The sequence below is a fragment of the Porphyromonas sp. C0041D3 genome (assembly GCF_056590575.1).
Genome location: NZ_JBWPWJ010000007.1, coordinates 57,672 through 115,076 on the forward strand (window position 1 = coordinate 57,672; position 57,405 = coordinate 115,076).

The 57,405-nt window shown below is 56.1% G+C and carries 53 protein-coding genes and 1 tRNA gene (2 of these 54 running past the window's edge); 23 read left to right on the plus strand and 31 right to left on the minus strand.

Annotated elements, in window-relative coordinates; all coding sequences use genetic code 11:
• The 4 genes from AC1EKE_RS06350 to AC1EKE_RS06365 form a co-directional block, all read left to right on the plus strand.
• On the plus strand, window positions 1-1,131 hold the 3' end of the coding sequence (locus tag AC1EKE_RS06350; RefSeq protein ID WP_480308718.1) for an Eco57I restriction-modification methylase domain-containing protein. It extends 1,893 nt beyond the left edge of the window; only the last 1,131 of its 3,024 coding nucleotides appear in the window; its start codon lies beyond the left edge, outside the window; it ends in the stop codon at window positions 1,129-1,131.
• Window positions 1,118-3,238, plus strand: coding sequence for an Eco57I restriction-modification methylase domain-containing protein (locus AC1EKE_RS06355; RefSeq protein ID WP_480308719.1), 2,121 nt, complete (start codon window positions 1,118-1,120; stop codon window positions 3,236-3,238). The genes AC1EKE_RS06350 and AC1EKE_RS06355 overlap by 14 nt, the downstream gene beginning before the upstream one ends.
• Window positions 3,239-3,525: 287 nt before the next feature.
• Complete coding sequence (locus AC1EKE_RS06360) at window positions 3,526-3,939, plus strand: transposase (protein WP_480308720.1); 414 nt, start codon at window positions 3,526-3,528, stop codon at window positions 3,937-3,939.
• Between the two features lie 8 nt (window positions 3,940-3,947).
• Complete coding sequence (locus tag AC1EKE_RS06365; RefSeq protein ID WP_480308721.1) at window positions 3,948-4,973, plus strand: IS3 family transposase; 1,026 nt, start codon at window positions 3,948-3,950, stop codon at window positions 4,971-4,973.
• A gap of 10 nt (window positions 4,974-4,983) precedes the next feature.
• Here AC1EKE_RS06365 and AC1EKE_RS06370 read toward each other — a convergent pair whose 3' ends face one another.
• The 11 genes from AC1EKE_RS06370 to AC1EKE_RS06420 all read right to left on the minus strand — a co-directional run bounded on the left by AC1EKE_RS06370 (window position 4,984) and on the right by AC1EKE_RS06420 (window position 13,887).
• Window positions 4,984-6,015 carry an ISL3 family transposase gene (locus AC1EKE_RS06370; protein ID WP_480308722.1) on the minus strand — a complete coding sequence of 344 codons (1,032 nt, stop codon included), beginning with the start codon at window positions 6,013-6,015 and terminating at the stop codon, window positions 4,984-4,986.
• Window positions 5,984-6,373 carry an ISAon1 family transposase N-terminal region protein gene (locus tag AC1EKE_RS06375; RefSeq protein WP_480308723.1) on the minus strand — a complete coding sequence of 130 codons (390 nt, stop codon included), beginning with the start codon at window positions 6,371-6,373 and terminating at the stop codon, window positions 5,984-5,986. Before AC1EKE_RS06375 ends, AC1EKE_RS06370 begins: the two co-directional genes overlap by 32 nt.
• A gap of 358 nt (window positions 6,374-6,731) precedes the next feature.
• Entirely contained in the window at window positions 6,732-7,208 is a 477-nt protein-coding gene (locus AC1EKE_RS06380) for an ExbD/TolR family protein (protein WP_288966201.1), read from the minus strand.
• 25 nt (window positions 7,209-7,233) lie between these two features.
• Window positions 7,234-7,827, minus strand: coding sequence for an ExbD/TolR family protein (locus AC1EKE_RS06385; RefSeq protein WP_480308724.1), 594 nt, complete (start codon window positions 7,825-7,827; stop codon window positions 7,234-7,236).
• Between the two features lie 24 nt (window positions 7,828-7,851).
• Window positions 7,852-8,352, minus strand: coding sequence for a hypothetical protein (locus AC1EKE_RS06390; protein WP_480308725.1), 501 nt, complete (start codon window positions 8,350-8,352; stop codon window positions 7,852-7,854).
• 6 nt (window positions 8,353-8,358) lie between these two features.
• Complete coding sequence (locus AC1EKE_RS06395; protein WP_296164336.1) at window positions 8,359-9,186, minus strand: MotA/TolQ/ExbB proton channel family protein; 828 nt, start codon at window positions 9,184-9,186, stop codon at window positions 8,359-8,361.
• A 133-nt stretch (window positions 9,187-9,319) separates the two neighbouring features.
• Window positions 9,320-9,407: transfer RNA gene (locus AC1EKE_RS06400), tRNA-Ser, on the minus strand.
• A gap of 177 nt (window positions 9,408-9,584) precedes the next feature.
• On the minus strand, window positions 9,585-10,391 hold the full coding sequence (locus AC1EKE_RS06405) for a TatD family hydrolase (protein WP_480308726.1): 807 nt from the start codon (window positions 10,389-10,391) through the stop codon (window positions 9,585-9,587).
• The gene (locus AC1EKE_RS06410; protein WP_480308727.1) at window positions 10,391-11,353 is read right to left on the minus strand and encodes a polyprenyl synthetase family protein; all 963 of its coding nucleotides are present in this window, start codon (window positions 11,351-11,353) and stop codon (window positions 10,391-10,393) included. Before AC1EKE_RS06410 ends, AC1EKE_RS06405 begins: the two co-directional genes overlap by 1 nt.
• 6 nt (window positions 11,354-11,359) lie before the next feature.
• Window positions 11,360-12,538 carry a nicotinate phosphoribosyltransferase gene (gene pncB, locus AC1EKE_RS06415; RefSeq protein WP_480308774.1) on the minus strand — a complete coding sequence of 393 codons (1,179 nt, stop codon included), beginning with the start codon at window positions 12,536-12,538 and terminating at the stop codon, window positions 11,360-11,362.
• A gap of 29 nt (window positions 12,539-12,567) precedes the next feature.
• Window positions 12,568-13,887, minus strand: coding sequence for a UDP-glucose dehydrogenase family protein (locus tag AC1EKE_RS06420; RefSeq protein WP_480308728.1), 1,320 nt, complete (start codon window positions 13,885-13,887; stop codon window positions 12,568-12,570).
• A 472-nt stretch (window positions 13,888-14,359) separates the two neighbouring features.
• On the opposite strand from AC1EKE_RS06420, the gene AC1EKE_RS06425 reads away from it, so the two are divergent.
• The 6 genes from AC1EKE_RS06425 to AC1EKE_RS06450 all read left to right on the plus strand — a co-directional run bounded on the left by AC1EKE_RS06425 (window position 14,360) and on the right by AC1EKE_RS06450 (window position 20,735).
• Window positions 14,360-15,814, plus strand: coding sequence for a sodium:solute symporter (locus tag AC1EKE_RS06425; protein WP_480308729.1), 1,455 nt, complete (start codon window positions 14,360-14,362; stop codon window positions 15,812-15,814).
• Window positions 15,811-15,969 carry a hypothetical protein gene (locus AC1EKE_RS06430; protein ID WP_480308730.1) on the plus strand — a complete coding sequence of 53 codons (159 nt, stop codon included), beginning with the start codon at window positions 15,811-15,813 and terminating at the stop codon, window positions 15,967-15,969. Before AC1EKE_RS06425 ends, AC1EKE_RS06430 begins: the two co-directional genes overlap by 4 nt.
• Window positions 15,966-16,814, plus strand: coding sequence for an ATPase (locus AC1EKE_RS06435; RefSeq protein WP_480308731.1), 849 nt, complete (start codon window positions 15,966-15,968; stop codon window positions 16,812-16,814). The genes AC1EKE_RS06430 and AC1EKE_RS06435 overlap by 4 nt, the downstream gene beginning before the upstream one ends.
• The gene (gene murQ, locus AC1EKE_RS06440) at window positions 16,811-17,629 is read left to right on the plus strand and encodes an N-acetylmuramic acid 6-phosphate etherase (RefSeq protein WP_480308732.1); all 819 of its coding nucleotides are present in this window, start codon (window positions 16,811-16,813) and stop codon (window positions 17,627-17,629) included. Before AC1EKE_RS06435 ends, murQ begins: the two co-directional genes overlap by 4 nt.
• 199 nt (window positions 17,630-17,828) lie before the next feature.
• Window positions 17,829-19,022, plus strand: a complete 1,194-nt coding sequence (locus tag AC1EKE_RS06445; RefSeq protein ID WP_480308733.1) for an exo-beta-N-acetylmuramidase NamZ family protein — start codon at window positions 17,829-17,831, stop codon at window positions 19,020-19,022.
• Between the two features lie 12 nt (window positions 19,023-19,034).
• Window positions 19,035-20,735 (plus strand): glycoside hydrolase family 3 protein, encoded by a 1,701-nt coding sequence (locus AC1EKE_RS06450; protein WP_480308734.1) that lies wholly within the window; start codon window positions 19,035-19,037, stop codon window positions 20,733-20,735.
• Between the two features lie 149 nt (window positions 20,736-20,884).
• On the opposite strand, the gene AC1EKE_RS06455 is transcribed toward AC1EKE_RS06450, so the two are convergent.
• Window positions 20,885-21,061 (minus strand): hypothetical protein, encoded by a 177-nt coding sequence (locus AC1EKE_RS06455; protein WP_480308735.1) that lies wholly within the window; start codon window positions 21,059-21,061, stop codon window positions 20,885-20,887.
• Window positions 21,062-21,319: 258 nt separating this feature from the next.
• On the opposite strand from AC1EKE_RS06455, the gene AC1EKE_RS06460 reads away from it, so the two are divergent.
• Window positions 21,320-22,240 (plus strand): glycosyltransferase family protein, encoded by a 921-nt coding sequence (locus AC1EKE_RS06460; RefSeq protein WP_480308736.1) that lies wholly within the window; start codon window positions 21,320-21,322, stop codon window positions 22,238-22,240.
• Window positions 22,241-22,248: 8 nt separating this feature from the next.
• Window positions 22,249-23,157 (plus strand): tRNA (adenosine(37)-N6)-dimethylallyltransferase, encoded by a 909-nt coding sequence (locus AC1EKE_RS06465; protein ID WP_480308737.1) that lies wholly within the window; start codon window positions 22,249-22,251, stop codon window positions 23,155-23,157.
• Between the two features lie 27 nt (window positions 23,158-23,184).
• On the opposite strand, the gene AC1EKE_RS06470 is transcribed toward AC1EKE_RS06465, so the two are convergent.
• From AC1EKE_RS06470 to AC1EKE_RS06510, 9 genes are all read right to left on the minus strand, one after another.
• Entirely contained in the window at window positions 23,185-23,829 is a 645-nt protein-coding gene (locus AC1EKE_RS06470; protein ID WP_480308738.1) for a TatD family hydrolase, read from the minus strand.
• Window positions 23,826-24,074 carry a membrane protein insertion efficiency factor YidD gene (gene yidD, locus AC1EKE_RS06475; protein ID WP_297127482.1) on the minus strand — a complete coding sequence of 83 codons (249 nt, stop codon included), beginning with the start codon at window positions 24,072-24,074 and terminating at the stop codon, window positions 23,826-23,828. The genes AC1EKE_RS06470 and yidD overlap by 4 nt, the downstream gene beginning before the upstream one ends.
• Entirely contained in the window at window positions 24,071-24,466 is a 396-nt protein-coding gene (locus tag AC1EKE_RS06480) for a ribonuclease P protein component (RefSeq protein ID WP_480308739.1), read from the minus strand. Before AC1EKE_RS06480 ends, yidD begins: the two co-directional genes overlap by 4 nt.
• A 4-nt stretch (window positions 24,467-24,470) precedes the next feature.
• A complete protein-coding gene (locus AC1EKE_RS06485; RefSeq protein ID WP_296158731.1) occupies window positions 24,471-25,235 on the minus strand; it encodes a uroporphyrinogen-III synthase in 765 nt (254 codons plus the stop codon).
• 10 nt (window positions 25,236-25,245) lie between these two features.
• The gene (locus AC1EKE_RS06490; protein ID WP_480308740.1) at window positions 25,246-25,986 is read right to left on the minus strand and encodes a DUF4271 domain-containing protein; all 741 of its coding nucleotides are present in this window, start codon (window positions 25,984-25,986) and stop codon (window positions 25,246-25,248) included.
• 27 nt (window positions 25,987-26,013) lie between these two features.
• Window positions 26,014-26,505 carry an rRNA maturation RNase YbeY gene (gene ybeY / locus AC1EKE_RS06495; protein WP_480308741.1) on the minus strand — a complete coding sequence of 164 codons (492 nt, stop codon included), beginning with the start codon at window positions 26,503-26,505 and terminating at the stop codon, window positions 26,014-26,016.
• A 247-nt stretch (window positions 26,506-26,752) separates the two neighbouring features.
• A complete protein-coding gene (locus AC1EKE_RS06500; RefSeq protein ID WP_480308742.1) occupies window positions 26,753-28,747 on the minus strand; it encodes a M3 family metallopeptidase in 1,995 nt (664 codons plus the stop codon).
• Window positions 28,728-29,201: an RpiB/LacA/LacB family sugar-phosphate isomerase gene (locus AC1EKE_RS06505; protein WP_480308743.1), complete on the minus strand. Its 474-nt coding sequence runs from the start codon at window positions 29,199-29,201 to the stop codon at window positions 28,728-28,730. Before AC1EKE_RS06505 ends, AC1EKE_RS06500 begins: the two co-directional genes overlap by 20 nt.
• Before the next feature lie 3 nt (window positions 29,202-29,204).
• A complete protein-coding gene (locus AC1EKE_RS06510; RefSeq protein ID WP_480308744.1) occupies window positions 29,205-31,241 on the minus strand; it encodes a transketolase family protein in 2,037 nt (678 codons plus the stop codon).
• Window positions 31,242-31,501: 260 nt separating this feature from the next.
• Between AC1EKE_RS06510 and metG the strand changes: the two genes are divergently transcribed.
• From metG to AC1EKE_RS06530, 4 genes are all read left to right on the plus strand, one after another.
• Window positions 31,502-33,574, plus strand: coding sequence for a methionine--tRNA ligase (gene metG / locus AC1EKE_RS06515; protein WP_480308745.1), 2,073 nt, complete (start codon window positions 31,502-31,504; stop codon window positions 33,572-33,574).
• A gap of 2 nt (window positions 33,575-33,576) precedes the next feature.
• A complete protein-coding gene (gene mnmA / locus AC1EKE_RS06520) occupies window positions 33,577-34,692 on the plus strand; it encodes a tRNA 2-thiouridine(34) synthase MnmA (RefSeq protein ID WP_480308746.1) in 1,116 nt (371 codons plus the stop codon).
• A 72-nt stretch (window positions 34,693-34,764) separates the two neighbouring features.
• Window positions 34,765-35,364, plus strand: a complete 600-nt coding sequence (locus AC1EKE_RS06525; RefSeq protein WP_297129628.1) for a nuclear transport factor 2 family protein — start codon at window positions 34,765-34,767, stop codon at window positions 35,362-35,364.
• 81 nt (window positions 35,365-35,445) lie between these two features.
• Window positions 35,446-36,465, plus strand: a complete 1,020-nt coding sequence (locus AC1EKE_RS06530; protein ID WP_480308747.1) for an ROK family protein — start codon at window positions 35,446-35,448, stop codon at window positions 36,463-36,465.
• A 222-nt stretch (window positions 36,466-36,687) separates the two neighbouring features.
• Here AC1EKE_RS06530 and AC1EKE_RS06535 read toward each other — a convergent pair whose 3' ends face one another.
• Window positions 36,688-37,374: a class I SAM-dependent methyltransferase gene (locus AC1EKE_RS06535; protein WP_480308775.1), complete on the minus strand. Its 687-nt coding sequence runs from the start codon at window positions 37,372-37,374 to the stop codon at window positions 36,688-36,690.
• A 339-nt stretch (window positions 37,375-37,713) separates the two neighbouring features.
• Between AC1EKE_RS06535 and queC the strand changes: the two genes are divergently transcribed.
• The 3 genes from queC to AC1EKE_RS06550 are packed head-to-tail and all read left to right on the plus strand — an operon-like array spanning window position 37,714 to window position 42,176.
• Entirely contained in the window at window positions 37,714-38,385 is a 672-nt protein-coding gene (gene queC / locus AC1EKE_RS06540; RefSeq protein ID WP_480308748.1) for a 7-cyano-7-deazaguanine synthase QueC, read from the plus strand.
• Complete coding sequence (locus tag AC1EKE_RS06545) at window positions 38,386-40,770, plus strand: 4-alpha-glucanotransferase (RefSeq protein ID WP_480308749.1); 2,385 nt, start codon at window positions 38,386-38,388, stop codon at window positions 40,768-40,770.
• Window positions 40,771-40,781: 11 nt separating this feature from the next.
• Window positions 40,782-42,176, plus strand: coding sequence for an arylsulfatase (locus AC1EKE_RS06550; protein ID WP_480308750.1), 1,395 nt, complete (start codon window positions 40,782-40,784; stop codon window positions 42,174-42,176).
• Between the two features lie 66 nt (window positions 42,177-42,242).
• Here AC1EKE_RS06550 and AC1EKE_RS06555 read toward each other — a convergent pair whose 3' ends face one another.
• The 3 genes from AC1EKE_RS06555 to AC1EKE_RS06565 all read right to left on the minus strand — a co-directional run bounded on the left by AC1EKE_RS06555 (window position 42,243) and on the right by AC1EKE_RS06565 (window position 46,914).
• Window positions 42,243-42,935, minus strand: a complete 693-nt coding sequence (locus AC1EKE_RS06555) for a tetratricopeptide repeat protein (protein ID WP_480308751.1) — start codon at window positions 42,933-42,935, stop codon at window positions 42,243-42,245.
• 739 nt (window positions 42,936-43,674) lie between these two features.
• Window positions 43,675-44,892, minus strand: a complete 1,218-nt coding sequence (locus AC1EKE_RS06560; RefSeq protein WP_480308752.1) for a bifunctional 3,4-dihydroxy-2-butanone-4-phosphate synthase/GTP cyclohydrolase II — start codon at window positions 44,890-44,892, stop codon at window positions 43,675-43,677.
• Window positions 44,893-44,901: 9 nt separating this feature from the next.
• Window positions 44,902-46,914: an LptF/LptG family permease gene (locus AC1EKE_RS06565; protein WP_480308753.1), complete on the minus strand. Its 2,013-nt coding sequence runs from the start codon at window positions 46,912-46,914 to the stop codon at window positions 44,902-44,904.
• A 479-nt stretch (window positions 46,915-47,393) separates the two neighbouring features.
• Between AC1EKE_RS06565 and AC1EKE_RS06570 the strand changes: the two genes are divergently transcribed.
• From AC1EKE_RS06570 to AC1EKE_RS06585, 4 genes are all read left to right on the plus strand, one after another.
• On the plus strand, window positions 47,394-48,710 hold the full coding sequence (locus tag AC1EKE_RS06570) for an anaerobic C4-dicarboxylate transporter family protein (RefSeq protein WP_296160594.1): 1,317 nt from the start codon (window positions 47,394-47,396) through the stop codon (window positions 48,708-48,710).
• 24 nt (window positions 48,711-48,734) lie between these two features.
• Window positions 48,735-49,793, plus strand: coding sequence for an L-asparaginase 2 (gene ansB, locus AC1EKE_RS06575; protein WP_480308754.1), 1,059 nt, complete (start codon window positions 48,735-48,737; stop codon window positions 49,791-49,793).
• Between the two features lie 12 nt (window positions 49,794-49,805).
• Window positions 49,806-50,945: a porin gene (locus tag AC1EKE_RS06580; protein ID WP_480308755.1), complete on the plus strand. Its 1,140-nt coding sequence runs from the start codon at window positions 49,806-49,808 to the stop codon at window positions 50,943-50,945.
• Window positions 50,946-51,120: 175 nt separating this feature from the next.
• Entirely contained in the window at window positions 51,121-51,567 is a 447-nt protein-coding gene (locus AC1EKE_RS06585) for a hypothetical protein (RefSeq protein WP_480308756.1), read from the plus strand.
• A gap of 117 nt (window positions 51,568-51,684) precedes the next feature.
• On the opposite strand, the gene AC1EKE_RS06590 is transcribed toward AC1EKE_RS06585, so the two are convergent.
• From AC1EKE_RS06590 to AC1EKE_RS06615, 6 genes are all read right to left on the minus strand, one after another.
• Window positions 51,685-52,380, minus strand: coding sequence for a YiaD family glycine zipper/OmpA-like lipoprotein (locus AC1EKE_RS06590; RefSeq protein ID WP_296160585.1), 696 nt, complete (start codon window positions 52,378-52,380; stop codon window positions 51,685-51,687).
• A gap of 49 nt (window positions 52,381-52,429) precedes the next feature.
• Entirely contained in the window at window positions 52,430-53,116 is a 687-nt protein-coding gene (locus AC1EKE_RS06595; protein WP_480308757.1) for a YggS family pyridoxal phosphate-dependent enzyme, read from the minus strand.
• A 13-nt stretch (window positions 53,117-53,129) separates the two neighbouring features.
• Entirely contained in the window at window positions 53,130-53,576 is a 447-nt protein-coding gene (locus AC1EKE_RS06600) for a DUF4494 domain-containing protein (RefSeq protein ID WP_296160590.1), read from the minus strand.
• 30 nt (window positions 53,577-53,606) lie between these two features.
• Entirely contained in the window at window positions 53,607-54,803 is a 1,197-nt protein-coding gene (locus tag AC1EKE_RS06605; protein ID WP_480308758.1) for a 1-acyl-sn-glycerol-3-phosphate acyltransferase, read from the minus strand.
• A gap of 212 nt (window positions 54,804-55,015) precedes the next feature.
• Window positions 55,016-56,869 (minus strand): serine hydrolase domain-containing protein, encoded by a 1,854-nt coding sequence (locus AC1EKE_RS06610; protein ID WP_480308759.1) that lies wholly within the window; start codon window positions 56,867-56,869, stop codon window positions 55,016-55,018.
• 86 nt (window positions 56,870-56,955) lie between these two features.
• A protein-coding gene (locus tag AC1EKE_RS06615; RefSeq protein ID WP_480308760.1) for a DUF4270 family protein crosses the window boundary here: on the minus strand, window positions 56,956-57,405 show its 3' portion. The gene runs 1,008 nt beyond the window's last position; 450 of the gene's 1,458 nt are visible here — the last part of the coding sequence; its start codon lies beyond the right edge, outside the window; it ends in the stop codon at window positions 56,956-56,958.

The window sequence follows — 57,405 nt, forward strand, 5'->3', positions numbered from 1 at the left end:
GAAAAAGCTCACCATGATACTTTCAAGTACTCAGAAGTAAGTGATTTCATCGGTTGGCGAGTCAAGAATGCTAATGCATATAAGTTTTGCAATCGCCCATCGACTGCTATCAATGCTGGAACGTGGGTCTTGTGTACTGATCAACTTTTGCCTCTGCTTAATGCGGTAACAGCAAATACACAATCACTTGGAGATCTTGTAGGTGATGATTATATTTTCAACGGAATACAGACAAGTGCCAATAAAGTTTATGTTTTTGTGCCAACATCAGAGACTCGTACAACATATACCTTTAAGGCGTTTGACGGTAATGAATATGAAGTTGAAAAGGTTGTTACAAAGCCCTATTACAAGACATCTCAGGGCATAGATGCATTGAGTACATATCGTACGTTTCAGCCAAATGCTCGTGTATTCTTCCCATACGAAAAGGATAGTAACGGACATCTACAGTTGATTCCGCTTGTTTCGATACAGAAACGATATCCTCTTTTCTATGCTTTCCTTATGGCAGCAAAACCTGTATTAGATAATTCCAAAAGGGATATTCAGCCAAAACCGACAACTGCAAATGAATGGTATCGGTACGGAAGACACCAAAGCCTTGAAGCGTGTGAGGTAGCCGAAAAAATGATTGTAGGTGTATTAGCTCAAACATCAGATAAATATGCTATTGACAACAAGGGTACTTTAGTATCATCTGGTGGTACTGCTGGTTATTGTCTTGTGAGTGTACCTTCTGATAGTCAGTATTCAATCTACTACATACAAGCTATATTAGGTTCAATACAGGGCGAATGGCTTACGTCACTCTATGGGGAGATTTTCCGTGGCGGTTATATTGCTCGCGGCACCAAGGTATTAAAGCAAATACCTATCCGTGAGATAGATTTTACAAACCCCGATGAGCGTAAAGCTCACGATGGTATTGCTAACCGACAAAGAGAACTCATTGAACTGGGCGATAAGATTAGTAAGGCTCAAAAGAATCGCAGGAGTCTTATTCCATTACAACGTCAATTTGAACTTCTAAAACAAGAGCAACAGAATGACATCAATATGCTTTACAGCATGACTAATGAAGAAGTATTATTAATTCCTAAGATTAAAGAACAATATGCAGCTGATTGAAGATGCAACTGACCAAAAGTTGAGAGGTGCTTATTATACACCACCAGCTATAGCCAAATTCATCCTGCAATGGGGAATTAACGGCAGCACCGATTCTTCCATACTTGAACCAAGTTGTGGTGACGGTGTATTTTTGGAAAGCCTGGCCAACGATAATATGCTATACAAAAGAGTTACCGCTGTTGAATATGAAGCAGGTGAAGCAGAAAAAGCACGAGCTATAGCCTTGCATGACTCCGAAGTCATAAATGCTGACTTTCATCGCTTCTGTCTTGACACGAATAAGCGTTTCAATTTGGTGGTAGGTAATCCTCCTTTCATCCGTTATCAGTATTATGATCCTGCGCAACAGAAACTTGCAGACGAAATCTTTAAGCGTTCTAAGTTAAAAAGGACAAAGCTGACGAATGCTTGGGTTACTTTTGTGGTAGGCAGTAGTCAACTGTTGACTGATACAGGTAAGATGGGATTTGTTATTCCTTCAGAACTCCTTATGGTCAAATATGCTCAACAGTTAAGACTTTATCTTGCAAAAAAATTCAATAAGATAAATATCATCTCTTTTGAGAATCTTGTTTTTGAGGAAATTCAGCAAGAAGTTGTTCTGCTTTTATGCGAAAAAAATGGAACGAATAAGCATCTGATTGAACACATAGAAGTCAAGGATGCTGAAGGCTTGCTTACGCTCGATCCTCATAGATTGGAATTTCCCACAAAGAAAATAGATTTCCATACCGACAAGTGGACATACTATTTCCTTGAAAAGAAAGAGCTGGAATTGCTGGAGAAGGTAAAACACAATATGCCTTCAATCTCTTCGTATGCCAAAGTTGAGGTTGGCATCACTACTGGTGCCAATGACTACTTTACTGTGCCTGAATCAATAGTTACGCTTTATAATCTCCAAGAGTTTGCAAAACCTATGGTTGGTAGAAGTGTACAGGTGAACAGTCTTTGCTTTACAAAGAAAGATTGGCAAGCAAATGTTGCTTTAGGAGCAAAGGCATACCTCCTAGTTTTCCCATCTGGAATAAAAGAGAACGGTAACGATGGAATAAAGGCTTACATTGAAAATGGAGAAAAGGGAGAGGTACACAAAGGTTACAAAACAGGAATACGTGACGAATGGTATATCATTCCATCTATTAAACTTTCCGATGCGTTCTTCCTTCGACGCAACAACCAGTATCCTAAATTTGTGCTGAACGATGCGAATGCTTACACAACAGATACCATGCACCGAGTTTTTATCAATGAAGGCGTTAATAAGAAAGCATTTGTAGCAAGTTACTATAATTCTCTATCATTTACGTTTGCAGAAATACTGGGTCGCAATTTCGGTGGAGGATGTCTTGAACTGATGCCAAGTGAAGTTGGCGGTATCTATATGCCTTATCGCATTGAAAATGAGACCTTGTTTGCAGAGATTGACGAGATGCTTCGCAAGAAGAAATCTGCTGATAAGATTCTTGACTATACCGACAGGATAATTCTTCATGAAGGTATGGGGCTTAGCATGGAGGAAGTTCAAACGGCTCGTTCTATTTGGCATAAGATTATGGGAAGACGTCTGAGCCGTGAGACTCTTGGTATAAAAGAGGTTAAGACAGAGAAGAATACAAAGTATTCCCAACTCAATTTTCTAGATCTCTTTGAGCAATATCAAGACAATAATATCGTCGAAAACCTTACGGTAAGAGAGGATATTATACCTGAATATGTTGCCTCTTCACGCAAACCGACCATTGATAGGACTAAGAATGTACTTATTGGTCTTGTCAAGAAAGATAACTTTGAGCAGTATCTAAGTCAGTCAGCAAAGATTTACTATACAGGCGAGAAGTTTCCTTCATCGGTTGCGCTCAATAAGTTATACTACTTTATGCCTTACTTAAAAGGTAAAGGTATTCGTGACCTGTATCTAATAAAGATTGCAAGAGTTGGTACTCGTAAAGAAGGGCAATTAGGAGAAGACAAGAACGATTTTCGTTTGGTTTTCGAAATAGAGTATGTTTGCCAACTATATGATGATTACAAGCCTACAGATCTTCATATCTGGCGCACGTTTACAGATACCACAATTGAAAATTTGCTTGATAATTACTAGTAATTCATCTGAGGTAGATTAAAGTCTAAAACAACCCACTGATTTTTAGCGCTTTTGCAAAAAGTCAGTGGGTTTGTAGTCTACTAGTTAACGCTTATGAGTCCTAACCCTCAAATCCGCAACTAAGCCCTTGAACGTCCTCATTGCGTTTACATGTCCTCTCATTACTGAATTTGCAGATGATTTGAACTTGAAGCACCTACTTCTGCCTACAATATCCCCTTACCCCACAATGTGACTTGAGGTAATGTAGTGTCCTAGAAAAGTACACACATAGAGGAGAAAAAATGAGCAACAAGAATGAAGCGAAAAAGTCGGGAGAAACCTCTCGGAAGAGCCAAAAAACGGGTCTGAAACAGAAGAGCTACGACGACAAGTTTAAATTAAAAGTCTTGCGCGAATTGGTATGTACGGGCGAGACTCTTGCATCACTAAGTAAGCGTCACGATGTGCCGATTACAACCATATCCCGCTGGATCAGTACCTTTGGGATCACAACCCCAAAACAAATCAGAGAGCAGGTTATGAGTAAGAATATCAGCGACATCGAGCGTAAGCTTGTCGAGAAAGAGCGTGAGTGTGAGGAGCTTAAGGTAAGACTTCGAGAGGCACAAATTGAGTGCGCGATCAAAAAAGCGTCCTTGGACTACCTGTCCTCCAAGTATCATATTGATCTAAAAAAAAAGAACGATTCAGACTAGTGGGCGAGATGAAAGATAAGAACATCAGCGGTCGCTCAATCGGTGTAAGCAAGTGTTGCAAATACCTCTGCGTCAGCAGAAAGGACTACTACAATAGAGTAAGAGCTCAGGCTGCTCATCTCGCCACAGAGGGCTACGATGAGTCCACCAAAGCAAGCGCTGTACTCTACTTTTGCAGACGACAGCGAGAGCGGCTGCCAAGGGCGGGTGTGACCGTACTCCACAAGCTGTCAAATGAATACTTCCGTGACATCTTCACCGTGGATCGAGACTGGCTGTCCAAGCTCCTGGATGCCAATAACATGCTCTTGAGGGAGACCAAGAAGAAGCGCCCTCCTCGGACGACAAGAGGGGTTGTGAATCATGGCTTTGAGGATCATGTCAATACGATCCCAAAGTACATCGCACCTGACAATTGCCGTCTCTTGGTCTCCGACATCACCTATGTAAAGACATCTGAAGGCTTTGTCTATCTGTCGCTTACGATGGATGCCTACAGCAGGATCATCACCGGATTTGACCTCCGCAAGACCCTCTCGACAGAGGGTCCCCTCAATGCTCTAAAGCAGTCCATACACTTCTTTACAAAGCACGGATATCCACTTGCGGGACTGATCTTCCACAGTGACCGCGGATGTCAGTATATCTCAAAGGAAATGACCGAGTTAGAGGCGAAGTATGGTATCATAACCAGCGTGACCCAGACCGGAGATCCTCTCCATAATGCCATGGCAGAGCGGCTGAATGGGACACTGAAGAACGACTTCTTGTACGACACCGAACTACTTGACTTTAAGCAAGCTAAGTCAGCTGTCGAGACGAGCGTTATGACCTACAATACAGCTCGTCCCCATCGGGCAATTGGGATGAAAACGCCTATGCAAATGCTGCCGCCCGACTGTCCTAATCCCCTGTTGTCCAATGGGAAGGATTTGGGAGAGGCCCCGCCCTCACCCCCAAAGGGGGGGGGCTCTCCGGCTAATTCGCATTTTGATGTGCTGGGACGGGGAGGGGTGAGAGATCACCTTGGTTGAGGGGAGGGAGTCAGGAGAAGTGGAGGGCGACTCGGTAGAGAAAGAAGTCGGTGTTTCTGGCTCCGTAGTTGACGCTGACAAAGCGCTGCAGATTTTGATTGAGAGCCTCCGCCTTGGCATTGCTCTCCCTGCGGTAGAAGTATCTCAGGATGGGGGTGGAGTTTGACCTGAGGAAGTTGGCGATATTGCGTATCTCCTCCACCTCACTCTCCATCCCTTCCTTGGTGATGAGCATAAGATCTGCCTCCTTTATCTTGTACTTCCGATCGCTGTACCGCGGTCGGATCGGCTCGTACCACTTCCGGATTTTCAGGCAGTATTTGTAGGCTTCTTCGACCTCGGGGAATTGCTTAAAGAGTATCTTCGCCCGCTCCTTTTGGTCGTCGGTCCACTCCGTTTTGCGCTTGAAAAGGAGACCTCTCGAGCGGTGTAGGAGTTGCTTTAGAGTGTCTTCGTTGGAGAACTTTTCCTGCAGGGTCAGCTTCTCTTTTACCGTCTTATTCTTCTTCCGCTCAAGAGCAAGGATCGCTTGTCGGTGGCGGATTCGGACACTCTGGAGTTGCTCAAGGATTTCACGGAGGACGTGAAACTTGTCCGCCACCTGATATGCGTTGGGAAAGGTCGTCCTCGCCAGCCAGTCGTAATTCGGAGCCATGTCCCGAGTCACACTCCTGACCTCCATTTTGGTCTTGACCGCAAACCTTGATAGGATCTGCTGAAGCTCAGAGGTCCTGAGTGTATCCGCCATCAGTGCGATCTTGTTCGTCTCTCGGTTGCTGATGATCGTGTAGCAGACGCCGTCGATCGTCTTCTCGTCGATTGCCATATAGGAGCCTACGTTTGACTCCTTGAGGATCGGCACCCTTATCTTTTCTCGTCCTCCCTCTCGCCGGACCTCGATGTCGTCTTGACCGATCCTGCCGTCCCGCTCTGCCTCACGAAAACCACTCAGGTAATCCTTGTACCACCGGTCAAGACGCTTCGCATCCGTCCCGAGGACATAGGCGATATTACCAATGCTTATCGGCTTCCCCTCGACCAATTTCTTTTAAAAAAGCACCGAACTTCGGTGTGCATTTGATCCCTTCGATCGTGTACTTATAGGTGTTGAAAAAGGACTCTCGACCACCCTTCTCCTTCCACCGCCGGCGGCGTATGTAGATGAATGCCTCGCGACCGGCTATGGGAAAAGTCTGGATCTCGCAGGGATTCATGTAGCCACATCGGACCACCTCCTTGGCTTCCGTCAGCTCCGGAGGATAATGGCTCTCATCGTCCTTCTCGTCCATATAGAGTCGGTAGACCCCGCACTCCTTTTTCACCTCTCTCAGCTCAAAGTCGCGAAGGATCTCCTCCGGAACAAATGCCGATACCAGCTCCCTTATCTCTGCTGTTTCCATAGCCTCTTAACAACTTCCTCATCTATTATCCATTGTCTCCTCAACAAAGGTAATCTCTTTTCCCCTCCCGTCCCAGCACATCAAAATGCGAATTAGCCAGGGAGCCAATTGCCTAAGGTCCAGGGCTGACAAGTACGACCCCTACAAGAGAAATCTAATACCGATATTAGAGAAGACTAATACCGATATTAGTGATCTCTAATATCGGTATTAGGATTGTCTCAGTCCGCACATCCGAAAGCCCTGCTGGGACTGGAAAAAAAGGCACAAAAAAAGCAGGGACCTCTCGGCGAAGAGAGATCCCTGCTGTAAGACTAATTATCTGACCGAAGACTGGCTCCGGCGGCTCCATATGCCCTTACTGAGCTAGCTCAGTATCAGGTACACTGGAGTAGAATATCTTAAGTGCGTTAGCTTCACGCAACTTCTGCTTGACTTCTGTTACGATACCCATCTTTGTGTCTCCATCGATCTTCAGGATCGTCGTCATGTACTGGGCGTCAGCCTCAGACATGGAGTTCTTCTCCTGTGCGATGAAGTCAAAGATATCATTAGGCGATGCAAACTTATCATTAAGCTGGATAGCAGCCTCCGTACCATACTTGGCTTGGTACTGCTTCAGCGGAACACCCATGTAGAGGAAGGTGGCCAAAGACTTTCTCTCGAGCTTGGTAAGTTCGGTAGCCTTGGGGAGACGTAGCTGCACCTTCAGGGTCACCTCACGTGCGGTGGTGACGATCATGAAGAAGAACAGCAGAGAGAAGATCAGGTCCGGGAGCGACATTGTGTTCAGCTCAGGAACTTCTTTCTCACCTTTTTTGGTAAATCTACTCATACTACTTCTTTAGTTCTGCTCAAGATTATTTCTTCTGCGAGCCGTACTCACGTGGTTCAGCCTCAGAGATCTTCTGCGGGAAGCGATCCACGAGTACCTCCTGGTACTCCTTGGGAAGATCCTCAAAGTGCTTGTTCCATTGCTTCTGCGCCATCTCATCACGCAGCTCATTGTAAGCCTTTGTGAGGATGTTTTGCACTGCGATATAGTCGGAGTACTTGGTATCCACGTTATTGGTCAGAGAGATGACGTGATTCTTCGTCACCATCTGCTGTCCAATGTAGGGGAATTCCTCCGGAGTCAGCTCGGGGAGGGTCGGGTCGTTCGTGGGATTAAGCACGAAGTCCTTCACCTTCTGCTTGAGCTTTTCGATCGTCATCACCTCGCCATTGGCAAGGATCTGACCATTACTATTCACCAGTACGCGCAGCATGTTACGCCTATTGACGTCGATCATGACGTCCTGCTGATCCTCGGTGGGTGCAGGGGGCAGCTGACGAGCGATACCCTTATCTGATCCCATAGAGGTGGTCAGAAGGAAGAAAAGTAGCATGATAAAAGAAATATCCGCAGTCGAGGACCCATTGATGCCGGGCACCTTCTTTGATTTTCCTGCCATAGTATTGTTCTTTTACGATGTTACTTAAGCCTTCTTCTCAGATGCTGATGCGTGCTGCTTGGGTCCTGCAGACATGAACGAGGTCACGACCAGTGCGAGGACGTTAATCACAATGAGTGCATAGATGGTAAACATGCACATATCAGCCAGCTTCAGCCAAGACGGGGTGTTGAATTGCTGAGCATCCACACCCACGCGAAGTGGAGCATCACTACCCACGAAGTAGGCAATGACCATGAGCACTATCAGTCCCACGAGCGCACCGAGGCCGCTGAGAGCTGCCTTAGGATTGGTCTTAAAGGACTGAGCAAATCCGATGATTCCGAAGACAATCATTGCCAAGACGGCAAGAGCGGTCATACCATACACCGTGTAGAGGAGTACATTGGTGTAGATGGGCTCGGGGTACTCAGCATTAGGGTCGATGTAACCGCCGAAGACGGTCATGCCAAAGGCCACGACGCCGATGAGAGCCAGAACGATCAGGACAGTGCTCGATATTTTACGAATTTTCTTTACTGCCATGATGGTTTAGATACGATGCTGTACTCCGCGCTTGCTTGTGAAATCGATCATGTAATCCACGAGGGTGATGGAGGCGTCCTCCATATCACTCAGGATGCTCTCATAGCGAGAGAGGATATAGTTGTAAAGCACCTGGAGGATCATCGCTACGATAAGACCGTAGATGGTGGTGATCAGGGCGACCTTCATACCACCGGCAACGACCGTAGGGCTGATATCACCGACCTGCTCGATCGTATCGAAGGCCTGTACAAGACCGATCACCGTTCCGAAGAATCCGAGTGACGGTGCGAGGGCGATGAAGAGGGTGATCCAAGACATGTTCTTCTCGAGGAGGCTGGCCTGTACACCACCATAGGCGGTGATAGCGCGCTCTACAGCCTCAGGACCCTGGTCGATACGGAGGAGGGACTGGTAAGCGATAGAGGCGATAGGACCACGAGTGTCACGAGCGATAGCGAGGGCGCCATTGACGTCACCACGATCGAGGGCGGCACGGATCTCATCGAGGAGCTTCTTGCTATTGGTATCGGCAAGATTCAGGTAGATGATACGCTCGAGGCAGAATGCCAGACCGAGGATCATAACGAGAGAGATGATGGCCATAAAGCCAGGACCACCCTCGATAAACTTAGTCTTAAGTGCCTGGTGGAAACCCTCACTCTCAGCAGCCACAGGTACTTCCGTAGCGGGAGTCTCAGCCTCAGTTACAGCGGGAGCTGCCTGCTCGGTAACCGCAGGCTCGGTCGTAGCCTCGTCCTGTGCAAAAGATGCACCGGCAAACCCCACCGTCATAAGACCGGCCAAGGCGATGCTTACTAGAAATCTTTTCATTGTAAGTTCTTTTTAAGATTAGTGATTTTTGGTAAAACAATATCTTTAGGTGGTTTCGCTTACATTCAGCCCTGACGAGGTACTTTCGGTTAGTCTCCTCTGCCTAATTCTGTAGCAAGGATACCCCCTTTTGCGGAGAGAGAGGGATTCGAACCCTCGAAACGCTTTTGACGTTTACACGCTTTCCAGGCGTGCCTCTTCAGCCACTCGAGCATCTCTCCATTATTATATATGATCTCCTCCCCTCCAGTGATTTATCCCTCTCGGACTGCACGCTCCGGACCACTGTCCGAGCTACTCGATCACTCAACGATCGTACAAATCTACCTTAAATCCTCCAACCACACCAAAAAGTGGGCGCTTTTGGCGAAAAAGTTTGTCCTTCGACCTGACTCGCCCTATGGATCAGCGGTTACAGGTGCTAAATTAAACATTTTACGAGAATTGACAAAAAGCTGATGCCGCATATCCTCCTCGCTAACCTCGTATATATCGGCTAAGCACCTCACAGTATGGATGATGTGAGACGACTCATTTCGTCGTCCTCTCTTTGGCTCCGGGGAGAGATAAGGGCTGTCGGTCTCCACGACGAGGCGAGAAAGCGGCAGGCGACCCTTGATCACCTCACGGAGTCGGGAGTTGCGGAAGGTAACGATGCCATTGATCCCCACCATAAATCGCTCCCCGAGGCTCAGGATCGCCTCCAGATCCTCCTCTGACTCGGAGAAGGAGTGAAAGACACCCCGCAGCCCCTCAAGCCCCCACTCCCGCAGGAGCTCCACAGCCTCCGGCACGGCAGCACGCGTGTGCATACTCATCGGCAGGTTGAGTTCCCTCGCCCACTCCACCTGTCGACGGAAGGCTTCGATCATCTGCTCCCTCCACTCTATGCTCCAGTAGTAGTCCAGCCCGATCTCACCGATGCTCCGGTAGTACCCCGGGCTAGTTCGTAGCTCCCTCTCGAGCGCATCCAGCTGCTCCTCCCAGTCCTCGCCCACATCGGTGGGCTCAAGACCGATCATGGGGAGGAAGAGGTCCGGTGCCATAGCCACCATCTCCCTCAGGCGTGCAATGTACTCGCGTGAGGTATTGGGAAGCAGGACCGCAGCGAGACCCGCCTCCCGACAGCGACGGATCACCTCAGGGCGATCGTTGTCAAACTCCTCCGAGTATAGGTGAGCGTGCGTATCGATGAGCGGATACATCAGACGGCTCTCCCGGTCAGCGTGGAGATAATATGCTCGAGTGCCGAGGTATCGACAGAGAGGGCGCGCAGCTCCTCGAGAGCATCCTCAGTGTATTGGTCGACCTGCTTCAGCGCCTCAGCGTGGATATTCCACTGCTCGTAGAGATTGGTCACAGACGCTATCCGGTCCGTTTCACGCTCGATGGCAAGCGCCTCCTCCGCGCGCTTCGGGTCGCACTCGTAGAGGCGAAGTAGGAGCCAAGTCTTTTTCCTATCTATAATGTCTCCCCCCTTACGCTTGCCAAACTTCGCCTCGCCGTAGACATCGAGGTAGTCGTCCATGATCTGGAAGGCGAGCCCCATCAGCTCCGCTACACGGGCGATATGCTCCCGATCCTCGACCGAGGCACCGGCGACGGTCGCCCCCATCACCATACTTCCGCGGAAGAGGGCCGAGGTCTTGAGGCTGATCATCCGGAGGTAGCTCCCTATAGATAGTGCAGAAAGTGGCGTGGTCTCAAACTCGAGGTCATACTGCTGCCCGCGACAGATCGCATCGGCCATCGTATTGAAGAGGGAGAAGATCTGACCCAAGCACTCCGGGCGGATCGACTCCAAGCAGCGGTATGCCTCCACCAGCATCGCATCGCCGGAGAGGATCCCTACATTGGCGCCCCACTTCTTATAGACCGTGGGCTCCCCGCGACGCATCGGTGCATCGTCCATGATGTCATCGTGGATGAGGGTGAAGTTGTGGAAGGTCTCCACAGCCCTCATCACCGGTGCCACCTCCTCCACATCACCCTCGGGACGGAAGGCGCGGTACGTCAGTAGCGCGAGGAGCGGCCGGAGACGCTTCCCTCCCTGTGAGAGGATGTACCGGATCGGCTCATAGAGACCGTGCGGCTCGCGAGCGGCAAGCTGCTTCACCTCATCTCCTATAATCTCGACCAGCTGGTCGAGTTCCTTATCTATGTTCATTTTCTCTTATTCCTCGATACGTAATACTCGCATGGCCAGATCGATCTCCTCCGGCTCACCGGTATGCTTTCCGACCGAGTCGGAGAGCTTGATGGTGTCCTGCCACGGCATCTTCTCGTCGAGCTTGCAGGCAAAGAGCTTCATCACGATATTCATCGGCTTGATCCCGTGACCAACATCGTTGGTCAGGTTGGTCCCTATCCCGAAGGTGGCCCTGATCTTGCCACCACAGTACTCCTTGATCGTAGCAGCCTTATCCACGTCGAGGGCGTCGGAGAAGACGAGATACTTCGTCTTAGGATCTATCCGCAACTCCCGGTACTTCGCCAGCACCTTGTCAGTGAAGGTCTGAGGGTCACCGCTGTCCTGACGGAGGGAGGTAAAGAGTGCTGCATGCTTCTTCGAGAAGTTTTGGAGAAAAACGTCGGTCGTGAAGGTGTCGGTGAGCACCGTGCCGAGGTCTCCGTCATAGACATCGATCCAGTCCTCCATAGCCATATAATTGGCCATCTTGTAGCCGTAGATTGCCGCGTGAAACTGCACCCACTCGTGCGGATGGGTCCCGGTGACGCGTATGCCGTGCTTCATTGCGTAGTAGACATTGCTGGTGCCGAAGAAGTACTTCCCCCCATGCTCACAGAGGATCCGTGTCACCAGATCCTCCACCTCGCTGCTGAAGCGTCGCCGCATGCCGAAGAGACTCACCTGCAGCCCGTGCTCTTGCATGGCCTGAGCCTTCTCGAGCGCCTTGGAGCGCGTCAGCTCCAGGTCGGGATGCTGACCGGTCTCCCGGTAGTAGAGCTCCGATACCATAGCGAGGATCGGCGTCTCCCAGAGCGTGATGCGATAGAGCAACCCCTCAGCCGATATGTGGAGGTGTCCCTCAGCATCCTGCTCGATCGTCACCTCCTCAGGGTCGTAGGTGTAGCCCTTGAGGTAATCGATATAAAGGGGTGGCAGGTAGGGGCACTCCTGTCGGAGGAAGTCCGCCTCCTCACGAGTCAGTCGCAGCTCACTCATCCGTACGATCTCCTGCCGCAGGCTCTCAGCGAAGCCATCAGGATAGACCAGGTCGTTGCGGTCGACGAACTCAAACCTTCCCCACGCTCTAGGGAAAAGCTTCATATACGCATACCCGGTCGTAAACTTATAGAGGTCCGTGTCCAGGATGCTTCGGATGATCATCTCACTCATTATATATAGGCGTGCATAGTTTACCTCCTACCGATGCCATCGTACCGGAGACCCAGTCTCTTTATCTCGGAGGCATCGTAGATATTACGTCCGTCGATCACCACGTCTCCCCTCATCAGCTCCTTGATCCGGGACCAATTGGGGAGCCGGAAGATCTTCCACTCCGTCAAGAGCAGCAGCGCATCCGCCCCCTCGACCGATCGATAGAGATCCTTTGTGTACTCCACCCCGTCCGGGAGCACTCGCTTAGCTGTCTCGATCGCAATAGGGTCGCAGGCGACCACTTCCGCTCCAGCCTCGATGAGCTGACGGATCACCACGATAGAGGTCGCCTCCCTCATGTCGTCCGTCTCGGGCTTAAAGGCCAGCCCCCAGACGGCGATCCGCTTACCCCTCAGGTCGCTACCGGTCAGGCGGGTGAGTTTCTCGTAGGGGATCCTCTTCTGAGCTTCATTGACCCGATGCACCTCTTCGACGATGGTCATCGGGACCCCCTCCTCCTCTCCGGTCTTGGCAAGCGCCTGCACATCCTTAGGGAAGCAGGAGCCTCCGTAGCCGCTACCGGCGTAGAGGAAGGCAGAGCCGATCCTGTGGTCGGCACCCATCCCCTGACGGATCATATCCACATCGGCACCCAGTTTATCGGCAAGGTTGGCAAGCTGATTCATAAAGCTGATCCTCGTGGCCAGCATCGCATTGCTCGCATACTTTGTCAGCTCTGAGCTTGGTATGTCCATAAAGAGGACCCTGAAGTTTCGGATCAAGAAGGGGCGATAAAGTCTCGTCAGTAGCTCCTTCGCCCAGTCACTCTCCAGACCTATCACGACCCGGTCGGGGCTCATAAAGTCCTTGATCGCATTGCCCTCCTTGAGGAACTCCGGATTATTAGCCACCTCGACCCTGAGATCGGTCAAGCCGCGCGCCTCCAGTCCCTTCCGGATCTCGGCCATTACCCTGGGGCTGGTCCCTACCGGCACGGTGCTCTTCGTCACCACGAGCATATCCTTACGGATCAGCTGCCCCAGCTGCTGAGCGACGGCACGGACATACTTCAGGTCCGCATCCCCGCTCGCCGTGGGAGGCGTACCGACAGCGATGAAGACGATCTCCACGTCGTCGATGCACTCCGCGAGATCGGTGTGGAAGGAGAGACGTCCCTCCTCTGTATTGCGACGAACCATCTCGTCCAGCCCCGGCTCATAGATCGGGATCTCGCCACCTCTGAGGCGCTCTATCTTAGTGGCATCCGTATCGACGCAGTGGACGTGGACCCCCATCTCTGCAAAGCAGGTCCCCGTCACCAGACCGACGTAGCCGGTACCTATGATTGCTATCTCCATAGTAGTATCTACACCATATTACATTAGTGACCCGCCCCACATCTCCCACAAATGTAGCAAATAATCATTGCCCAAACCTTTTATCCGATGAGCCTGGGGTGAAAACACACACCCTTCTCATTCAAGTGCTGTAGGTTTCTCAGTCTAACCAGCCTAGACCATTCCGAAAATACTTACAAACCTCGGAACAATTTGATAAAGCCGGAAACTTCTCAGTCGCTCGGACAAGAATATTATTTTAGTATTTGCAATTCAAAAACTCTAGCTATCTTAGCACCCGGATAAGCCGATATACTTGATTTACCGGACAGAAGTCGCAGGGCGACTGTATCGGCAAGTCGACAGAGCAGACCTTCGCCATAGGGATCTGTTAGTGGGACCAATAGCATAGGTCCTCACTAATAGTACACCACCGATCGTCACTCGGGCATCACTCGGGGAGAGATTGACACCAACCTTAAGCCACCACACTATGTCACCTTACTTAGTACTTGGTCTGACACTGGGCTACTTCCTCCTTATGTTCATCGTCTCCTATAGGGCGGGTCACGAGGCGGACAATGCGGGATTTTTCATTGGGAACCGGTCCAATAACTGGATGATCGTCGCGATAGCGATGATCGGCTCAGGCATCAGTGGCGTCACCTTTGTCTCCGTCCCGGGGATGGTCTCCGGTAGCAGCATGGCCTACCTGCAGATGGCGCTTGGCTTCATCGTGGGACAGGCGCTGATCGCCTTTGTGCTCGTGCCACTCTTCTACCGCATCAAGCTCTTCTCCATCTACGAGTACCTGCGGGATCGCTTCGGGATGACGAGCTATAAGACCGGAGCGTGGCTCTTCTTTGTCTCCAAGATGCTCGGTGCCTCGGTGCGTATTTTCCTCGTCGTGCTGACGATGCAGCTACTGGTCTTTGACCCGCTGGGGCTACCCTTCCTCCTCAATGTCCTGATGACGGTCCTCTTTGTCTGGATCTACACCTTCTTCGGCGGGGTAAAGAGCATTGTCAGCGTCGATGTGCTCAAGACGATCTGCCTCGTCGCCTCCGTCGTCCTCTCGATCGTCTTCATCGCCAAGGGGCTGGGGCTCGACTTCGGTGGTGTGGTGACGACGATCCGGGAGAGTCGGATGTCGCAGGTATTCTTCTTCGATGACATCAATGACAAGCGCTTCTTCTGGAAGCAATTCCTCGCCGGTGCCTTCACGATGGTGGCGACGACCGGGCTGGACCAGGATATGATGCAGCGCAACCTGAGCTGCAAGAGCGACACGGAGGCGCGACGAAATATGATCGTCAGCTCGGTCTTCCAATTCTTCGTCATCGCCCTCTTCCTCATGCTTGGGGTGCTGCTCTACACCTACGCGGAGCAGATGGGCATCCGGCTCCCGGAGAGCAGTGACCAGGTCTTCCCCTTCCTCGCGACGGGAGACTTCTTCCCTGAGGTCGTCGGGATCCTCTTCATCATCGGCCTCGTGGCGGCAGCCTTCCCCGCAGCCGGCTCTGCGCTGACCGCACTCACCACCTCCTTCACCATCGACATCCTGGGGGCTAAGGAAAAAGAGGAAAAGCGCCTCGAGAAGACCCGCAAGTGGGTCCACGTGGGGATGGCGCTGCTGATGGGTCTCTGCATCATCGTCTTCGAGATACTCAATAATACCTCGGTGATCAATGCCGTCTACGTCCTCGCCAGCTACACCTACGGACCGTTGCTGGGACTCTTCACCTTCGGCATCATCTCCGGACGACGGGTGCGCGACCGGCTGATCCCCATCGTGGTGATCCTGTCGCCGATCCTCTGCTACATCCTCGACAGACACTCTGTAGAGTGGTTCGGCGGCTACCACTTCAGCTACGAGATCCTGATCATCAACGCCCTCTTCACGATGCTGGGGCTCCTGATCTGTAGCCATAAGGCAGCGAAGGCATGAGCACGGAGCAGGTCAAGGGACGGATCCTCGCCTTCTTCCGCCCTTTTGGCGCCAATGCGCTCCTCGCCTCCCTCACCTACTCTCTGGTATTCTTAGAGATCCATTGGCTCATCGCCTATATGCTATACAAGAAAAAGACATTCGTCAAGCTATGATACTTATCGCTGACAGTGGCTCCACCAAGACGGAGTGGACCGCTATGGATGACCTGAAGGGAGAGGTGGTGGCACACGCCTACACCAAGGGGCTCAACCCCTACTTCGTCACCCAGGAGGAGATCCAGGAGGAGATCCGGACGCGTCTCCTGCCGATGCTCCCCGTGGACTGCTTCACGAGGATCTACTTCTACGGCTCCGGTGCGAGGGATGAGAAGCAACCGATGATCCGCCAGGCTATCGGCAGTCTCCTGGTGGGCGAGGTGATGGTGATGACAGATATGCTCGGTGCCGCCCGCGCCCTCTGCGGTCACGAGCCGGGCATCGCCTGCATCCTCGGTACCGGCGCCAACTCCTGTCGCTACGATGGCGAGACGATCGTAGCCAACGTCCCTCCGCTCGGCTACATCCTCGGTGACGAGGGCAGTGGGGCGGTCCTCGGCAAGCACTTCATCGCCGACCTCCTCAAGGGGCTACTCCCGGAGAGCGTCGTGAGAGACTTCGAGGAGACCTACCCCGAGATCACCACAGCCACCGTTCTCGAGCGGGTCTACAAGGAGTCGCAGCCCAGTCGCTTCCTCGCCTCACTCGCCCCCTTCATCCGCAAGCAGATTGACGTGCCCGAGGTCCGGACGATGGCGCTGGAGTGCTTCCGCTCCTTCTTTAGGAGAAATGTGAAGCTCTACGACGGCTGGGAGACCACGCCGGTACACTTCGTCGGCTCCATTGCACACAACTTCCACGCGGTCCTCAAGGAGGCAGCAGAGGCTGAGGGCATACATCTGGGTCAGATCCTCTCCGCACCTATGGAGGGGCTGGTCCGCTACCACACGATCAAGAGATGAGTACCGACTTCACCAATATCACCGAGTCCGCCTCCCTCTACGACCACTTAGAGGAGAAGAGTACGCTCGAGCTGCTCACGGACATCAACCGCGAGGACCACAAGATCGCCGACGCAGTCCAGGAGGTGATCCCCGCCATCGCCGACCTCGTAGACGACATCCTGCCACGTATGGAGCGAGGCGGGAGGGTCTTCTACATCGGTGCCGGCACCAGCGGGCGTCTTGGCGTCCTCGATGCCTCCGAGATCCCGCCCACCTATGGTATGCCACCGACGCTCTTCATCGGCCTGATCGCAGGTGGCGACTACGCCCTCCGCCACCCGGTGGAGAATGCGGAGGACATCGCTGACCAAGCCTGGGCGGATATGTCCGCCTACGACATCAGCGAGGCAGACTCCGTCATCGGCATCGCCGCCAGCGGCACCACCCCCTACGTCCTCGGCGGGCTCAGGGAAGCCAATCGCAGGGGACTGGTCACCGGAGGCATCACCTCCAACCCCGGCTCTCCCATCGCCCTCACCGCCAAGCACCCCATCGTCACCATCGTCGGGCCGGAGTACGTCACCGGCAGCTCCCGTATGAAGAGTGGCACGGCGCAGAAGATGGTGCTCAATATGATCTCCAGCTCCCTCATGATCCATATGGGTCGCGTGGAGGGCAATCGCATGGTCGACATGCAGCTGAGTAATAAGAAATTAGTCGAGCGTGGCACCCGTATGCTGATGGACTACTACGGCTGGTCCCACGACCGGGCTCAGGCAGAGCTCCTCGAGGCGGGCTCGGTACGCGCCGTTATGGACAAGTATGCCAAGTGATGATGAAAAGGAAAACAACCCTCGACCATGTCAACTAATTTCAGGAGAAGACAGACGGAGCTAATATCGGTATTAGAGAAATCTAATACCGCTAAAAGAAAATCCTTTTACCGATATTAGACGGAGCTAATATCGGTATTAGAAATCTCTCATATGGACCAAGCCTTTGTACCTACAGCTAAATGATTTCTCCCCACCTATGACAGTAAGACAATCCATCGCCCTCGCCCTGCTGCTTCTACTCCCCGCGCTCTCTGCCTCAGCACAGCTGCAGGTGGGTGCCGACCGGATGGACGAGATCGTCCGCCTCACCGAGGGGAGGAGCGTGGGACTGGTCGCCAATCAGGCGGCTGTGCAGACTGACTCAGCCCACACCTTTCTCCTCGATGCCCTGATAGCTCACGAGGTCAAGGTGAAGCGCCTTTTCTCCCCCGAGCATGGCTTCCGCGCCATGGCCGATGCGGGGGCAAAGGTCGACTCCGCCACGGACCCGGTCTCCGGCCTGCCGGTCATCTCACTCTACGGCAAGCACCGCAAGCCTACCGCTGAGGACTTCGCCGGGCTGGATGTGATCCTCTTTGACCTGCAGGACGTAGGGGTACGCTTCTTCACCTACATCAGCACCCTCTACTACGTTATGCAGACCTGCGCTGAGACCGGCACCCCGATCATCATCCTCGACCGCCCCAATCCCCACGATGCGGTCGATGGTCCTGTGCTAAGGGACATGAAGTACCGCTCCTTCGTCGGGATGCTCCCCATCCCCGCTGTCCACGGTCTCACTATGGGCGAGCTGGGGCAGATGATCAATGGTGAGGAATGGCTCGGTGAGGGACTCACCGCAGACCTGACCATCGTCACCCTCCTCGGGTGGAAGCACGGCGACCCCTACAGCCTGCCCGTCCGTCCGAGCCCCAACCTCCGGAGCGATCGCGCCCTGCTGCTCTACCCCACCCTCTGCTTCATTGAGGGGACCTGCTGGAGCGAGGGACGCGGCACGGAGCAGCCCTTTGAGCAGACCGGCTACCCGGACCGGCGGATGGGCTGCCACACCTTTACCCCACAGAGCATTGCCGGGGCGCACTCTCCTAAGCACGAGGGGAAAGTCTGCTACGGACCCGACCTCACGGACTATACCATCGAGCCGGGGATCAATGTGGAGATCCTCACCGACATCGCTGCCCGCAGCAAGGCTGCCGGCGTCCGTCTGATCACCAGACCGAAGTTCTTTGACCTCCTCGCGGGAAGTCCCACGCTCCGCCAACAGCTGGAGTCGGGTGCCTCACCCGAGGTGATCCGAGAGAGCTGGCAGGCGGACCTCCATGACTACATTGCCATGCGTGCCCACTACCTCCTCTACCCCGACTGCCGCTTCAATTGCAGCACATTTTGATAATCTATACCGATGAGAAAGAAAGCATTACTATACGGAGTGGCAGCGGTGTTGCTGCCACTGATGGCAGGCGCTCAGGTCGTCGAGCCGAGGATGATGAGAGACGTGGAGCGTAAGGCCGCCGCAGAGGCGTGGGCCGACAGCGTCCTCGCAACCCTCTCACCCCGACAGCAGGCGGCCCAGCTAATTATGCCGATGACGTGGCCTAGGGTGGATAAGGCCGGGCTCGCCAATTGGCACCGGCAGGTGCTGGAGGGGGAGTTTGGCTGCGTCCTTTGGCAGAAGGGGAGCCCCAGGAATGTGGTCCGGCTCACCAACTGGATGCGCCGTGAGGCACGCATCCCGATGCTGGTCGCCATGGATGGCGAGTGGGGCCTCTCGATGCGCTTCTCCGACTCGATGAAGTGGCCCCGCAATATGCTCCTCGGCGCCACCGACGACTCCCGACTGGCGTATGAGTATGGTCGGGCAACAGCGGACGAGGCTCGACGCATCGGCATACACGTCAACTTTGCCCCCGTCCTTGACGTCAATAGCAACCCCGCCAACCCTGTCATCGGCAACCGAAGCCTCGGCTCCTCGCCCGACCTCGTGATACGTATGGGACTTGCCTACGCCAAGGGACTTGAGGATAATGGTCTCCTCTCCACAGCAAAGCACTTCCCCGGCCATGGAGACACCTCCACCGACTCCCACAAGACCCTCCCGGTGATCAGTCGTAGCCGCCCCCAGTTGGAGCAGGTGGAGCTGGCCCCCTTCCGCGCCTATATCCGTGAGGGCTACGGGGGCATGATGGTGGGGCACCTCAGCGTCCCTGCGCTCGGCACGGGAGCAAGGGCGACCAGTGCCATCCCTGCCGTCGTCACCGACCTGCTTCAGCACGAGATGGGCTTCGGCGGGCTGATCTTTACCGACGGCTTGGGGATGAAGGGGATCGTCAATGGCGCTGGAGAGCTGGGCATCTACGTCACCACGCTCCTCGCCGGTGCCGATGTCCTCGTGGCACCGACGGACCCCTTCCAGGCGCTTGACGACGTGACCGCAGCGGTCGACAAGGGGATCCTCTCCCAGGCAGAGATCACCCGTCGCTGTCGCAAGGTACTCGTCTGGAAACACCTCCTCGGTGCCGACAGCCGTGAGCCGCTGGAGACGAAGAACCTCGATGGTGACCTCCACCCAAGAGCCTCCCGGGAGCTCCTTGAGCGGATCTACGAGGGGGCGATGACTCTGGTAAAGAGCGAGCAAGGCATCCTCCCGATCCATAAGGAGGACCATGTCGCTCTCCTCACTTATGGCGATGACTCAGCCGAGCTCCTTCGCTCCACCATAAACCGCATCGCTCACACCGATGGATACACGATCCGTCGATCCACCGGCTCCGCTACCCGTCGGGCAATCCTCGACAAGCTCCGCTCGTACGACAAGGTGGTGGTCGCCGTCACCTGGAAGGGCTTCGCTCCCGGCAAGGACCTGACAAAGCTCCTCGGCGAGACGAAGAGCGTTCTCCTCTTCCACACCTCACCCTACACCGCCCTCGACTATATGGACGCGATGAAGGCGGCGACCGCTGTCGGCTTTGCCTACGACACTCGGCCGGAAGGGATGCGCGCCATGGGGCGGGCGCTGACAGGCGAGCGCCCCGTCTCCGGCAAGCTCTCTGTCGACCTCCCGCCCCTCTACAAGCAAGGCGATGGACTGACGCTCGGCAAGTAATCCTCCATATACACAAGGAGCGCCCCCGATGATCAGCCGATCATCAGGGACGCTCCTCTACTTGTCAGATAAACACACCGTAGGGTCAACGACCTCCACACTTCCCCTGATGAGATTTGCTCCTTGGGATTGGGAGCAGAGTCCTTTTTCTACCGGTTCATTATCAAATAATTCAAGTAGTCCTCTGCCTCCTGTCTGGTCATGGTTCCGATTTCCATCATCGCCTCGATCCACTCGGCTCGGGTCAGCTCTCTGAGCTTCTTTCCGTGCTTCTCCTCCCACTGAGCGGTTCTTCGGGCTCTCTCTTCGGCTATTGACGCGTCCATAAGAATTCTTTTCTACTGTAGCTTGAGCGAAGTCTCCTATTGACACCCGCCCTGATGACACTGAAGGTACTATTTTATCTATTTCTCCAAAATAATGAGGGCTTGGGAGTCAGGTGTGACCTGTATGAAACCCTTCCCGAATGCAATTGATCTCTATAAAGACCGGATGTGTAAGCGATGGCTAGCATGGGGGTGGCTTGCGGGGAAATGGGTACCTTTGGGGGAAAGAAAAGTATCAATCAGGTAAAACTCTTATCAATGAAACCGACATTATTTGTACTCGCTGCAGGCATGGGCTCCCGCTATGGAGGTCTGAAACAGATCGACGGTCTCGGCCCCCACGGGGAGACCATTATGGACTACTCTATCTATGACGCCATCCAAGCAGGATTTGGCAAGGTGGTCTTCGTCATCCGCAGGGACTTCGAGCAGGCGTTTAGGGAGAAGATCGTCTCCAAGTACGACCGGCTGATCCCGGTAGAGCTGGTCTTCCAGAGCGTGGACAAGATCCCCTACTCCTACAAGGTCCCCGAGGAGCGGACTAAGCCCTGGGGTACCAACCATGCCGTGATGATGGGTGAGGAGGTGATCCACGAGCCCTTTGCGGTGATCAATGCGGACGACTTCTATGGTCGTGAGAGCTTCGAGGCACTGGCAGACTTCCTCCGCAGCGTGGAGGGGAAGGAGGGTGAGTATGCCATGGTGGGCTACCGCTGTGGCAATACCCTCAGTGAGAGCGGCACCGTATCTCGCGGTGTCTGTGTCACAGATGACCGCGGCTACCTCGCTGAGGTAGTGGAGCGGACCAGCATCGCACGCAATGACGAGGGACGGATAACCTTCAAGGACGAGAGTGGGACGGAGGTCGAGCTGGAGGAGAATACCCCGGTATCGATGAATATGTGGGGCTTCACACCCGACTACTTCGCTCACAGCCAGGAGGCGTTCCGGAAGTTCCTTGATGCCAACTTGGAGAAACCGAAGGCTGAATTTTATATCCCCACGGTGGTGAATGACCTCGTACACGAGGGAAAGGCGACCTGCAAGGTGCTGGATACGCCGGCACGGTGGTTTGGCGTCACCTACGCTGAGGATCGTCCCGAGGTGGTCAAGAAATTTGCTCGCCTCCACGAGGACGGGACGTACCCCGACAGCCTACTCGCCTCGCTGAGCAAGTAAGCGACTCAGTGGCTGAGCTGCTGACGATCATCGGGCCGACAGCCTCCGGGAAGACCCCGGTGGCAGCACACCTTGCTCACCGAGTGGGCGGGGTGGTGCTCAGTGGCGACTCTCGTCAGGTCTATCGGGGTATGGATCTCGGGACGGGGAAGGATCTGGAGGACTATGTGGTGGATGGGGAACCGGTCCCCTACTACCTCATTGATATTGCCGAGGCGGGTGACCACTACAGCCTCTATCAGTACTTAGAGGACTTTGACCGGGTATGGCAGTCCCTGCCGGAGGGTACTCCACGGATCCTTTGCGGAGGCTCAGGCCTCTACGTGGAGGCTGCACTCCGAGGGTACCACCTGCCCGATGTCCCCCGGGATGAGGCGCTGAGGGAGGAGCTGGGCCGGCTGAGCCTCAATGCGCTTCGCGAGAGGGCGGAGCAGCTGGGTGCGCTGGAGGAGCTGAAGGATCCGGAGAATAGACGACGGATGGAGCGGGCGATAGAGGTGGCGCTCTACTTCCGCGACCATGGTGAGCGATACCTCGACCGTCCCCCACTGGAGGGACCGATCTACTGCCTCGACATCTCTCGAGAGACCCGCCGGGGGCGGATCACGGAGCGGCTCAGGAAGAGACTTCGTGAGGGGATGGTGGAGGAGGTGGAGGGGCTTCTGAAGCACCTTCGCCCCGAGCAGCTCACCTACTACGGACTGGAGTATCGCTACGTCACCGACTACGTCACCGGTAAGCTCACCTACGATGAGATGGAGCAGTGCCTGGAGGTGGCGATACACCAGTTTGCCAAGCGACAGATGACTTGGATCCGAGGTATGGAGCGGCGCGGGCTGACCATTACGCGGATCACACCCGCGGAGACTCCCGCTGCCACCGCTGACCTCATCCTCCGAGACTACAGGCAGAGGTGAGGGAGAAATGAGCCTGACGATGCGGTATCACCTATCTGAGGTCAGGAGCCTACTGTATGAGGAGAGGATCCTCTGACTAAGCTCAGTTAACGGCTCGCCGAGCTGCTTCGCCACTCGACTATAGATCTCCCGGAGCGGGAGGTCGCTCTCATCGGTCTCTATAAAAAAAGGCCGTTTTGGCACCACATCCCAGCGGTACAAAGGATGGAGGCTGACCTGTATCTGCGCCTCCTCCAGCTGTCGCAGAAGTGCCGGCTTACCCCTAAATCCGTGCACCACCCAGATGCCCTCGGGGTGTGATCGCCGCTCTCGCAGCAGGAGGTGCCACCCGCCTACCACGTGAAGGACAAGGGGGCAAGAGAGCTGATCTGCAAGGGCTATATGGCATCGCACGAGGGCGGTCTGCTCCTCCATAGAGCGCTGCGATCGACGATCCCATCCACACTCTCCGATGCCGAGAAATCGCTCGCCCAGCTCATCGATCCGCCTGAGGAGCAGACCCTCCGGGTCGGCGTACCGCTGCTTATCCATCGGGTGGATCCCGATAGTGAAGTGGTTCGATCGATCATCGAGCTCCTCGTCCGGCATAAGCGAGCGAACCGCGATGACTGAGGAGTCACCGCGGTAGCGCTCGATATTGGGCAGGTGGGTGTGGAAGTCAAGGAGTCTCAAGGCACCGGATCATAGCCACTGCCGCCCCAGGGATTGCACCGCAGAAGGCGCCAGATGGCCAAGAGAAGACCCTTGATCGGACCATGCTTCCGGATCGCCTCGATCGCATACTGGCTACAGGTGGGAGTGAAGCGACAGGCGGGTGGCGTGTGAGGGCTGATATACTTCTGGTAAAAGCGGATCGGCAGGATCAGCAACTTGCCGACGAAGGCACCGATGCTCTGTATGACAGACTTGAGACTCATAGGGCAGGACCATTCTTCATCTCCTCGCAGAGCCGTCCGATGGACTTCGATACAGCTGCAGAGAGTCGCTCCGAGCGGGATACGTGATCACCGATGTAGAGCAGACCGACCAGCAGGGTACCCTGGCGCTCCTCCGCAAGCGTCCTCAGGGGACCCTTCTGCAGTCGCCACGCCTCTCGGGTGCGACGCTTGATCGTATTGCGGTCCACCGCATGGCGGATCAACCGCTTGGGGACGGAGATAAGGACCTTGAGTGGCTCCTCCGAAGGCTCCTCGAAGCGCCAGACGACGCGGTACGGGTAGCAGACGAAGCGCCTCCGACTCTCAAAGAGTGCGCCGATCTCCTCCCTCAGATAGAGCCGCTCGCTCTTCGTCAGCCCATACTCCTTCATGGGATTACTTAGCCGCCTTCTTCTCCTCCTGGAGATAATGCTCTAAGGCTGCAGTCATACTCGGGTACTCGCGTGTCGGAGCGCTGATGTGCACCTGCAGCCCCGCTTGCTCAAGGTCATCACGCGTGCCCTCGCCGAGACAGCCGACGATCTGCTTCCCCTGCTGATACTCGGGGTAGGCAGCCTTAATGGCAGAGAGGCCATTGGGACTAAAGAAAAGTAGGAAATCAAAGGAGTCAATCTCCTCCGGCGTCAGCTCAGCGTAAATGATCCGGCAGACGTCGCAGGCATTCACCTTCACCTTTGTATCCGCCAGCATAGCGACGACCTCCGACTCCCGCTCCTCTATCTCCGGCACGAGATACTTCTCCTTGTCGTGCTTGCTGATAATGGTCTGGAAGTCCGATGAGGAGCCATTCTTCTCGGGGAAAAAGATCTTCCGCTTACGGACGGTGATAAACTTCTGCAGGAATAGAGCGACACGCTCCGAGGCGCAGAAATACTTAAAGTCCTCAGGCAGCGTGCAGCGCAGGTCGCTCACCAGCTTGAAGAAGTGTGTAGTGATGGTCCTTGAGGTGAGGATCACCGCCGTATGCTTGAGGATATCTACCTTCTGATCACGAAATTGTCGAGCCGTCAGGGTCTCAAAATGGAAGAGTGGCTTGAAGACCAACTCCAGCCCATACTCCTCCGCCAGCTGATAGTAGGGCGAGTTTTTCTTAGGAGGCTCGGGTTGTGGAACAAGAACTTTACGTGTCTTTGTGGACATTTGTGATATGCTACTGATTCACACTTAGGGAGGCGACCTTGAGCCCAAAGAGCAAGGGGCCTATTTCGCAAGCGCAAAGGTACAAAATAATATGCAGGGGATAATGTCTCAGGTGACTAAATATCTGTATCTCCCTGTAGCACAAGAGTATTCGCGAGACCACATAAAGACCGACCGAGAGGATCACGAGAGTGGTAGTACTCAGGGGCGTGAAGAGTCGCAGGAGGAGTGGCAAGAGGAGCGTATTGGCAGCGACGATCATCAGGATCAGGTAGTCCGCCCACCAGAGCGAGATCTGGTCGGAGTGGCAGAAGGTGTAGACCATCCACGCCTGTGCTATGGTGGCTATGATAAAAAGAAGTGCCACCCAGAGAGCGACCCTCCCCACGCTGAGCCAAAAGCCTGTGACTGACAGCGAGGCGACCCCACTCGTCTCCGGTAGCAGGAGCGTCACCAGCAGAGCCACCAAAAGGAGGCTCTCCAGCAACCCCGTTACGAAAAAGCCTACAGACGGCAACATCTCCCGCACTCTCGGGATCGCCCTCGGCGGAGCAGTGAGCAGCAGCATAGCACGCCCTCTGCCTCGGGGCTTCAGAAGCATATGGTAGAGCAGTAGGGATAGCGCCATCAGCACCAGCGTCATCGCCAGCAAGGTGTCGGTATAGTCCGGCGCCGAGTCGACGTACTGCGCCGCCTCATACCCATCGAAGGCGGGCCAGGCAGAGTGAGTCTCTACACTTAAGCTCGACAACAAGATGCTCCCTCTACTTCTTCTTCCTTATTCCTTCCCCTTGCTCACCGGACGCTCATCCATCCACGCCTCCGATGCCGGGATGTCTCGCCAGACCCTCTCGGGTAGCTTCGCAAGGGCGCGGTCCTCGGCGTGGTGCATCTCCGTCTCTAACTCGAGCGTCACATCGTCCTGACCGCAGAGGTGGAGTACCCCATGGATCATCACCCGGAGTAGCTCGCTCCCGGGCGTGACCCCAAGCTCTGCTGCATTGAGCCGGACCTGATCGAGCGAGATCAGTATGTCCGCCACCAGCACCTCGTCATCGTCTCCACTCGGGAAGGTGATGATGTCCGTGTAGTAGTGATGATCGAGGAACTTGCTATTCATCTCGAGCATCTGCTCATTGTTGCAGAATTGATAATTGAGCTCACCTATGGTCTTGCCATAGCCTTCGGCCACAGACGTGATCCAAGCGCCCACCTCTCGACGGAGAAATGGGGGGACAGCCTCGCTCTCTGAGTAATAATGAATAGCCATAGACAACTTGTGCACTATATTAGATGGGAAACACCAGCCCTCCGGATGCACCTTTGCTTCGCCCGGAAGGACACTGCAAAGGTAGTCATTTTATCACAGCCCGCTTAGCCCGGCTCAGGACTTTGGGTAAAAGCCTCCATACCGGAGTCTGTACTTGCCCTCCGACTTGTACGGATAAAAGGAATGCCCCTGACGATCAGGGGCATTCCTTCATGATTTTCAAGTAATCCTGATCGCCTTGGGCGGATCACTGGATCAGGTGAGAGCGACGAAGCAGCGCGTCGACCGTTGCATCCCGACCCTTAAAGGCTCGGTACAGCTCTGCCGGATCCTCCGAGTCGCCCCGCTCGAGGATATTCTCCCGGAAGCGATCGGCCGTGGCGCGGTCGGTGAGACCATTATGAATGAATTCCTCAAAGGCATCTGCGTCCAAGATCTCGCTCCACTTGTATCCATAGTATCCGGCAGCGTAGCCACCACTGAAGATATGGGTAAAGGAGGGACTCATCGCCGTCCCGACCGCATGCGGGAGCAGCTCCAGCCCCTTGCGAGCCTCAGCCTCCACCGCCTCAATGTCGGTGGGCAGGGCCTCCGGGTCGGTGGCGTGCCACTTCATATCTAAGTAGCCAAAGGTGAGCTGACGTATACAGCCATAGCCATCGAGGAAGAGCGCATTCCGCTCGATCGCATCAAGCAGGTCGTCCCCGATCACCTCACCGGTCTCATAGTGCTTCGCAAAGGACTTGACGAAGTCGCGCTGGCGCATCCAGTTCTCATTCATCTGCGACGGCAGCTCCACAAAGTCGTGCTCCACATTGGTCCCGCTGAGAGAGGCGTACTTCACGGTCGTCAGTAGCCCATGAAGGGCGTGGCCAAACTCGTGGAAGAGCGTCGTCGTCTCATCGAAGGTGAGGAGCGAGGGCTTATCATCACTGGGCGGGGTAAAGTTGGTCACAAGGCTGATCACCGGGCGTACCCCCTCATACTCCTCCACATAATTGGTCATCCAGGCACCGGACCGCTTGCCCTTACGAGGGAAGTAGTCAAGGAGAAGTGTCCCCAGCAGCTGTCCCTCACGCAGCACATCGTATGCCTCCACATCAGGGTGGTAGACCGGAAGCTCGGGATTGCGGTGGAGCTCTACCCCGTAGAGCTTGCCGGCGAGGCCAAACATCGCCTCCACCACGGACGACAGCTCGAAGTAAGGTCTCGTCTGCTCCTCATCGTACTTCAGCGCCCTCTGGCGATAGAGCTCTGCATAGAAGCTCCAGTCCCACGGCTCCAGCTTTGAGATTTGATCCCTTCGCTCCGCCTGATTGGCTATCGTCTCCACCTCTTCATGCGCCTTGGCGAGGTAGGCATCGCGCAGACTGTCCAGCATCTGATAGACCGCATCGGGCGTCTTTGCCATCTTCTTGGATAGTACCAGGTCGGCATAGGTCTCATGACCAAGGAGCTTAGCGATGGAGTGCCGTAGCCGGACGATGTCGTAGATTGTGGCGATGTTGCTTGTCTCTCTCGAGGTATCGTAGCAGAGCGTACCGCGGTCGCGGTAGATCTGCCTGCGGGTCTCCCGATTGCTGCAGAAGCGCATCAGCGCACTGTAGGACGGCATACTTAGGTCAAAGATCCAGCCCTCTACGCCCTCCTCTTTCGCTCTCTTACGTGCCTGCTCCAGAGCTGAGGAGGGCAACCGCTGGAGAGACTCACCATCGAGGACTGAGAGACGATAGGCATTCTGCTCCCGCAGGACGTTTTGCCCAAAGCGGAGTGTAGCCAAGCTCAGCTCCTTACGGAGCCCCTTCAGCTCCTGTCGGCTGCTCTCCGGCAGCATCGACCCATTGTCCCGGTAGGACTCGTAGGTACGGAGGAGGAGCCTCTTGTCGATCCGCGAGAGCGCATCCTGTGGTGCCTCGTAGATCTTCTTCACCTTGGCGGCAATGTCGGGATCAAGAGAGATCTCATTGGCGACATCGGTCAGCTCCTCCGTCAGCTCCTCCGACAGCTCCATGAGGCGATCTTCCGCATCGCAGCTGAGGAGGTTGTAGAAGGTGGCCGACGACACGTCCAACGCCCTCCCAGCCTGCTCCAGAGCCAGCACGGTATTGCCAAAGGTGGCAGACTCTATCGGCACGGAGCGGATCTCCTCCAGCTCCTCCCGATAGGTCGCCAGATCCTCCCGCACCCGAGCGACAAGGGTATCAGCATCCCTATGCTCAAAGTCAGGATAGAGTCTCTCCATAGTCTATCGCTATCTTCCGGACCCGACGCTCATGGCGACCGCCCTCGAAGTCAGTGCTGAAGAATATCTCTGCCATCTCCTGCGCCTCCTGCACCGGCACAAAGCGTCCCGGCAGCACCAGCACATTGGCATTATTATGCTGCCGGATCAGCGATGCGATCTCTGGCATCCAGGCAAGTCCTGCACGGACGGACCGGTGCTTATTGAGCGCCATCTGGATCCCCTCACCGGAGCCGCAGACACCGACGCCCATATCCACCTCGCCCCTGTCGAGGGCATCGCCCAGCTTGTGGGCAAAGTCGGGATAGTCGCAGCTAGCAGACCCGCTGTCCGTCCCATAGTCGATCAGCTCCACCTCGGGAGCCCACTTTGCGAGGAAGTCCCTCACCGCTATCTTGATATAGTATCCGGCGTGATCACTGGCCAGACCTATCTTATTTACTCCTGCTATCATAGTTTACTTCTTTCCCAATAGCTCCATTACCTCACGGCAGACCGTCTCAGCCGTGTAGCCAAATTTCTCATCCAGCACCGTGTAGGGGGCGGAGAAGCCAAAGGACTCCATCCCGTGGATCCGCCCCTCGCTATGGGAGATCATCCCCTCGAGGGTGACGGGCAGTCCCGCAGTCAGTCCATAGCGCGGTACGCCTGGGAGCAGCACGCTCTCCTGATAGGGCTCCGGCTGACGACGGAAGAGTCCCTCACTCGGTATGGAGGCGACATTGACCTCGATGCCTCGCTCGCGAAGCAACTCTGCACCGGCGACCAGCGTACTCACCTCTGATCCGGAGGCGATCAGCACCGCCTCCGGAGTCTTACGCTCGATGACGGTGTAGCCACCCCGCTCGACGCGGAGGCTCTTGGTGTAGTCGTTCTCGGGGAGGTTCTTGATATTCTGGCGGGAGAAGATCAGCGCCGTCGGGCTCTTCGTATTCTCCATCGCCATCTTCCACGCGACGGTGGTCTCCTCCACGTCGGCGGGACGGAGCACCAGCATCGCATTATTGCCGGAGTGATTGCGCAACTTCTCCATCAGGCGGATCTGCGCCTCCTGCTCGATCGGCTGGTGTGTCGGACCATCCTCCCCGACGCGGAAGGCATCATGGGTCCAGACAAACTTTACAGGCAGCTCCATCAGCGCACAGAGGCGGATCGCTGGCTTCATATAGTCGCTGAAGACGAAGAAGGTGCCACAGGCGGCGATCAGCCCCCCATGCAGCATCAGCCCCATGCTCACCACCGCCATCGTCAGCTCGGAGACGCCCATGTTGATGAATTGGCCATCGTAGTTGTCCCGCGTGATGGCTGTGGTTTTCTTGAGGAAACCGTCCGTCTTGTCGGAGTTGGAGAGGTCTGCGCTGGAGACGATCATATTGGGTACCTGCTCAGCAAGATGTCCGAGGACGGTTGCCGAAGCATTGCGGGTCGCCTTGTCCGGTGCCTGCTCGATCTGCGACCAGTCTACGCCCTTCACCTCAGGGTCAAGCCACCGCACCAGCTCCTCTGCGGCCTCAGGCTTAGCCTTACGCCAGCTGTCGAAGCGTGCCTGCCACTCCTTCTTATCCTCAATGAGCGTCTCGCGCCGCTTGGTGAAGCACTCCTGCACCTCCGGGAAGATGACGAAGGGATCATCCGGGTCGCCACCGAGACCGGCAACGGTACGACGGACGTCGGCACCGGCCTTGGAGAGCGGCTGACCATGGGTAGACACCTGATCCTCAAGCGAGCGACCGCCCTGCTTATCGATCGCCCCCTTAGCCATCAGCGTGTGACCGATGATGAGCGACGGCTTGCCCTTGACCGCTATGGCACCATCGAGAGCGCGACGGATCTCATCCGGGTCATTACCATTGATGTCAAAGATCTCCCAGCCCCAGGCGCGGTACTTCATCGCCACGTCCTCGCTGTCCACCTCATCGACGCGGGTGGAGAGCTGCACCTCATTGGCGTCGTAAAACATGATCAGGTTATCCAGCCCCAGGTGCCCGGCGAGACGACCGGCCCCCTGCGAGATCTCCTCCTGGATACCTCCGTCAGAGATGAAGGCGTAGATCCGCTGCTGCATCAGCGCCTCATCAAAGTGGGCGCCCATCTTCTTTGCCGCGATGGCAGCACCCACCGCCATCGTATGCCCCTGACCGAGCGGACCAGAGCCATTCTCTATCCCTCGCTTGATATCCAGCTCCGGGTGTCCCGGTGTCGGGCTGTCCCACTGGCGGAAGCGCTGTAGCTCCTCAGTGGTAAAGAAGCCTTGCATCGCCAGCACGCTATAGAGCATGGAGGAGAGGTGACCGGGGTCGAGGAAAAAGCGATCCCTGGCGATCCACGCCGGGTCCTCCGGGTCATACCGGAGGTACTCAGAGAAGAGCACAGCGGCGAAGTCGGCGCCACCCATGGCTCCTCCGGGGTGGCCGGATGAGGCCTTCTCTACCATGGAGAGGGCAAGGATCCGGATATTGTCAGCGATCTTGTGGCTTAGAGAGTTACTACTCATCGTTACGGTGTATTGAAGTATTGGTTTGATAGTCGGAGTTACGGCAGGTCTCAACCTACGGACAAATATACCCCTTTTTTGTCGCCTTGACCCACAAAAGACTTATTCCGCCCCCGACACCCCGCTACAGTCCGCCTAAATACTCAGGAGACCGATACCGAGCCTGACGAAGATGCTCGGATGGCGCTCGAGAGAGCGACAAGGCAGTCAGCGAAAAGTGGTACCTTTGTGACCCATATAATATAAGGTATCATTAGATTATGAGTCAGGATAATAGTCACTTCAAGCGAACTCTCATCACCGCTGCGCTGCCCTACGCCAATGGGCCGGTGCACATCGGTCACCTCGCCGGCGTCTACGTGCCGGCAGACATCTACGCCCGCTACCTGAGACTGCGCGGACGGGAGGTGCTCTTTGTCTGTGGCTCCGATGAGCACGGCGTGCCGATCACCCTTCAGGCCAAGAAGCGGGGCATCACCCCGCAGGAGGTGGTGGACCAGTTCCACAGCATCATCAAGAAGTCCTTCGAGGACTTCGGGATCTCCTTCGACATCTACTCCCGCACCTCGTCCAAGATCCACGAGGAGACGGCATCCGCCTTTTTCCGCAAGCTGTATGATGAGGGAAAGTTTATCGAGCAGACGACCGAGCAGTACTACGACGAGGAGGCGGGAGAGTTCCTCGCCGACCGATACATCGTCGGCACCTGTCCCCGCTGTGGCAATGAGGAGGCCTATGGCGATCAGTGCGAGAAGTGTGGCTCTGAGCTGAGCCCGGACGAGCTGATCAACCCCCACTCCAAGCTGAGCGGATCCACCCCTGTGAAGCGTCCTACGACCCACTGGTACCTCCCGCTCAATGACTATCAGGACTGGCTCTCCAAGTGGATCCTCGAGGATCACAAGGAGTGGCGCCCCAACGTCTACGGCCAGTGCAAGAGCTGGCTCGACATGGGGCTGAAGCCTCGCGCCGTGAGCCGCGACCTCTCGTGGGGCATCCCCGTGCCGGTCAAGGGCGCGGAGGGGAAGGTGCTGTACGTCTGGTTTGACGCCCCGATCGGCTACATCTCCAATACCCGCGAGCTACTCCCCGACAGCTGGGAGACCTGGTGGAAGGACTCCTCGACGAGGCTGATCCACTTCATCGGGAAGGACAATATCGTCTTCCACTGCATCGTCTTCCCCGCTATGCTTAAGGCTGAGGGCTCCTTTATCCTCCCCGACAATGTGCCCTCCAATGAGTTTCTCAATCTCGAGGGAGACAAGATCTCGACATCGAAGAACTGGGCCGTCTGGCTCAATGAGTACCTCGAGGACTTCCCCGGTAAGCAGGACGTCCTGCGCTATGTACTGACTGCCAACGCTCCTGAGACCAAGGACAACGACTTCACGTGGGAGGACTTCAAGTCCCGCAACAACAGCGAGCTGGTGGCCATCCTCGGCAACTTCGTCAATCGCGCGATGGTGCTGACGGGGAAGCACTTTGACGGAAAGGTACCCGCCGCCGAGCTGACGGATGAGGATAGGGAGGTACTCGCCAAGATGAGGGAGATCCGCGAGGAGACCGCCCGACTCATCGAGGACTTCCACTTCCGCGATGCTCAGCGCACCGCCATGGAGCTGCCCCGACTGGGCAATAAGTACCTCGCCGACCTCGAGCCGTGGAAGGTGATCAAGACAGACCCCGAGCGTACCGGGACGATCCTCAACGTAGCCCTCCAGATCGCTGCCAATAGTGCGCTGCTCCTCGAGCCCTTCCTCCCCTTCTCGATGGCGAAGCTCCGCCGTATGCTCGCTATGGATGAGCAGGTCGACTGGGAGGCGATCGGTGAGACTGACCTCCTCAAGGCGGGTCACCGGCTGGGTAAGACGGAGTTGCTCTTCGAGAAGATTGAGGACGATCAGGTCGAGGCACAGAAGCAGAAGCTCCTCGCTGCCAAGGCTGCCTCTCTGGCAGCCAAGGAGGCTGAGGCAGCTGCCCACCTGACGGTGGACCCGATCGATGAGGAGATCCCCTTCGATGACTTTGAGAAAATCGACATCCGTGTCGCCACCGTGCTGGAGTGCGAGCGGGTACCGAAGTCCAAGAAACTCCTTCGCTTCAAGCTCGATGATGGTCTCGGTGGTCGACAGATCCTCTCCGGACTTGCCGCCTACTACGAGCATCCCGAGGAGCTGGTAGGCAAGCAGGTACTCTTCCTCGCCAACATCGCCGGCCGCAAGATGATGGGGCTGGAGAGCAATGGTATGATCCTGAGCGCTGTAGAGCCCGATGGCACGCTCTCCGTAGCGACCACCTCCAAGGAGGTTCGCCCGGGCAGCCGACTCTCGTAATCATGTCCTCGACAGCCCTTCTCCTCTCCGGCGGTGTCGATAGCTCCGTCGCGATGGTTCGTCTCCTCGAGCAGGGGATACGGCCAGACCTCTTCTACATCCGCATAGGAGCCAAGGAGGAGGGCTACGCCGGATGTCCGGCGGAGGATGATGAGGTGATCGTCCGGATCTTGGCGAGGAAGTACGACCTCCCGCTTGAGATGATCGATCTCCACCGGGAGTACTGGGATCATGTGGTCGGCTATCTGCTGGAGTCGGTGCGGAGGGGACTGACGCCCAATCCGGATATGATGTGCAATAGGTGGATCAAGTTTGGCGCCTTCGACAGCTACACCGGCTCCACCTACGACCATATCGCGACGGGGCACTATGCCCGCAAGGAGACGATCGACGGACTGGACTACCTCGCGACAGCGGTAGACCCGGTCAAGGATCAGACCGACTTCCTTGCCCAGATCACCTACCCGCAGCTCCATAAGGCACTCTTCCCGATCGGGGATCTCCCTAAGGAGCGACTCCGAGCCATCGCCGAGGAGCATCACTTGGTCACCGCCCACAGAGACGACAGCCAGGGGATCTGCTTCCTCGGCAGGATCGACTACGACGACTTCCTCCGGGAGCATCTCGGAGAGCGGGTCGGCCCGATCGTGGAGCTGGAGACCGGGCAGGTGCTGGGCGAGCACCGAGGCTTCTGGTACCACACCATCGGGCAGCGGAAAGGACTGGGCCTTAGTGGTGGTCCCTGGTACGTGATTCGGAAGGATGTGGAGTCAAATACGATCTTCGTCAGCCGAGGATTTGACACCGAGATGCAGTACAGCGACCTGATCCGGCTGGGGGCAATGAATTTCATCTCCGGCGATCCGATGCCCGAGGGGGCCGATGAGATGGCGGTGACGCTCAAGGTACGCCACACGCCCGACTTTACCCGAGGGCTGCTCCGTCGCCACGCTGACGGGAGCCACAGCGTCGTCGCCGATGAGCCTATCCAGGGGGTAGCAGCGGGGCAATTCTGCACCCTCTACGACACCGAGGAGCACCTCTGCTATGGCAGCGGAGTGATTGCCGAGGGACTCCAGAGAGACGCTCAGGATAAGATTCCGCAGGAAAAACCTTAATTTTTATCAGAAAAGGAGTACCTTAGTACGCAGATTAGGAATATATCACTCATATAATATCAGAAACCGGATATGAAACGTATCAATACCATTCTGGCTATCGCCATGACGCTGGTGCTCTCTCTCGGGCTCACCAGCTGCGGTAAGTCCTCCCCCAAGGATGTCGCCAAGGAGGCTGTCGAGGCTCAGCTCAAGGGCGACCTGCAGGCCTTCTACAACCTCCTCTGCGAGGCTGATCAGACCGCTATGACGTACGACAACTTCATCACCAAGTACACCCTCCCGAGGGATGCTCAGGCGCTCTTTGACCTCGTGCCGGAGACGCGCGATGTGCTCAAGGCTGCTAGCTTCAAGGAGATCGTAAATGGCGAGACCGCCACTGTCACCTACGTCCTCACCGTACCCGATATGGACAAGATCATCAAGGAGAATATCAGCCTCGAGATCCTGCAGCAGATGATGGCAAATGGCAAGCGCATGAGCTCGCTCTCCGACCTCCCCGATGCGATGAAGGAGAATATCAAGCAGTACATTGCCAAGAACGATATCCCCACCCTTGAGGTCCCCCAGACGATGAATCTCGTGCGGGAAAATGACAACTGGCGAGTCAATCTGAGCCTCCGTGACGCCCTTAACCTGGGCAACATGCCGACTCCCTTCGTCCTCAAGTGACCTCCGGCCCCGAGCCGGGGCAACCATCCGTGCGGGGAGGGGAAGATTATCTCTCACCACCTACAACCTGGAAACCAACACATGGCAAACAAACCAACTATAGAGTCTAAGCCCTACGTCATCGGTATCGACCTCGGCGGGACCAATACCGCCTTTGGCATCGTGGATGCTCGCGGCAACATCCTGCGTACCAGCTCCATCAAGACCGGTAAGCACCTTGACATCCGAGACTATATCAAGGACCTCGGGGTAGCTATCCGCGATCTAGTGGAGATCGACCTGACGATGGATAAGATCTTCGGGATCGGTATCGGTGCTCCGAATGGGAATTACTTCAATGGCTCGATCGAATTTGCCCCCAACCTCCCCTGGAAGGATAAGATCCCACTCGCCGGTCTGCTCGAGAAGGAGCTGCAGATCCCGGTCGTCCTCACCAATGACGCCAATGCGGCTGCCATCGGAGAGATGACCTATGGTGCGGCGCGCGGTATGAAGGACTTTATCGAGATTACTCTCGGCACCGGTGTCGGTAGCGGCATCGTCGTCGGGGGCGAGCTGGTCTACGGACACGATGGCTTCGCCGGCGAGGTGGGTCACACCGTGATCCGTCGCAATGGTCGCACCTGTGGCTGTGGCCGCCAGGGATGTCTCGAGACCTACACATCTGCCACCGGTGTGGCACGCACGGCACGCGAGTACCTCTCTATCCGTGAGGATGACTCCCTGCTCCGCGACCTCGATCCGGCGGAGATCACCTCCAAGGATGTCTTTGATGCCGCCATGAAGGGCGACAAGTTGGCGATCCAGATCTTTGAGAATACCGGTACCATCCTCGGTGAGGCGCTTGCCGATGCGGTCGCCTACACCAGTCCCGAGGCGATCATCCTCTTTGGTGGTCTCACCCATGCCGGTGACCTGCTCCTCAAGCCGACACAGCGTGCCATGGAGGAGAACCTCCTCAATATCTATAAGGGCAAGGTGAAGATCGTCTTCAGCGAGCTGAAGGAAAACGACGCCGCCATCCTTGGTGCCGCAGCTATGGGCTGGGAGGCGACACACCTACACCCGGACAGCGTCTATATGGCCAACGCCGAGGTGTAATCGCGACAGCGTCCCCAAGTACTACAGCGGTGGAGCAGGGTTACGACCTTACTCCACCGCTTTTTTTGTATATGGGCATGTCATACATCTGTGGATATAGTCCACACGAGGCGTAGTTACCGACGAGCCCCGCAGTAGCTTGCAAGTGTCGAGGAGCAACCCTTGGGAGAGAAGAAGCAATGGGGAAGTTTTCCTCGTCGCCGATTGTTACGCTAATAGCTCTTACTCGTTATCAGCGTCTTCTCTCTGTGGTTTCACGCAGCGAAACAAGCAGGCGGAAGCCATTTTCTCTGTCAGCACGTCATCGCCATACATACCTCTAAGTCGGCTCTTGGCCTCGGCAAAGGTGTCGTATGGAGGGCGGAAAAATCCTTTTCTCTCCATGACTTTCTTGACAAAGAAATCAGCCGATCGGCGTTCACCCTTGACATAAAAGCAACCGCAGAAGAAACCTCCGGGCTTCAGCACACGGAAAATCTCGGCAAAGGCCTTCTCTTTATCCGGGAAAGCTTGAAAGCCATTCATTGACAGGATGCAGTCGAAGGACTCGTTGGGATAGGGAAGGTCTCCGACATCTCCTTGCCTCAGAGACAGGTTGGCTATCCCCTCTGTTTCCTTCCGCAAAGCCGCTATGGCTATCATTTCATCCGAATAGTCTAAACCAACAATCTCGGCACCTTTCATCCGTCGGTACTTTTCCGCAGTAAAAACGGCAGTGCCGACAGGGACGTCAAGCAGTCGTCCCTGAAAGTCGTCCGGTATAAAATCAAGCACTTTCTGAGCCAAGAGATTAGCGTCCTCGTTCCATATCAATCGCCAGTATATCCTTGACCACCACTTACGTCCTGTCAACAGGTCGTCATAATGATCCATCACCCCTTGGTAGGAATTACTTTGTTCCTTTGCCATTATCTTCTTGTCAAAAATATTCATTTCTTATTTTACGAAAATACCATGCCTGCTTCACTCCTGCAATCACCAGTAATGGTGATTTTGGGGGCATGCTCAATCTACTATGTACCTTTTCCAGGAGTCGCATGGCACCAAGCTCCGATCTAATACCGATATTAGTGATCGCTAATACCGATATTAGTGATTTCTTTTACCGGTATTAGATTACTCTAATATCGGTATTAGAATTTCCCCGGAGGTGAGGGGGAAATTTTGATCCATCCCCACGATGAGGATGTCTCCGGACTACACGACAGAGGGACCTCCCTTGAGCCTAAAAAGTCGTACATTTGAGCCATGAAGAAGAATAATAGAAAAGATGCCATCATCGTCCTCTCCGGTGGTCTCGACAGCGTCACGCTACTGCACGATAAGCAGGATGAGATCGCCCTGGCCGTAACCTTTGACTACGGCAGCAATCACAATGCTCGGGAGATCGCCTGCGCGAGACGCCACTGTGCTGCTCTCGGCATCGAGCACTTAGTGATCCCGCTCCACTTCATCAAGGAGTACTTCCACTCCTCTCTCATAGAGGGAGCGGAGGCGATCCCGGAGGGCTCCTACGATGAGGAGAATATGAAGTCCACGGTCGTCCCCTTCCGCAATGGGATCATGCTCTCCGTCGCCTGCGGGCTGGCTGAGAGCCGGGGGCTGGACCGGGTGATGCTTGCCAACCACTCCGGGGATCATACGATCTACCCCGACTGCAGGCCCGACTTTATCCGAGAGATGAGCGGGGCTATGCGTGCCGGGACCTTCAATGGCGTCACCATCGATGCACCCTACACGCTGATCACCAAGGCTGATATCGTCCACCGTGGTGCCGAGCTGGGGGTGGACTACGGAGACACCTACTCCTGCTATAAGGGCGGGGAAAAGCACTGCGGCAAGTGCGGTACCTGTGAGGAGCGACGCGAGGCCTTCCGGGAGGCCGGCATCACCGACCCAACCACCTACGAGACGGAGTAGATGAAGAAAAAAGATAATGTGACCGAGCAGCGCATCCTGCTGACCCTCGTCCTACCCTACCAGACCGCCCATGAGGGGCAGACCATAGTCTGCCTGATGGGCGGTGAGGAGCGCCCTATGGAGGAGCGCACCACAGGGCTCTGGACCCTCGACCTGCCGCTCTCCATCCGCAGCTATAAGGAGCTGCTCTACAGCTACAGAGTGGTGGAGCAGGGAGAGATCATCGCGCTGGAGGCCCCGATGCTCCATACCCTCCGACTGAGATCGACGGAGCCGGAGACGATGCCACTCAATGTGGTGATCCGTGATCGGTGGATCGCCCCCTCCCCCGCACATCGGCTGATGAGCCCGCCCCTCTGTGGGCTGCTCGGGCTGACAGATAGGACAAGGGAGCCCTTGGCTGCCCTCGACTGCCGACGCGGCGAGGTGATCGCCTTCCTGAGGCAGGAGGTCTACGATGGTGAGCTCTTCCTCGTCGGCTCTGTGACAGAGGCGGGGGCGTGGGACCCGATGCACGGCATCCCACTCCGGGCTTGTCGTCACTGCTACACTCTCTCCATGGAGGGACTGCCGGCGATGGAGTACAAGGTGGTGCTCCGAAGGCGGGACGGGTCGATCCTCTGGGAGGAGGGACCCAATAGAGTGTACCGACCGGAGGAGAAGCGCTCACTCACGCTCACTTTTGTCGACGAGCCAACTCTTCAGCCCACCTGGGAGCGGAAAAGCATCGAGGGGACAGTGGCTCCACTCTTCGCCCTGCGCACCGAGCGCTCCTACGGCATCGGTGACTTCGGCGATGCGGTGGACTTTGTCATCTACCTCTCAGATCTGGGACAGCACCTCTACCAGATGCTCCCCTTCTACGACACCACCTTTACCCGCACCCCGCTCGACTCCTACCCTTACAACGCCATCACCACCTACGGTCTGGACCCGCTCTACCTCGACGTGCGCCGGCTACCCGGGTACGAGGAGGCACCACTCAGGCACAGCTGGGAGGAGCGAGCCACTGTGCTCAATGCTCTGCCGCGCGTAGACTACCTCGCTGTCCGACAGCTCAAGCGCGAGGTGGTCGACTACTGCTACGAGAGGGCCGATAACCCGACGATGGAGGAGGTGCGGGCGTTTATGTCCCTGGAGGGGGAGGACCTGCTCGCCTACTGCCTCTTCTGCGTCCTCAGGGATCGTCAGCCGGGGACGCCGGTCACGGATTATGCGACCTACACCTCAGTGCGGGAGGAGTACCTCCTATCGAAGACGATCGAGGGGGCTCAGGCGGAGCGTGAGGTGCTTCGGTACGCCTTCATCCAATACTTCCTCTATGACCAACTGAGCAGGCTGACGGAGGTCGCCCACCGGCACCACGTTCTGATCAAGGGGGATCTGCCGATCGGTGTGGGACGAAATAGCGTTGATGTGTGGATGGCGCCACACCTCTTCCACCTGGATAAGGAGGCAGGTGCACCGCCCGACTTCTTCTCCGCCAAAGGACAAGACTGGGGCTTCCCCACCTATGATTGGGAGGCGATGGAGGCGGAGGGCTTCCGCTGGTGGCGCCACCGCTTTGCCGTGATGGAGCGTCACCTTGATGCAATACGGATCGACCACATACTCGGCTTCTTCCGCATATGGAGCATACCTGAGAGTAGCTCCGACCAGCGTCAGGCGCACTACGTGCCGGCGCTCGGCTACCGACCTGATGAGGTGCGAGGGGTGGAGGGGCTCTGTGCAAGGGACGAGAAGGGGCTGTACCACCCGTCACCCTCACCAGAGCTATACCCGGACTTTGGCCCCCTGAGTGCTGAGGCGAAACAGCTGATCCTCTACCTACGGGAGGAGTACCACCACCACCGCAATGAGGAGCTCTGGCGCCGAACAGCCATCAAGCGTCTCCTCGGAGCCACCTCAGACACCCGTATGCTCCTCTGTGCTGAGGACCTGGGGAGTCTCCCGGGAAGTATGCGGGAGGTGATGGACACCTTTGAGCTGCTATCTCTCGAGGTGGTGCGTATGGCAAAGAAGTCCTGGTGCCCCTATGCCCATCCCAACGATATCCCCTACCTCAGCGTAGGCTCCACATCAACCCACGACACCAGCACGCTCCGCGACTGGTGGCGCTCGCTTGACCACTCTATGAGGTGGGACATCGCTCGCGCCTATGGCTGCGCTGATGACCCCTCGGCAGCAGGGCTGATACGAGCACTGAGGCGGCTCGCCCCCTCGGTACTGCTCGTACTCCCCATGCAGGACTGGTGGACGCTGACCGGCTACGGGTCGGAGGTGCCACCGGAGGAGGAGCAGATCAATCACCCCGAGGATCCCAAGCAGATCTGGGACTACCGTATGCCAGGCACCATTGCCGAGCTGCCTCGCCACTTAGAGTAAAGCAGAGACGTATGACTATACGAGGACGAATCGTCACGGGAGTGGCTGTGAGGGCGCTATCCCTGACGGGATTGGCTCAGTCACGACCCAATATCATCTTATTCATGGTCGATGATATGGGCATCGGTGACCTCGGTGCCTACGGGCAGCGATACATCCCGACACCCGCACTGGACAGCCTCGCTCAGGCGGGGATGACTTTTACTCAGGCCTATGCCGGCTGCTCCGTCAGCGCACCCTCACGGGGGTCGCTCCTTACCGGCCGCCATACCGGTCATGCCTTTATCCGTGGCAATATGGATACCGCCAATGCCGATGGTCACACCTACGACCACCCGCTCGCCGATGATGAGGTGACTATCGCCGAGATGCTGAGAGACGCCGGCTACGACACCGCCTGCATCGGGAAGTGGGGTCTCGGCGGTCCCGGCACGGAGGGCACTCCGACGAGGCAGGGCTTTGACTACTTCTTTGGCTACCTGGGGCAGCTGAATGCCCATCGTCACAGACCGGAGTTTCTCCACGAGGGCGAGACGCTGATCCCCCTGGACGGGAAGACCTACGCTCAGGATCTGCTGATGGACCATGCGATCGACTTCCTGAGAGACCGGAAGCGCCGGGAGCGACCTTTTTTCCTCTACTTCACCCCCGCCCTGCCGCATGCCGACCTGGATGCTGAGGAGGAGGATCGGAAGCCCTTTGAGGGAGCGTTCTGCGAGCGGCCCTTTGAGGGAAATTGGTACCGCGCTGAGGCGCAGCCCAAGGCGACCTATGCCGGTATGATACGGCGCATCGACAGGGACGTCAAAAGGATGATCGAGGTGCTGCGGGAGGAGGGACTGGCCGAGGAGACGCTATTCATCTTCACCTCCGACAACGGGCCGCACGAGGAGGGCGGTCACGATCCCTACTTCTTTGACGGCAATGGTCCCTACCGCGGACTTAAGCGCGCCCTCTACGAGGGAGGGGTGCGGGTCCCCTTCATCGCAGTATGGCCGGGAATGATCAAGCCGGGGAGCACCTCCTATCATGTGCTTGCCTTCTGGGACGTGATGCCGACTCTCCGGGAGCTGAGCGGTGCGATGCCTCAGGAGCAGTCCGACGGGATCTCCTTTGCCCCTACCCTCTTCGGTCGGGGCGAACAGGCGGAGCACCCATACCTCTACTGGGAGTTTCACGAGGAGGGGGGACGGCAGGCGGTCCGCATGGGTCAGTGGAAGCTGATCCGTCAGCAGGTCAGGGATGCCTCGCAGACGTACGAGGAGCTCTTCAATCTCTCCGCTGACCCGGGCGAGCTTCGGGATGTCTCCACAGACTACCCTGAGGTGGTCCGGCAGCTGGGCGAGCTGATTGACCGGTCGCACCGGTCGAGCAAGGACTTCCCGCTACTCACTCAGGAGAAATAATAGCAAAAAAAAGCCCCCCTCACGACCTAAGTCGCAAGGGGGGCTTTTTGGTATCGTCAGAGTAGCTTACTTGCCCTGCAGAGTCAGTGTCTGGAGGTACTTCTCAGCATTGGCAGCGGAGGGAGAGGTCGGGTAGCTCTCCTTGACCTTGGTGTATGCCTCCTTAGCCTTATCGGTCTTACCGAGAGCCTCATAAGCAAGGCCTGCCTTGATGAGGTAGATCGGTGAGAGGAGCATATTGTCAGCCCTCTTGGCTGCATCCTCGAAGTAGCCGACCGCCTTATCGTACTGATCGCCCTCGACGTAGCAGTCACCGATCAGACCGATGACACTCGGCTGGAGCATCATGTCCTTGGAGCTAAACTTATCCAGCTGCTTGATAGCGCTCTGGTAGTCGCCCAGCTGGTAGTAGCAGACACCGGCGTAGGCGTGTGCCACATTGCCGGAGGGAGTATTGCCGTAGTCGCTGATGATATCGAGGAAACCCTTCACATCGGCACCATTGCCCTTGAGAGCGGTCTCAAATGAGTCTCTCTCGAAGAGCTGCTCGGCACGGAAGATCTGCTCCTCCGCCTTTGCCCGATGCGGCATCATATAAGCGTTACGATAGAGGATGATACCGCCAATCACTACGATGGCAGCAACGAGGCAGATGATAAGCGTCCGCCTATTCTTCTTCATGTAATCCTCTGCCTTACTTCCGGTCTCGGCTGAGGTTGCCTCCTTATTGAGGTCTTGGGTATTGCTTTGCTTACTCATGAGTTAGCTTCTTATATATAGACTACGGACTAACTGCGCAAAGGTAGTAAAAACAATCCGATAAAGCGATAGACCGGCTTAACTATTCACTGTGAGGGCATTGAAGGGTATGGTTAAGCGCACACCTTGAAGAATAAAAGAGCGTTAGCCAAAGGCCTACAAACACAAATTATTGTCAAATATGGGGTAGATTGCAATCTTCAGTGGACAAAGACTTGCATAGTTCAGATAAAGTCCCTACCTTTGCATCGTGGTTTTTTCATAATAGTATTAGATTAAAGGTTAAGGTAAGAACAGAGCTGTCGTGAGACAGCTTTTTCTTGAAAGGTCACGAGTCACCTCATTCTGGAGGCGACTCGTTTCTTTTTGCCTGCAGGTATGAGGGGACGGCTTACAAAGCGTGAGTGAGAGCGGTATCTGAGGAGGGATGCGGGGGTAAGTGGATAAGAATCCAAGTCTCAGACTTGCATATATGGGATAAAGTCCCTACCTTTGCATCGTGGTTTTTTCATAATAGTATTAGATTAAAGGTTAAGGTAAGAGCTGAGCTGTCGGGAGACAGTTTTCTCTTGAAAGATCTCGGGTCGCTTCGTACACTTGTACGGTAGTTGGCTCGTTTCTTTTTTGACTAACAACAGGCAGTTAGATGTTAGACTGCACGTTATACATAACAATGAGCCCCGAGCGAAGTGATTCGACTCGGGGCTCTCTTATCCTTAAAGGACCTCAGTGTGGAGGCTTAGACCTCGTGGAGGTCCTGTCCCATCTTCTCTTTCTTGGTACGGAGGTAGCGCTCGTTGTACTTATTGGGCGTAATCTCGATCGGGACGTGCTCCACCACCTCGAGGCCGTAGCTCTCAAGACCGACCCGCTTGATGGGGTTATTGGTGAGGAGGCGCATCTTACGGATGCCGAGCTTCTTGAGTATCTCAGCGCCGACACCATAGTCCCGCTCATCGGGTCGATGACCGAGGTGGACATTGGCCTCGACGGTGTCCATCCCCTCCTCCTGGAGCTTGTAGGCGTGGATCTTATCCATCAGTCCGATGCCACGACCCTCTTGATTGAGGTAGACGATGGCACCGCGTCCCTCCTGCTCCACCAGCTCCATAGCCTTGTGCAGTTGCTCGCCACACTCGCAGCGGAGGGAGCCGAAGATGTCCCCTGTGGCGCAACAACTGTGGACGCGCACCAGTACCGGAGCGCCATCGGAGACTTCGCCCTTGACGAGTGCGACGTGCTCCAGTCCGTTGCTGAGCTGACGGAAGGGGATGACGCGGAAGTCGCCGTACTTCGTCGGCAGCTTCGCCTCCACACCCTCCTCGACGAGACTCTCACTATTCATCCGATACTTGATCAGGTCGGCTATGGAGATGATCTTGAGCCCATGCTCCTTCGCAAAGACAAGGAGCTGGGGCAGACGCGCCATCGTGCCGTCCTCATTCACGGTCTCGATGAGGCAGCCGACGGGACGAAGTCCGGCGAGACGGCAAAGGTCGACCGTTGCCTCAGTATGGCCGGCGCGGATGAGGACCCCTTCGTTGCGGGCACGGAGAGGATTGACGTGACCAGGTCGAGCGAGGTCATCGGGACGGAGTGTGGGGTCGGCGAGGGCGCGGATCGTCGCAGCACGGTCCGACATGGAGACCCCTGTAGTGACCCCATGACCGAGGAGGTCCACGGTGACGGTGAAGGGGGTGCCGAGGGGGGAGGTATTATCCACCACCTGCATCGGCAGCTCCAGCTCACCGCAGCGCTCGGCAGTCATCGGGGCGCAGAGCACGCCGCGACCGTAGCGCATCATAAAATTGATGATCTCCGGGGTCATCATCTCGGCGGCGCCGATGAGGTCTCCCTCATTCTCCCGGTCCTCATCATCGACGACGATGATGAGCTTACCCTGGCGCAGGTCCTCCAGCGCCTCATCGATAGAGTTGAGCTTGATCGTATCGTTCATAACTAGTACTTAGTGTGATTTACGATGTTCGGTGATGCGGGCGATCTCGTCCCGCACCTTATTATTATTGTCCCGGACGTGCTTGCACTCACGCCGGAAGGCTATGTATCTGATCTGGTAGTAAGCGTAGACGAGGAGCCCGATGGGGAAGAGGATCATCAGTGCGATCCGCAGCCATCGCTCCCGTGGCTTACGCACGTTTGCCAGCTCCATGAGGTCGGGGTAGCCACTGAGACGGTGCACGAGGAGGATATCCTCCCCGCGGCCGAGATTGTCAACGATCTCATCAAGCGCTGTAGCGAGCTCTCTCTGCAGATGCTGCTGCGTGGGGCGGGTGAAGAAGCCGAAGTACCCTGCCGAGGACTGGTGGATGAAGCGGTCTGCCAGCTCATCCGCCCTGTCAATATCCCGTGTGGCAAGTGCGTAGTCGGGGACACCCTCAGCCACAACAGCGCCCACCTTGCGAACCGGCTCGATGCCCATAAAGTGGTGAAACGAATTGACCAAGATGTCGACATTGAAGCGCATACTATCCTGCGTGGCGAGGTAGGTGAGCAGGAGCCCGGCGGGAAAGAGGACCATATTGGGCAGCCAGATGCCACTCCATAGGATCCAGCGACTCTCATTGACCATCTTCACTCCGGTCGTCTCAAGAATGTAGAAGACGATGAAGCAAAAGATCGCCACGATGAAGGGGACCCCGATACCGCCTTTACGGATCAGCGCTCCCAGTGGCGCCCCGATGAGGAAAAAGACGATCACAGCGACCGGGTAGGTATACTTTCGCCAAAACTCGAAGTCGTTTTTCCGGATCAGGCTCTCCGTCTCCTCCTGGTCCATATTATTGAAGTAGTAGGAGCTGACGTCTGCATTGAGCTTCTGCGTGGCCGCGTTGTATATCGTCTGTAGCTGTGAGTACCCGAGAGCCCGCAGGTCTGCGTCGAGATCTCGCCTTGTGGGTGCCGGAGCACCCTCCTCCTCAGCACTCTTTTTTGCCACCGCATGACCCACAGCCCCACCGACTGCCGCCCCTGGAGAGACACCAGCGACAGGAGCCATCTCCTCAAGGAGGGCTTCTCGTGAGGAGCGAGCGACAGAGTGAGCATCGCCCTGCATCACAGGTCGAGCAGCCGTCGCCCGGATCAGCTCCCTATTGACCTGAGCCATCGAGTCGCGCACAACGGTGAGGGAGTCGACATAGGCGCGTAGCTGGCGGGCATTCTTGCCGACAAACTGGCTACTCAGCGCCCCCTCATCGACCATATAGAGACTGTCATCGAAGTGCATGATCACCTCCTTGGAGGAGAATTGCTCCCTCAGGAATGGGCGCTGGACATTCCCTCCATAGTCGCTCGACTCTGAGGGGCGGAGATTGCGGAAGGACTCGCCATGGTACGCCTCCAGCACCATCTCCTGACCATCGTTGACCGAGTAGAGGTAGCCACTGTCAGCGAGAACTATCGTGGCATTTTGCGGGCCCTCGGAGTGATCGTAGATCATCAGGTCGTAGAGCGTCTTCGTCTTTGGGTCCTTACGCGTGATATATATAGAGTAGCCGGGGATGTCCTGCGTAAAGCTACCCTCCGGTATCGCCAGCTCGGGCGACTTATTCTTGATCGAGAAGTAGTACTGCCAGAAGCGTACCTGACTGGTGATCATCCAGTCGTTCTGGAACCAATAGAGCCCTCCCGCCAGCAGTATGGAGAGACCGAGGAGTGGCCGCATAATCCTTGTGAAGGGGATGCCCGCAGTCTTCATCGACAGCAGTTCCATCCGCTCACTGAGGTTGCCAAAGGTCATCAGCCCCGCCAGCAGCACCCCCAGCACCAGAGCCATCGGCGCCACCGTCATCGCGGAGTAGAACATCAGCTTGAGGAGCACCCAAGTGTCCACCCCCTTGCCGACAATATCCCCGACAAAGCGCCAGAGGAGCTGCATCACAAGGATAAACCATGCGACGGCAGTGCTCCCGAGGAGCAAGGGGATAAAAGTCCGGAGGACGTAGAGGTCTAATTTCTTCACAGTCAGAGGACCGCTTACGGTCACGCAAAGGTAGCAAGAAATCCCCTCTTATCCCCTTACTGTAGCGCCTGTCCGGAGGGGTGATGCCTTAGGGAACCGACAGACCCGGGTCTTACTGCATCCGTAGGGGATGCCCTCTCCATCGGCATCGGCTGAGCTACAAAGTGGAGAAAACCGATGTATGCACGCAATCATCAATGACCGCCCCCTTGTCGGTCACCGATGCTGCTTCTGTTACCGGTATCAGCCACGACTACTACCTGCATTAGTGCCGACTAAGACTGATATAAGTCTGAGGGTCGCACCCTGTGGTCTTCATACGTCTTCCCTTCGCCTGTCAATCGGCCCACCGGAAGGTCGGCTTGGCGACAGACTTTACTTATCGTCTCGTTTTATGCATTTCTTGAGTAATAAGTACATTTGTGGCATCAATGCTGACGGGACAGCACGCCGGCAAACCCATAAAACTACACGATATGTTGCTTATACAGCTACTCTTCATCCTAGTTGCCATCGTTGTCGGTGCCCGCCTTGGCGGCATCGGCCTCGGTGTGACAGGAGGTATAGGACTGGCGATACTGGTCTTTGGATTTGGTCTGATGCCCACCTCGCCGCCTATCGATGTGATGCTGATGATCGCCGCAGTGATCTCTGCGGTCTCCTGTATGCAGGCTGCGGGAGGTCTGGACTACCTCGTCAAGGTGGCAGAGAAGTTTCTCCGTCGTCATCCGGATAAGATCACGATCTACAGCCCCTTTGTTTGCTACCTATTCACCTTCCTTGCCGGTACCGGTCATGGGGTCTACTCCCTCCTGCCTGTGATATCCGAGGTGGCGCGGGAGACGAAGATCCGTCCTGAACGACCGCTCTCCATCTCCGTCATCGCCTCACAGCAGGCGATCACTGCTAGCCCTATATCGGCAGCGACGGTGGCGCTCCTCGCCCTCCTCGCTCCGGCGGGCATCAGCCTGATCGACATCCTCAAGGTGAGTATCCCGGCGACGCTACTGGGCGTCTTTGTGGGAGCACTGACCTGCCTCCATAAGGGCAAGGAGCTGGAGGAGGACCCCGAGTACCTCCGCCGTATGAGCGAGGGACTGATAGAGCCCTCTCGTCTCTCCACCATGGACCCCAATGCGAAGACCCCTCTCAAGGCTCGCCTCAGCGTGATCCTCTTCCTCGTGGCGGTGGTTGCCATCGTCCTCTTGGGCTCCATCCCCGCCCTGAGACCGGACTTTGTCATTGATGGCACGACGGTGAAGCTCGGCATGCCCGAGGCGATAGAGATGATTATGCTCAGCACCGCCGCCATCATCCTCCTCGCCACCAAGACCGACGGGATCAAGGCGACGAAGGGATCGGTGTTCAATGCCGGTATGCAGGCGGTGATAGCCATCTTCGGTATCGCCTGGATGGGGGATACCTTTATCAATGGTAATATCGACGTGATCACTGCCAGCCTGCAGGATGTAGTGACGAGGATGCCGTGGCTCTTTGGGCTCGCCCTCTTCTTTATGAGCATCCTGCTCTTCAGCCAGGCGGCGACGATCCGCGCCGTGGCTCCGCTGGGCATCGCTCTCGGCATCTCACCGATGCTACTGATAGCGCTCTTCCCTGCCGTCAATGGCTACTTCTTCCTCCCCAATTACCCGACCGTGGTGGCGGCGATCAACTTCGACAGCACTGGGACGACGAAGATTGGGAAATTCCTACTGAATCACTCCTTTATGGTACCCGGGCTGGTGGCGACAGGTGTTGCCATTGCCGTAGGCTTGCTACTTATACAAATCTATTAATAACACTTTCACTCAATCCAAGTTATGAAACGACTTACTACACGTCTGGGTCTCCTCGCACTGATGACGACCCTCTGCATGGCAGCGATGGCGCAGAAGCCTCATGTCCACATCCTCGCCACCGGTGGCACGATCGCCGGTGCAGGTACCTCCGCCACCGGTAGCAACTACACCGCCGGCCAGGTAGCCATCGGCACACTCCTCGATGCGGTGCCTGAGGTCAATGACGTCGCCGAGGTGACCGGTGAGCAGATCGTCAATATCGGCTCACAGGATATGACTGACGATGTATGGCTGACGCTCTCCAAGAGGATCAATGAGATCTTTGAGAATAACGAGGCTGACGCCATCGTCATCACTCACGGAACAGACACCATGGAGGAGACTGCCTTCTGGCTCAGCCTGACGGTGAAGAGCAAGCGCCCTGTCGTCCTCGTCGGTGCTATGCGCTCCTCTACCGCTATGAGCGCTGATGGTCCGCTCAATCTCTACAACGCTGTCGTCGCAGCAGCCGACAAGGCCTCTGCCGACAAGGGCGTCATGGTCGCTATGAATGGTCTCCTGATCCCAGGTCAGATCGTCTCAAAGACCAATACCACCTCCGTAGAGACCTTCCAGGCCGCCACCGGTGGTCCCATCGGCTACGTCTTCGGTGGCAAGGTGTACTACAATATGAGCTACGGTCTGACCGCACAGCGCATTGTCTTCGACGTAAGCAACCTGACAAAGCTCCCCAAGGTGGGCATCGTCTATGCATACTCCAATATCGAGGCTGACATGCTTGACCCGATCCTCAATGGTGGCTACAAGGGCGTGATCCACGCCGGTCTCGGCAATGGTAACATCCACAAGAATGTCTTCCCCGTCCTGGAGAAGGCTCGCCAGCAGGGGATCCTCGTAGTCCGCTCCTCCCGCGTCCCGACCGGCAATACCACTCTCGACGCTGAGGTAGACGACAATAAGTACGAGTTCATCGCCTCTCAGTCTCTCAGTCCCCAGAAGGCCCGCATCCTCCTGATGCTCTCTCTGACGACAACGACCGACTGGCAGCAGATCCAGAAGTACTTCAACCTCTTTATGTAATCACCCCCGCCTATGTCTAAGACTACACTCAGACTACTTGCTTGCGGGCTGATCGCCACCGCCTTTGGTGCCACAGCCGCAGCACAGCAGGAGCACTACACGACAGAGCCCTCTCTCGCTGAGCAGGTGGGCATCGTGAAGGCCAAGCAGGATAAGTTCAATCTTTTCCTCAATATGAATACCTCTCTCGATGCCGCTTGGGACTCGGAGAATTTCAATAGCCTTAAGTTCTATGCCCGTCAGCTCCGCATCGAAGCAAAGGGAAACATCACTCCCTGGCTCTCCTACCGCTGGAGGCAGCGTATCAATCGCCCCAACGGCAGCTCCGGCAACATCGACAACCTCCCCACCTCGATCGACATCGCTGGCATCGGCGTACGACCGACGGAGAAGTTCTCTATGTTCCTCGGTAAGCAGTGTGCCGCGTACGGTGGTATCGAGTTTGACCTCAATCCTATTGAGATCTACGAGTACTCCGATATGATCGAGTACATGAGCAACTTCCTCACGGGAGCCAACTTTGCCTACGACTTCACCCCGGGTCAGCAGCTGCAGTTCCAGGTACTCGATGCCCGCAACGGCAGCTATGAGAGCACCTATCCCGGCATGTACAAGAAGGTGGAGGAGACGAAGGTGCCTCTGGTCTACACGCTCAATTGGAACGGTACCATCGTGCCAGACTACTGGACCACCCGCTGGTCATACTCCTACATGAGCCAGTCCAAGGAGCACAATATGATGTATGTCGCCCTCGGTAACCACTTCGACTTCGGTCCCGTGGACGGTCACTTCGACTGGATGTACTCCAATGAGGGACTCAATCGCAAGGGGATCATCGCCGATCTGGAGAATGTGGAGTACAACTCCTTCGTCCTGAAGCTCAATTACCACATCTCCGACAGCTGGAACATCTTCGGCAAGGGTATGTACGAGACCGCCTCTGCCGGTGGCACGGACAAGTGGTTTGACGGCACGAAGCAGCGTACCGCCCTCGGCTACTTCGCCGGCGTGGAGTACTACCCGATGGCGGATGGCAATCTCCACTTCTTCCTCACCTACGTGGGTCGCAACTTCAAGAATAACGTTGAAGACACCACCGCCTCCACCAATAAGCTGCTCTGCGGCTTCATCTACCAGCTCCCGATGTTCTGATCGGAGCAGGCTCGCCTAATAAGGGAGAGCAGATCCTTGATGGATCTGCTCTCCTTTCTTTATGCAAAAGACTAATGTGTCACCCCGAACCACTTTGTAGAAGCGTCGCATTTCACGTAACTTCGCAGACAGAAGAATAGCTATAATCTGTACGTCCAGAACATCAAAATAACATATGAAGCATCATCATTACTTGTGGGCACTCTCGGTCTGCTTTCTACTCCTCCTCGCCTGCGGATGCGACGACACCAGCCAGACGCCCAGGATCAAGCAGGAGTTTATGGAGTTTGACCGGACCGGAGGGACCAAGGTCAACGAGGTGGCTCTAAAGAAGAATCCATGGTTTTTCCACACTCTTATTGTCTACGAGCAAGATCCATCAGCCACCACCTTTAATAAGGTCAAGAAAAAGGTGCTGACGAAGGACGAGATGGAGATCACCACCACGAAGGACGGCGACAAGGTTATCCACTATGACTGGATCACCTTCCGTATCTCCAAGGATACCCGTACGATTACCGTGACCGCTGAGGAGAATAAGACCGGGAAGCCGCGATCCATTTACTTTATGGCGTTGGCCATAGTATGGGGACCATCCTTTACTGTTACGCAAAGTGAGTAATCCGGTCCTCCTCCATTCACCTAAAGAGGGAGAGCAGATCCTTGATGGATCTGCTCTCTCTTCTTTTATGCTCGGGCAAGTCCTCTACAAAGAGGCTCGTCCGGGTGAGTGACCGACTTACTTCTGCTTGGCAGCCTCGGCCTTAGCCTCGTTGATCATCTCCTGGCTCGGCAGGATGAAGACCTCCACGCGGCGGTTCTTGGCACGACCCTCAGCCGTACCATTATCAGCGATGGGCTGGTCGGGACCTACGCCATCGAGGGTCATACGGGTGCTGGACACCTGATGCTCGCGGAGGAAATTCACCACGCTCTGAGCGCGACGCTTGGAGAGTCCGACATTGTAGGCATGCTTACCGGTGCTGTCGGTGTGACCTACGATGCGGATGTTGGTCTGAGGGTTGGCATTCATATTTGCCGCAAAGCGGGTAAGAGCCTCCCGAGACTGGGGGCTGAGTGCGGTGTTGTCGAAGCCGAAGAGGATGCCGCTGTCGAAGGTGACACGGATCGCCTCACCATTATTGACACGCTCCACCTCAGCCTCAGGGACAGCCTTCTCGAGCTCCTTAGCCTGCTTCTCCATATGATTGCCGATGAGACCGCCGGCGACACCGCCAACTATACCACCGATGAGGGCACCTGCACCGGCATTACCTGCCGTATTACCGATGCCGGCACCGATAGCAGCACCTGCAGCGGTACCGGCACCGGCACCGAGGACGGTCTTGTCCATCTTCTGGAGGAAGCCACAGCCACTGAGCGAGACGCTGAGGGCAAGGGCGGATGTGGCGAGGATTGTAGTTGTCTTCTTCATGATTGGTTGTGATTTATGGATTCAAAAATTACTAGCTTCCCTACGTAAGTCAGTACTCACGAGGGCCAAAGATCGCCGTGCCGATGCGCACATACGTCGCGCCATGCTTAAGGGCGATCTTATAGTCTTGGGACATACCGATGGAGAGTTCGCGGAAGGAGGGCTGGTCAGCAAAGTACCGGTCGCGCACCTCACTGAGGAGCTCCTGCATGCGGGCAAACTGTCGATCCACCAGCTCCATATCATCGGTCAGCGAGGCCATCGCCATCAGCCCGACCACCTCGACATGAGGGCAGTCGTCGATCAGCCCCGACTCCAGGAGCTCATGGAGCTCAGTCTCATCCATCCCATGCTTCGTCTCCTCACCCGAGATATGGATCTGGAGGAGACACCGTATCGGTCCCCGCTCAGCCGGGCGCTCCTGGAGCACCGCCTGCCGCTCGATCTCCCTGAGGAGCTTGGCCGAGTCGACACTCTCTATCGTATCTACAAAGGGGGCAATGTACTTGACCTTATTACGCTGAAGCGTCCCGATCAGGTGCCACTGCACGTCGTCAGGCATCTCGGGCTGCTTCGCCACCATCTCCTGCACGCGGTTTTCGCCAAAGATACGCTGCCCCGCATCGTACGCCTCGCGGAGCTTCTCGATGGGGTGAAACTTAGATACAGCGACGAGCCGGACCTGCTTCCCCAGCTCCCTCCTCAGCGTCTCTATGCGATCGGCAATGGTACTCATGGGATGATCACTCTTACTGTGCTTCGGCGGGCTTAGCCTCCGGAGCCTCGTACTGAAAGGCGTCCACCAGTTGCGTCTCAGCGATCGAGGCGATGGTCCAGTCGGCGAGCGTCGTCTTCATCTGCTTCTCCAGCTCCTCGAGAGCGTCCCTAAAGTCATTCGCCTGCACCAGCATATAGGTGTACTTCTTCTTCTCCACGCCATTCTTCTCGTCCAGCTGGACGAATCCCACCTTAGCCTTGTAGAAGAGCTGACCGTTATTGAAGAACGTCTCCGAGTAATTGACCTTCTTTACGCTGTCGAGCCGAAAAGGGCCACGATTCTCCATCTCCCCACTCATACGCTCCTCAGCCTCGGTGAAGGTGAGGGCATCGACGAGGTAGTACTCGTGGACTTTCTGGACTTTGCCTGACTCGGCGATCTCTTTTTCGTAAGTGACTTTGCACTCAAACCAACTCATTGGTGTTGCTTTTATTCTATCGGGTAAAACTTATCTGCGGATGATCTTACGCGTGATGAGGTTATTGATCAGAGGATTGGCATAGGCATCAAAGATCATATGTGCCACCTCCTCTCGATCCTTGGTCACCACCTTGGCAGCATCCATCTGCTCCTCCACATAGAGCTCAAAGAGCAGACGCTCCTTGCGACTGTACATGGAGTCAAATTGGTCTCCACCGCGGACGATGTCGTAGGCGATGTAGTTGGAGGGGTAAAAGCGGTAGTTCAGGAAGATCTGCCGGTCGATCTCCCTGGCGATGGCAGCCAGCTGCTCATTCTTACTTGCCTCCGGCTCGTAGAGCGAGGCGAGGTCATGCAGTGGCTCAGCCACCTTGATATGGACACGTCCCTTCCTGCCACTGAGGCCGGTACGCATACTGACGAGATCCTCTGTCGGCTGCTTCTGGTAGTCTGGATTGCGCCGGCGGGCAAGTAGCTCCACCGCCTTGAGTGCATCACAAGGGTCATACTCGTAGGAGATCGCCATCGGCACCAAGTGGAGGCTCTCGATCGACTCAGCGATCGATGCCCCCCTCGGGGCACTCAGGGTCAGCATCTTCAGCAGACCGGGCTGGGTGGTATCATTGGAGTCCTTTGCCCGCCCATCCCTCTGCGCCAGCCAGATATGCTCCTCCCCCTGCTCCACAGCGGTACGGATATACTCTGAGAGACGCTTCGACTCGATCAGGGTCTCCCGGACCGGCAGTCCGCGCTTCACCACCACGGCATCGCAGAGCTTGACGAGCGTCCGTATCCAGGGGCGCTTCAGGAGGTTATCCCCCAGCGTCATACGCGGCATAGAGAGGCCCGCCCCCATGAAGAGCAGGTCCAGGATGGCAGAGTCGAGGATGATGTCTCGGTGATTGGAGACCAAGAGATACTTCGTCTGCCCCTCGCGGTCGAGGTTGCTCGTGCCGGAGATGGTGGTGGAGAAGGTGGTCTTATCGAGCAGTCTCGAGAGACCGGCACTGATGAAGAGTCGCTTGAAGTCAAAGATCGTCCTCACCTGCTCGCTCAGCAACGTCTCACTCTCCGGAGAGAGGTCAAAGCCGAAGGTATCGGCGAAGTGGCGAAACTCTTCTTCCCTCAGTAGCTCCTCGATGGCATCATGCACCTCAGCGTCCGTAAAGGGACGGATGGTATCGAAGTGCGGGTCGGTCGTACTATGGTATTGATTGTCCGGCATATCTTACTTATCTAAGTCACAGACCCACCAAAGGTCGGGTCCCATTACTCTCGTAAAGGTACCACTTTTCACTCACCCGCATCATAATTCTCTCGGGAGAGCCTACATTTAGTGCCCAAAGTAGGCGGGGCGACCCCCCGGGAGGGTACGCGCTGTGTCACTATCCCTACCGGTGATGTACCGGTCCCACACGTCCGACTCCTAAAGAAACCTCAGGGGAGAGCATCATAGATCACCGACTGGATGCGGGTGCGGATGTCGAGGGAGGAGAGCTTACGATTCCACCGCTGAGGTGCGACCCTATTGCTGAGGAAGATGTAGACAATCTGATTGGTCGGGTCGATCCAGAAGCAGGTGCCGGTAAAGCCTGTATGGCCATAAGTACTCATCGGTGCCTCCTCGCAGGTGTTTCCTCGCCCGTCACCCCTCTGCCGGTCAAAGCCGAGCGCATAGGGCGAGGGGCGGTGGCGGTAGGTGGTGTAGTGACGGATCGTCTCTGCATCGATGAGTGTCCGTCCGCCATACCGCCCGCCATCGAGGAGCATCTGACAGACCACGGCGCAGCTCTCGGCGTTGCCGAAGAGACCCGCATTGCCACTCACGCCACCCAGCATAGCTGCCGCCTCATCGTCCACGTCCCCTCGCAGGGTCTGATGACGGAGGAAGTTGTCCCGCTGTCCCTCGGCCATCTCCTTGGGACCAAAGTACTGCAGCGGTCTATAGCATAGGCGTGTGAGTCCGAGAGGTGTGGCGATCCGCTCGCTGAAGAGCGTGTCCAGCCCCCTCCGGTAGGAGTGCTCCAGCACCTCTTGCAGGAGCAGGAAGTCAATGTCGCTGTAGCGGTAGCCCCCACTGCGGCGGTTGCACTCCTTCATCTCCCGACGCATCATCTCCCGCACCTCTGGGGAGAGGTAGAGCCCCTTGCAGAAGCGCTGCGAGTAGACTGCCGTCGAGTCGCGGCTGACCATCGAGCTCCTGTACCGAAATCCCGATCTTGCCCAGGCATTTCGATCCATCTGCGTCGGGTAGCCCTCTGTCCGGCGAAAGGCGATCAGCGGTGGGTCATAGCTGGCATCGTCGATCATCTCTTCATAGAAGCGGATAACCGCCGGCATACCCCCGCAGTGCTGCAGGAGCTGTGAGATCCTCACGTCGCCCTTATTGCTCCAGCGGAGGTAGTCGATATGCTTATCGATGCGGTCGCTGAGCCGTAGTCTGCCCTCATCGTCCGCCATCATCACCAACGGCACGGTCGCCATCGCCTTCGTCATCGAGGCGAGGTCGTAGAGCGTCTCGGTACTATTCGGCTCCTTTCGTCTCGCATCCTTATAGCCAAAAGCCTTGCTGTAGACCACATACCCATCCTTGGCGACCAGCACCTGGCAGCCGGGGTAGGCACCAGCCCTAAGCCCCTCCTCTGCGATGCGATCGATCCGAGCGAGGACTCGCCCATCGAGGTCTACATCCTCGGGCAAGGCGGTTGCGAGGCGGGTCTTAGTGGTCGTGAGACCGGCGCCATTGGGAAAAAGGGTCGGCTTGTCGTCCAGCAGCGTTCCACCAAAGGGGATCCCGCCCATCAGGGCATCAGCAAGCGCACTCATCCCCTCCGTGCCCTTAGCCGAGAGGGCGATCGCATCAGCAGCGATGACGGCATGGGTATAGGCGTCCGCTGAGGGGCGGTCCACGAAGAGCAGCACGCTCTTTCGCTCACTAAGTAGCGAGTCCACCTCTCCTGGCAACGGTCGGTCACCCTTGGTGACCACCACGACGAGCAGATCGTCAGCCGTGAGGGAGGGGACCCTCGTCAGCGATCGGACGGAGATCCGATCCGCCGGCAGGTAGCTCCCGAGCCGCTGAGTGAGAGGCTTGACCGCCTGCAGGTCGTCACTCAGCAGGGTGATGCGCTCGGACGGACTGAGAGAAAGGGGCACAAGTCCCTGCATATTCTTTACCAGGATCACCGACCGCGACCGCTCCTCCAGCGTGGACTGAGCGTGAAGCACGGCGGTGGGAGCAGTGAGAAGGAGCAGAAGGAGAAGGAGGAGGGTGTTATACGATTTTCTCATCACAAGAGGGTGTAAAAGGCAAGAAAGGAGACTCCCCCTACCACATCGGATCGAGGAGTCTCCTTGGGATACTTGTGCGACGCACATCAGAAGGGCGACCCCTCCTTGCGTTCGTTGATATAGACTCTGAGCTTATTATTCTTCCCATCCATCTTGATCTTAAGCGTGGATGGGAGCACCAGATTGGTCACCGAGGAGGGCGAGACGGCCCCGCTCTGCTGCTGCTCAGCAGCGACATACTGCACCGGGACGACCACGACACGGAGATCCTCATCAGGCTTCTTCTCGATATGCTTGCTTATCAGCGCCGAGATGTTGCCAAAGGTGTAGGTCGAGGAGCCCTGGATCGCCTGCCTACTCACGTAGGTGGTGAAGGGGGAGTCGGTATCGGTCAGCTCGCTCTCAAAGAAATGTGCCACAGAGTCCCGCGGCATCAGGACGAGGCTTGTCGGGTAGACCAGCTGATACTCGGAGAGGTGGCGATTTTCGCCCGAGATGGCGAAGGGTGCCGAGGCAAGGACGCGGACAGAGCCCTT

Bases quoted from the DNA above. Each gene is read 5' to 3' on its own strand.
- AC1EKE_RS06460 (WP_480308736.1), top strand. From the start codon at position 21,320: ATGAAACCGACATTATTTGTACTCGCTGCAGGCATGGGCTCCCGCTAT.
- AC1EKE_RS06560 (WP_480308752.1), bottom strand. From the start codon at position 44,892: ATGAACGATACGATCAAGCTCAACTCTATCGATGAGGCGCTGGAGGAC.
- AC1EKE_RS06390 (WP_480308725.1), bottom strand. From the start codon at position 8,352: ATGGCAGTAAAGAAAATTCGTAAAATATCGAGCACTGTCCTGATCGTT.
- AC1EKE_RS06535 (WP_480308775.1), bottom strand. From the start codon at position 37,374: ATGGCAAAGGAACAAAGTAATTCCTACCAAGGGGTGATGGATCATTAT.
- AC1EKE_RS06525 (WP_297129628.1), top strand. From the start codon at position 34,765: ATGAAACGTATCAATACCATTCTGGCTATCGCCATGACGCTGGTGCTC.
- AC1EKE_RS06430 (WP_480308730.1), top strand. From the start codon at position 15,811: ATGAGCACGGAGCAGGTCAAGGGACGGATCCTCGCCTTCTTCCGCCCT.
- AC1EKE_RS06360 (WP_480308720.1), top strand. From the start codon at position 3,526: ATGAGCAACAAGAATGAAGCGAAAAAGTCGGGAGAAACCTCTCGGAAG.
- AC1EKE_RS06355 (WP_480308719.1), top strand. From the start codon at position 1,118: ATGCAGCTGATTGAAGATGCAACTGACCAAAAGTTGAGAGGTGCTTAT.
- AC1EKE_RS06545 (WP_480308749.1), top strand. From the start codon at position 38,386: ATGAAGAAAAAAGATAATGTGACCGAGCAGCGCATCCTGCTGACCCTC.
- AC1EKE_RS06500 (WP_480308742.1), bottom strand. From the start codon at position 28,747: ATGGAGAGACTCTATCCTGACTTTGAGCATAGGGATGCTGATACCCTT.
- AC1EKE_RS06530 (WP_480308747.1), top strand. From the start codon at position 35,446: ATGGCAAACAAACCAACTATAGAGTCTAAGCCCTACGTCATCGGTATC.
- AC1EKE_RS06385 (WP_480308724.1), bottom strand. From the start codon at position 7,827: ATGGCAGGAAAATCAAAGAAGGTGCCCGGCATCAATGGGTCCTCGACT.
- AC1EKE_RS06595 (WP_480308757.1), bottom strand. From the start codon at position 53,116: ATGAGTACCATTGCCGATCGCATAGAGACGCTGAGGAGGGAGCTGGGG.
- AC1EKE_RS06590 (WP_296160585.1), bottom strand. From the start codon at position 52,380: ATGAAGAAGACAACTACAATCCTCGCCACATCCGCCCTTGCCCTCAGC.
- AC1EKE_RS06435 (WP_480308731.1), top strand. From the start codon at position 15,966: ATGATACTTATCGCTGACAGTGGCTCCACCAAGACGGAGTGGACCGCT.
- metG (WP_480308745.1), top strand. From the start codon at position 31,502: ATGAGTCAGGATAATAGTCACTTCAAGCGAACTCTCATCACCGCTGCG.
- AC1EKE_RS06555 (WP_480308751.1), bottom strand. From the start codon at position 42,935: ATGAGTAAGCAAAGCAATACCCAAGACCTCAATAAGGAGGCAACCTCA.
- AC1EKE_RS06410 (WP_480308727.1), bottom strand. From the start codon at position 11,353: ATGAACATAGATAAGGAACTCGACCAGCTGGTCGAGATTATAGGAGAT.
- AC1EKE_RS06600 (WP_296160590.1), bottom strand. From the start codon at position 53,576: ATGAGTTGGTTTGAGTGCAAAGTCACTTACGAAAAAGAGATCGCCGAG.
- AC1EKE_RS06550 (WP_480308750.1), top strand. From the start codon at position 40,782: ATGACTATACGAGGACGAATCGTCACGGGAGTGGCTGTGAGGGCGCTA.
- AC1EKE_RS06480 (WP_480308739.1), bottom strand. From the start codon at position 24,466: ATGAAGGAGTATGGGCTGACGAAGAGCGAGCGGCTCTATCTGAGGGAG.
- AC1EKE_RS06420 (WP_480308728.1), bottom strand. From the start codon at position 13,887: ATGGAGATAGCAATCATAGGTACCGGCTACGTCGGTCTGGTGACGGGG.
- pncB (WP_480308774.1), bottom strand. From the start codon at position 12,538: ATGATCATCCGAAGCATCCTGGACACGGACCTCTATAAGTTTACGACC.
- AC1EKE_RS06455 (WP_480308735.1), bottom strand. From the start codon at position 21,061: ATGGACGCGTCAATAGCCGAAGAGAGAGCCCGAAGAACCGCTCAGTGG.
- AC1EKE_RS06580 (WP_480308755.1), top strand. From the start codon at position 49,806: ATGTCTAAGACTACACTCAGACTACTTGCTTGCGGGCTGATCGCCACC.
- murQ (WP_480308732.1), top strand. From the start codon at position 16,811: ATGAGTACCGACTTCACCAATATCACCGAGTCCGCCTCCCTCTACGAC.
- AC1EKE_RS06610 (WP_480308759.1), bottom strand. From the start codon at position 56,869: ATGAGAAAATCGTATAACACCCTCCTCCTTCTCCTTCTGCTCCTTCTC.
- AC1EKE_RS06505 (WP_480308743.1), bottom strand. From the start codon at position 29,201: ATGATAGCAGGAGTAAATAAGATAGGTCTGGCCAGTGATCACGCCGGA.
- mnmA (WP_480308746.1), top strand. From the start codon at position 33,577: ATGTCCTCGACAGCCCTTCTCCTCTCCGGCGGTGTCGATAGCTCCGTC.
- yidD (WP_297127482.1), bottom strand. From the start codon at position 24,074: ATGAGTCTCAAGTCTGTCATACAGAGCATCGGTGCCTTCGTCGGCAAG.
- AC1EKE_RS06380 (WP_288966201.1), bottom strand. From the start codon at position 7,208: ATGAGTAGATTTACCAAAAAAGGTGAGAAAGAAGTTCCTGAGCTGAAC.
- AC1EKE_RS06485 (WP_296158731.1), bottom strand. From the start codon at position 25,235: ATGTCCACAAAGACACGTAAAGTTCTTGTTCCACAACCCGAGCCTCCT.
- AC1EKE_RS06395 (WP_296164336.1), bottom strand. From the start codon at position 9,186: ATGAAAAGATTTCTAGTAAGCATCGCCTTGGCCGGTCTTATGACGGTG.
- AC1EKE_RS06365 (WP_480308721.1), top strand. From the start codon at position 3,948: ATGAAAGATAAGAACATCAGCGGTCGCTCAATCGGTGTAAGCAAGTGT.
- AC1EKE_RS06510 (WP_480308744.1), bottom strand. From the start codon at position 31,241: ATGAGTAGTAACTCTCTAAGCCACAAGATCGCTGACAATATCCGGATC.
- ansB (WP_480308754.1), top strand. From the start codon at position 48,735: ATGAAACGACTTACTACACGTCTGGGTCTCCTCGCACTGATGACGACC.
- AC1EKE_RS06445 (WP_480308733.1), top strand. From the start codon at position 17,829: ATGACAGTAAGACAATCCATCGCCCTCGCCCTGCTGCTTCTACTCCCC.
- ybeY (WP_480308741.1), bottom strand. From the start codon at position 26,505: ATGGCTATTCATTATTACTCAGAGAGCGAGGCTGTCCCCCCATTTCTC.
- AC1EKE_RS06375 (WP_480308723.1), bottom strand. From the start codon at position 6,373: ATGGAAACAGCAGAGATAAGGGAGCTGGTATCGGCATTTGTTCCGGAG.
- queC (WP_480308748.1), top strand. From the start codon at position 37,714: ATGAAGAAGAATAATAGAAAAGATGCCATCATCGTCCTCTCCGGTGGT.
- AC1EKE_RS06585 (WP_480308756.1), top strand. From the start codon at position 51,121: ATGAAGCATCATCATTACTTGTGGGCACTCTCGGTCTGCTTTCTACTC.
- AC1EKE_RS06425 (WP_480308729.1), top strand. From the start codon at position 14,360: ATGTCACCTTACTTAGTACTTGGTCTGACACTGGGCTACTTCCTCCTT.
- AC1EKE_RS06405 (WP_480308726.1), bottom strand. From the start codon at position 10,391: ATGTATCCGCTCATCGATACGCACGCTCACCTATACTCGGAGGAGTTT.
- AC1EKE_RS06605 (WP_480308758.1), bottom strand. From the start codon at position 54,803: ATGCCGGACAATCAATACCATAGTACGACCGACCCGCACTTCGATACC.
- AC1EKE_RS06450 (WP_480308734.1), top strand. From the start codon at position 19,035: ATGAGAAAGAAAGCATTACTATACGGAGTGGCAGCGGTGTTGCTGCCA.